Source organism: Pseudomonas sp. NFACC02, from assembly GCF_900110765.1.
Classification (GTDB): Bacteria; Pseudomonadota; Gammaproteobacteria; order Pseudomonadales; family Pseudomonadaceae; genus Aquipseudomonas.
In genome coordinates, this window is record NZ_FOEO01000003.1 from 112,322 (window position 1) to 169,992 (window position 57,671).

Sequence of the window (57,671 nt, forward strand, 5' to 3'; positions counted from 1 at the left end):
TCTTTCGAGAAGTATTTCGAAGCCGACGAAGACGTCATGCGATACGTCCGCCCGGTTTCCCGGTTCGGCCTGATTGCGCGTGGCGTCGTTTTTATAGAGATCGCATTGCTGCTGGCCGTGAGCGGCTCCGCCTATCAAGCCGTGGATCCGCCCGGGATGAAGGAAGCCCTGGACGCGCTCCAGAATCTACCGGCGGGGTGGCTGGTGTTAATCGTGATGGCCTTGGGGCTGATTGCGTTCTCGGTTTACAGCTTTGCTGAAGCCTTCTGGCGCAAGATAAACATGGAGCTGCCAGCGTGGCCGCACGTGTAATGCCAAGCTACGGCCTGCGGGCAGAAGCAAGATTGTGCCCTGACATCATCTCCGCTTCGGACGGTATCGGTATTTAAGACGGCTCGGCGGCTTTTGATGCTGGCCGCAGACCGTAGGGGCCGCCGGGGTGGCGCTCCACCTTGTCCCGCGATCTGGTGCGCAGCGGCAGCAAAACCAAACTACCCGATTGTGCCTGACACTCCGCATGCGCAGATATTGCTGCCGGTTCCCGGCAGATCGCGGGACAAGCCACGCTCCTACACCTGCGGCAGAAGCGGATATGTGCCGGGCGGTACCGTTTTTAATTCTGGCCGAAGGCCGTGGGAGCAAGCTTGCTCTGGGCCGAACTCGGACGATCTACCGCGTAGCGGTAGCAAAACCAGGCGACTTGCTCGTTTCAGGCACACCGAGTGCACAGGGTTTACTGCCGGTTCCCGGCAGATCGCGGGACAAGCCACGCTCCTACGCCTTGCGGGCAGAAGCAAGATTGTGCCCGACCAACCCTGGGCCTTGGGTAGAAGCTAGGCCGTGCCCCGACATGATCTCCGCTTCGGACGGTATCGGTATCTAAGATGGTTCGGCGGCTTTTGATTCCGGCCGAAGGCCGTGGGAGCAAGCGCGCTCCTACAGGGTGGGGTGCGAAGGATCGATTCACGCATCAAGAAAGCGACGAGCGCTAGCTCCAGCCCGCGCTGTTCATATGCGCGACAGTCCAGACACCGCAAATCGCGACTTGGGTGCAGGCCAAACGCAGACGACGCGCAATGGGTCGAGCGGCATGGATGCCGCGAGAGCGCCGTCAGGACATGGATGTCCGTTCGGCGCGGGCCCACGGAGCGTCGTCGGAGTGCGGGTACCCGAGGAACGAGGGCCAAGCCAGGAGCCGGGCACTTTTGGTTACTTTTGGTGCCTTCAAAAGTGACCCGCCGGAGGGGCGGAAAGGTGAATCAGCGCCACCCGAGATAACGGATCTGCCCACCCTCCCAATGCCAAACCCAACGAACCCAAAAAGCCCATCAACCGCGAACAGTCAAAACAAAAAGGCCCTAACGTCGTCTACCTTTGGCCTGCTCCACGTCGCGTTCAGTGGAGCCTGAATTTTCTCGGTAAGAAGACCAGAAGCAGGATCTAAGAGGGCCTACGGCTTTTGATTCTGGCCAGAGGCCGTAGCGCGGCTGTCTCTGGGCCGCATCCGGACGATCTTGCGCGAAGCGGCAGCAAAGTCAGGCGACCCGGTTGTGTCAGGCACTCCGCATGCACCGGTTTTGTTGCCGGTTCCCGGCAGATCCTCCGAGTGCGGCCCAGAGCAAGCGCGCTCCTACACCAGTAAATGTCCTAACGCAGCCGCTTGATCATTCTAAGAAGGAATGATTTAACTTTCTTATTTATCGCTTTTTCTATCCTTGCGAATTGCTGAACATAGCCGCTCGAATAACCATAAAAATACAAAACAGGAGGGCTCATGACTGCAATTGCCACCACCGACACCGCCGTGCAGACCGTACGGTCTAAATATCGTTGGGTAGTTCTGTCGGTCATCGTCGTTGTCTACATGCTGGCGGCAGCCGACCGGGCCAATATCGGCATCGCGTTGCCCTACATCCAGAAAGAGTTCGGAACCACCAACGCTCAGGCAGGGCTTCTGGTCAGCGCGTTCTTCCTGTTTTATTCCCTGGGACAAATCCCCGCCGGGTTTCTGCTCAGCCGCGTAGGCGTGCGCCTGGTGGCGCCTGTGTCCATCGGTTTGACGTCCATCGTCACGTTGCTGATCGGCACGGCGCACAACTTCGGGTTGCTGAAAATCTACCGATCAGCACTCGGTATTGCCGAGGCAGCGCTGCCGTTGTCGATGCTGAGTACGATCAACCGCTGGTTTCCCGCACGTGAGAAAGGCCTGGCCACGGGCGCTTTTTTATCGGCCGCCAAAATGGGCGCGGTTATCGCCCCGCCGGTCGGCGCTGCGCTGATCATGCTTGATGGCTGGCGGACGATGTTTTTCGCATTCGCGATCCCGGGTGTGCTGATGGCGTTGATCTGGTGGTGGCTGGTACCCAACGAACCTCGCGGCGCGCGTAAGGTCAACGACGCCGAAGCCACCTACATCGAAGATCAGACCAAGACCGAAAGCGGTGCTCCACGCGTTCACAAAAACTTCGGCGCTCTGGACACGCTGCTCCGCTACCGGCAGACGACGCCGCTCGCCACGTCCCGTTCGGTGTTCGCGTCATGGAACGTTTGGGGCTGCGGTCTCGGGTACTTGCTGATGACCGGGGTTGTCAACGTGCTGCTGGCCTGGCTGCCGAAGTACCTGGGGGAGGTCAAGCATTTCGAGTTGATGCAGATCGGCTTCGTCGCCTCGCTACCCTTCGCCGGTGGAGTGCTGGGGAATATCGTCGGGGGCTGGCTGTCGGACACGGTGCTGGACCGTCGCAGAAAACCGACCATGATGATCAGCGCGGTCGCAACCTGCCTGATGATGGTTGCTCTGGTCTACGCGCCCAACGATCTGCTGTCCGTCAGTCTGCTGCTTTTCGGCACCGGCTTCCTGCTGAACATCGGTTACTCATCGTTTTCGGTGTACTCGATGGGGCTGACCACGCGAACCACCTATCCGGTGGCCGCTTCATTGGTCAACAGTGCCGGTCAGGCGGGTGGGGCCATGGCACCCCTGATCACCGGCATGCTGCTGGACAGTTACAGCTGGACCGCGGTTTTTGTCTTCCTGGGGGCGTGCTCGCTGGCAGCGCTGGTCTTCGTGCTGTCCATCCATGAGCCCGCCGAGCTGAGGGAGCAGCAAGCTGCCGGGTAAATACGTTCGCAAACGTCCTCACTGCCTGATCGGTGGATGGCGCACGGGAGCCGTCCCGTGCCCATCGTCAGCTTTGAAGCTGCCGCGAGAAATCGCACAGTTCCACGGCCCGGGACGCCACCTCCGTGACGAACGCTGAGGGTCGGTCATTTCGATACATGGCCATGTAGGGCACGGGCGGCAATTGCGGGTCGGTCTGGATGATCGTCAGCTTCCCCTCATCGACCAGGGGACGAAAGCATTCCAGCGGCAGGTAGGTGACGCCCAGCCCGGCAGCCGTCAGGCCAAGCATCGCGGTGAGGCTGTCGGAAGAGAGGGTCTTGGGCAGGTCGATGCCCAGCGCGCTCAGCCATTTATTGACGTACAAGCCGGACCCTGAGCGTTTACCCTGCACCAGTACCGGGTATTTGGCGAGTTCGGCGAGCCCCACGACGCCCGATTGACCGATCAACCCCGGCGCTGCCATCCAGGCGTTCTCTACGATGGCGAGTGGCACGGCCGTCACTTCTGGCGCGGTGAAGGTGTCGGGAATAACGATGAGATCCACCATATCATCCATGAGCTTTTCATGAAGGTTGCGGCTCATGTCGACTTCCGGCTCCACGGTCAGGCCGGGAAAATCTTTCACCAAGCGCGCGATCAGACGGGGCAGCCAGGTCAGCGCCGTGAGTTCCGTGACGCCCAGCCTGAGGCGTCGGGTCACGACATGTTTCCCATCCTTCAATGAGGTGATGCGCTCGGCCAGGACGAGCATTTCGCGCGCGATCACCAGCAGCTCTTCGCCGGTGGCCGTCAATCGTGCGCCGCGTTGGGAGCGATCGAACAGCTGCAGACCCGTCGTGGATTCGAGTTCCTGCATACGTTTGGAGATGGCGGACTGCGTGGTGTTCAAATGCTCGGCAGCGCGTTCGAATGTCCCCAGGCGTTCGATCCAGTGCAACGCAGTGAGCTGGCGTAGGGTGATCACGTTCATTCCTCATAGGCATGTATCGACATAGAATAATATCGCTTTTTCTATTTAACAGCGTGTTTATCCTCATGGACATCAGCCACCTGAGGAACACACATGAACGCTATTGCCTCAACGCCGGATATCAGCGCCCTGTTGGCGGCGTACACGCGCACATCGACTTCCATCATCAGCGACTGCCTGGACCGTCTTCCTGGTGCGCCGCTTAAACCTTTTCATCGCATCGAAGGCACGATGGCAGGTATCGCCCTCACCGTGAAAGTGCCCTGCGGCGACAACCGTGCGATTCATCAGGCTCTGGAACTTCTAAGCCCGGGTCAGGTGCTGGTGGTCGATGGCGGTGGCGATATCAGCCGTGCGTTGATGGGTGACATCATGGCGGCGATTGCCGAAAAACGCGGCGCTGCCGGTGTTGTCGTGGACGGCGCGATTCGTGACCTGGCGACCATCGGCAAGGGGACATTCCCGATGTTCGCCCGCGCGGGGTTCCATCGAGGTCCGTACAAAAACGGACCGGGGGAAATCAACGTGCCGGTCAGCATTGGCGGCATGCTGGTGTCGCCGGGCGACATCGTCGTGGGTGATCATGACGGCATCGTGGCGTTCCCGGCATCACAGGCAGAAAGCCTGCTGCAACGCTGTCTGGCCACTGAACAAAAAGAAGCAGAGATGCTGGCGCAAATCGCCGCTGGCACTTACAAAGGCGCCTATGCGGCCCACTGAAGCGGAAGCCCAAACAATGAAAATCGGAATTATCGGCGCGGGTGAAGTCGGCCTCACCTATGCACGGCCGTGGTCAGCGGCAGGGCATGAGATCGTCCTGTGTGATTTGAAACCGTCCCCTCGCGCTCAAGCGATCGCGGCAGAGCTGGGGCTGGACGTGTCAACCTCCATTGCCGATGTTGTGCCCGCCTGCGATGTGGTCGTGTCCTGCGTGTTCGGCACGGTGTCCCTGGCCGTCGCCGAACAGGCCCTTGGCGCCATGCAAAAGCACGCGCTCTTTGTGGACATGACCACGGCCGATCCTGAGCAAATCAGAATCGCAGCTGCCCAGGCCACCCAATTGGGCGTTGCCTATGTGGACGTCGCGATTCTGGGCGCTATTGCCCTGACCCACGAGAAGACCAACCTGATCGGTGCCGGCGCCGGAATCGACCGGGCGCTGAACCTGTTCGCTTCTGCAGGCGCTCCGCTCAAGCCGGTAGAGGACGGCGCGGCAGGCGATGCGGCCGCGCTGAAAATCCTGCGTAGCGTGTTCACCAAAGGGTTGGAGGCGCTGACCATCGAGTGCTTCATGGCCGCCGAAAAACAGGGCGTCACCCACAAGCTGCACGACGCCTTGAGCGATATCGACCAAGCCAGCCTGCGCGACTTTCTCGGCGCCTTGATCCGCACGCACGTGGTTCATGCGCCACGCCGTCTTAAAGAGGTCGAAGAGGCCGAGCGTCAGCTGCGTGCCGCCAACATGCCGGTGTCGGTATTGCCCGGCGTCAGAGACCTGTTTCAACGGACCTCTGACCAAATCGGTTCGAATCCTCCACAAGCCGCCGCGCCGAGCCTGGAGGAAGCGTTTGAATGGCTTTTCAAAGCAAACGGGATTAACCGGTAGCGGGTGATTTTCGGAGAGGGAGAGCCGGTCAACCTGCCCCCTCGACAAACGCGCCGAGTCTGATTGCTGTCCTTTGAGCCGGGATAGCAATCGACCTTCCGATCACTCACGCCAGCGGGACGAAGAACACGCAGATCGATGTCTGAGGCTAAGCAACTTCAACGCGGGCTTACGACATCCTGTTCGTGATGTGCGGTGTTTCGTACACCGTCGCCAGATCATCAATGCAAAACCGAGGCTTTCTTCGTAGAACAGTGAGCCTCAGTACGCATCAAAACGAGCGGCGCCGCTTTTGGTGCGGCTGAAGCGGATTCAGGATTGAAACGACGGCAAGTACGTCAGTGATTGCCGACGATCCGCTAGAGGGTGGACTCGTCACCTGCCACCGTTATGGAGACGTCAGGATTTACCTAATAACTTGTGCGCCAGGTCCCGATCATTTGCAGACAACCCTTGCGCACTCATCGCTTTATTAAGCTCGGAAACGGCGCTGGAAAGACCCGAGCGTAAAGCACTGACCTCAAGTTGCAGTTGCTTGCTGCGCGTGTCTTTCTGCTCTGAATTGAGGGTTTTGTCATTGGCAAGATCACTCAATTCCTTGAGTTTTTCGGCAATCTTTTGTTCGATCTCCCGAATAGACTTTAACGAGTCCTTGATTCCATCAGGAAGGTTGGAGGCATCAATATCTGCGTTGCGCTGCTTGACTTCTTCCGCCTTTTTTCGAGCTTCGGGGGAAATACTGACCTGAATGCCCGTTGCCGTGCGCGTTGTGCCTGCGTCCAGTTCCTTGGCAACAGGAGTGGCGGCCCCTAACGACGCTACGGTAGAAATCTGCGCAGTCACGGCGGGCGGCTGGAACGGTATTTTCACGATTGATTCGTCCTTTTGCATCGACTGCAGATGTTTTTACGTTACTGCTTAGTCGGCACTTGGAGTGATGATAATGGCCTGACCTCAATCTGTTCTTGAATGCAACTTACAGGCGCAGTGACCCTCTGGGACATGATCGGCTATTCCTTTAAAAACTTGAGGCCTTCCACAGTCAGAACGTGTATTTCACCAGCCGATCCAGCGCCAGGCGGCCGCTGCCACGCAACGCGATGTAGAGGGCGAGAAACGTCATCAGTACCGGGTATTCAATTCCCCGGTCGACCCATGGCCACGTGGGGCCGAGCGCGCAACTGATCCCTATCATTTCCAGAGCGACGATCAGAGCCACGGGTCGGACCCACAGGCCAACAGTGAGCATCAAGGCGCCCAAGGTCTCCAGTAGCATGACGAGAAACGCCAGCTCGCTGGCGAAGGGTAGCCCCAGAACGTTCTGTATCAGGTTGATGGAGCCTTCCATGGGATTCGCCATGGAGCCGTGCGATGTTCCCAACGCTTTCGGCAGGCCGTGAGTCAACAAAATGATGCCGAACATCGCGCGCAAGAGGGCATACATCACCGGCTCTCCTCGCGCATACACCGGCACTAGCGTCGGGAACACCCGTTGCCGCTGGCGGTTAACACGTTTAGCTGGCAGTTGAGCGTCGTGCATGGGGTTGGTCATATCCGGATTCCTTGAAACGATGAAGCAAGCTCGGGTCCAACCCGATAACGCTTACGATGCTGGTGGTTGCGAGGCAATCAAGAGCCAGGCGTTTAACGTCCTGAAGGGGTGAACGCGCTTGCGCTGACCTTGTTAACCGAATCAGGGCCCAGCAAGCTGATCAGCTCACTCAGGGCGGGGTGGCCAAAATGGCGCTCCATTGCCTGACGCGACTCCCAGAAGCCGGCCAAAATCCAAAGCGCCCTTTTTGTCTGACTTCGAAGCGCTTGATAAGTGATGCAGCCAGGCGAGGCCCGCAGGGTTGTCGCCAAGGATGACAAACGCGATGCGCACGACAATGACGCTTCGTTCTGCAACTGGACTTCAATGATGCTGACCGCCTCAGTCACGACGGTACTGCCCGACGAATCACTCGTTTCAGTCATCATCCCGTTCCTCCGGATTACCATGAACTGACAGCAGGTCGCCCAGCTTGCTGAGGCGCCAGGATTGGGTGGGGCGCCATATGCGGTTCAGTGAGCGACGTTGTCCCTGGTGCCTATGTTGCTTGTTTGCCGGTTATGGATAAATACAGCTAGATTGCCAACACTATTCAACCAGGAGCAACAATTGATGGACCGATTCGACGCTCTCCGGCTGTTCACCCGCATCGTGGAATCGAGCAGCTTCAGCCGCGCTGCGACAGCCCTCGACATTCCCCGTGCCACCGCGACTCACGCGATCAAAGAGCTGGAAAGTCGACTGGGGATTCGACTGCTGGAGCGGACCACTCGGCATGTGCGACCAACAGTCGACGGGCAGGCGTTCTATGAGCGATGTGTGTTCGTGCTAAGTGAACTGGACGATGCCGAGTCATCACTGCGCCATGTTGCGTCTAATCCGCAAGGCTTGCTGCGCGTGGATATGCACGGTACTCATGCGACGAAGATCGTTCTGCCAAGGATCAATGAGTTTCGGGCGCGCTACCCGGGAATCGAATTGACGGCCAGCGGGGGTGATCGCCTGGTCGACCTCGTTCGGGAAGGGGTCGATTGCGTCGTGCGCGCTGGCACACCCCAGGACTCGACGTTGGTGGCCAAGCCGCTCGCGGTGATGCCCCAGATCATTTGCGCGAGTCCTGATTACCTGACGCGTTTCGGCAGTCCGGAAAAACCTGGAGATCTGAACGAACACCAGACAGTGAAGTTCTTTTCGAGCAATGGCTCTGCCAATCTGCCTTTGGAGCTGGTCCTCGGTGGTCGGATACGCCCGTTCACACTCGATGGCTGGATGGCAGTGAACGATGCGGAAAGCTATGTGGTATGTGCGTTGCGTGGCTGCGGTCTGATCCAGGTGCCTCGTTACCATATCGAAGAGGATTTGAAGGCGGGCCGCCTGGTGGAAGTGTTGAGCGGCTGGAAGAGCCCAGCCCTGACGGTTTCTGCGATGTACCCGCATCATCGACACCTGTCGCCACGGGTGCGCGTCTTCATTGACTGGCTGAGTGAGGTCTATCGCGAGATGTTCGGCCCACTTCCAGCCGACTACTTGCAATCGACTTGAGCGCCTGCCAAGCCATCCTCATATTGGCGGTCGATGCCGTTGGCCGGCCGCTCGCAGTTGATCCGAGCCAGCAGCCCACGTCTCCTGACTCCTCTCGATGGCTACTCTGTTATCCGCAGCAGTCGAGCGTCCCTGGCCGGCGGTATACCAAACATGCGGACGTACTCGCGACTGAACTGTGACGGATGCTCGTAACCGACTTGAAATCCTGCCGCTGCTGCATCCATCGCTTCGGCGACCATCAGCCGACGAGCTTCCTGCAGCCTCAGCTGATTCCGAAACTCCAGTGGACTCATCGACGTGACCGCCTTGAAGTGCGCATGGAACGTGGAGCGGCTCATGCCGGCAATATCGGCGATGTCATCGATCCGACAGCCTTCGCTGTAATGAGAACGCAGCCAGGCAATGGCCTTGGCGATTTGGTTCAAGCGGCTGTCTGCCCGGGTCATTTGCCGAAGGATGCTGTTGCCGGTGCCGGTCAGAAGGCGATAGAGGATCTCGCGAATGACCAGTGGAGCGAGCCCTTCGATATCGCTGGGCCTGTCCAGCAGACTGGCGAGCCGTACGGACGCATCCAGAAGCTCAGGCGTCGTTTCGCTCAGCGCGATTCCAGGAAGCACAGCGTCTCGGTTCCCGTCCGGCGTCGGGTGACGAAGGGCGAGGTCGCTTAGCTCGGTCATGTCGAGGTCGAGCACCAAACAGAGATAAGGCGCGGCCTCGCTCGCTTCGATGACGGCGCCCATGACCGGAAGGTCTACCGATGCGATCAGGTAATTGGCGGCATCGTACACATAGGTGGACGTACCCAGCATCGCTTGCTTGCGGCCCTGAGCCACCAGGCACAGCGTCGGCTCGTACACGACAGGCATCGGCATTGTCGGTGTGGCAGAGCGAATCAGCCCGACCCCTGGAATCGGAGTCACATGGATGCCGTCGCCTGGCGCGTGCCGGCCCAAGATATCGACAAGCTTTACGAGGGAATCCATGTCTATTCCATTTCGTCGGGTTGTGAGCGGTTGGAAAGGTCGACAGTTCGGACAATCGTATAAGGAATCAGGTCAATCTTGCTACAACCCAGGTCTGCCGGTGGGGCAGACTTTCACTCAAGACATGAGCGCCTGGATGACGGCAGGAGACAGTGGGGCGGGGCGTCCGGCGCTCTGAACGTTCATATGTGCCGGTCGAGTCGTTCCTGCGTTCGAGCAAGATTCGGCTGAGACAGTCCGCCGATCTCACTTGGCCCGCTTCTGCACATTCAAACGGATTGAGGATTATCTAAATGACGATACAACGATACGTCATCGCCGCAGCGATGGTGGTCTACGCCACGCTGGCCAGCGGATTTGCGGTCGCTCAGGGCAGTGAGACGACGACTGAGCGCAATCGCACGTTCATCGCGCAAGCCTTCGCCAACTGGGCTGCCGGTGGAAAGACATTTTTCCAGGACGTGGTTGCGCCCGACGTGATCTGGACCATCAAAGGCACGAGTCCCGTCGCTGGAACCTACAGGAGCCGCGATGACTTTCTAAAGCGGGCAGTCGCGCCATTCGCCTCGCGTCTGGCCTCACCCGTTCAACCGACGGTGAAGGACATATGGGCCGACCGCAATGACGTCATCGTGTATTGGGACGGAGTTGCCACCGCAGCCGATGGCGCGACCTATCGCAACAGCTACGTCTGGATTTTTCGAATGAAAAATCTGCGCGCAACCGAGGTCGTGGCATTCCTCGATCTGGTTCCCTTCGATGACGTCATACGGCGCATCCCGCTTGATACGTGAGGTCATCCGCAAGGCCACCAGCAATACAGGCGCCAGCAGACCCACTTGGTCACAGGACGGCAGCATCCCGATACCCACGGTCGCGGCGCCCATCATGAGCAGTGTGAGAATCAGCGAATACTTACGACCGTATCGATCACCTGAGTGGCCAACTATATCGCGACGTTTTCCTTCTACGACATCCAGTTACCCCCATCCACGTTGTAGGTCTGAGCGACGACGTATTCGCTTTCCCCGGAAGCGAGAAAGACCGCCATTCCTGTCAAGTCTTCGGCAGTGCCCATCCGGCCGTAGGGCACCTCCAGCCCCACGAGGCGTTTCTTTTCGCCCACTGGCCGATTTTCATACTTGGCAAACAGGGCATCGACACCGTCCCAATGTTCCCCATCGATGACGCCCGGGGCGATTGCATTGACGTTGATCTTGTGCGGGATGAGATTCAGCCCGGCCGACTGGGTCAGGCTGATCACGGCAGCCTTGGTCGCGCAGTAGACGCCTACCAGCGCTTCGCCCCGACGTCCTGCCTGGCTGGCCATGTTGATGATTTTTCCACCGTGGCCCTGGAGGATCATTTGTCTGGCGGCAGCCTGGAGGGTGAAGAGCGTCCCTCCCACGTTGATGGAAAAGAGCCGGTCGTAGCTGTCGCGGCTGATGTCCGTGATCGGCGCCATATCAAACAACGCTGCATTGTTGATCAGAATGTCCAGCTTGCCTGTCTTGCTCACGACCTCGGCAACCGCCGCTTCGATAGACGCTTGCAGGGTGACGTCCAGCTTGACCGCGTATGCCTGATGACCAAGCTCCTCGGCCGTCTGCCGGGCGCGCTCAAGGTTGATATCGGCGATGGCGACCGTCGCACCTTCCCGAATGTAAGCTTTAGCGAATGCGCGTCCGATTCCGCGCGCAGAGCCTGTGATCAGGGCACTCTTGCCTTCAAGTCGTTTCATGCGTGTGTCCGCCTTCTGCAGGGAAAAGCCGTTGAGGTCATCTTTCTGGATAGCCCGCGCGCGTTATTTCTTTTTGAGCGAGGTCGGCCGGGCAGCAATCAGTGCCTGATTACATCAGCGGGAAAGAAAGGCAGCAAACACACTGCCGCCGACGTGCCGATACTTTTTTGACGGGAGGAACGATCAGCCGCCGCGGTTAAAAAAGTATCGGTTGCCCCCTGATTCGAAGGTGGAGTTGTTCGCTGCATGGGGTATACGCTGATAGGACGCATGATCAGACAACCCCCAGGATGAGGTCGCTCATGGCCGGAAATTTCACGTCGCTCTTCGAGCATCCGCCTGCTGAGCTGGAGATCATTCTTCCCTTACCCGAGCAAAGTTTCCGCTGGTATGAACATGATTACCCGTACCCGCTTGCCCGTTGGAATTACCATCCTGAATTCGAGATACACCTCATTCGGCACGGCACGGGAAAACTGGTGGCGGGGGATTACATCGGGGCTTTTGGCCCAGGGCACGTGGCGATGATAGGGCCCGATCTGCCGCATGACTGGATGGGGGATCTCGAAGCAGGCGAGCACATTGAAGGCCGCGATGTCGTCCTCCAGTTCGATGCCGCGTCATTGCTGAAGCTTTGTCCGCTCATGCCAGAGCTGGGCGATCTACAACCGCTGTTTGAAAAGGCTCGGCGCGGTCTGGAGTTTTCGGGTGCGACTGCCGTTGACGCTGCGAGCCTGCTGGAAGCTATTGGACCGGCGTCGGGGCTACAGCGACTGGTGTTATTTTTGCAACTTCTCAACCTTTTGCTGCGGGCGCCGGACTCGCAAACTCGATGCCTGGCAAGCGCATGTTATGCACCTGTCCTGGATGTCAAAAGCGCTGAGCGGATTCGCAAGGCGTTCGAGTATCTGCAGGCGGAGCTTGCGGGTGATATCAGGGTTTCAGTTATCGCCCAGCGGCTGAACATGAGTGAGCCTGGTTTCTCACGTTTCTTTAAACGCGTGACCGGGCATGGCTTCATCGACATGATGCGCAAGTTACGGATCCAGCGTTCGTGTCGACTGCTGGCGCAGACCCGGATGTCTGTGACCGATATCTGCTTTGAAGTGGGTTACTGCAACCTTTCAAACTTCAACCGCCATTTTTTGCACGAAATGAACGTCACACCCAGCGTGTATCGCCGAGGAGCGAATCTGACGACGTGCATCTGAATCGCCAGATCGACTGGTTGACCAATGCGCCGGGCATCCGAATGTCGCATGGACAAGGGCAGGGCGAATCACTCAACACCGGTATCACGAAGGCTTGCGACCGCGCTGTGGCAAATCATACGCAGTGCCCACGCACCGAACGCGGTCGGTGATCATAAGGATGGTCAGCGTCATCCCGGTGGTTGTGGCTGCCGTGGTCCGAGGGGTCGAGGTCACTCAGTCGCCACCAGGTTACTAAATAACGTTCTTAAGTTACTCCCATTGCGCTCAACTAACCGGGATCCAATTATCAAAAATTTATTAGCTTGCTATTAAACTAGTGGGTGTAAAAAAGTTCAGGAAAAATAAACCCTGTGTATCAGTGAGTTGTACGGATCGTGTTCGCTCATCAAAAATTTCTCGCTAAGCTTTACAAAAATTTCACATCCGTTGACTATAGTGATGTCATTGAGCCACCTGTGACAGGTTTCGATAGTCCCTCCAACTATTAAGGTGCGGGGCTGCAACGAAAGGACGATGCACGCCGCTTCTTTTGGGAGCTAGAATGCATCGACGCCAAACCAGGGATTTTGTTTAAATTCTAATAAGGCTTCTGGGTTGCTAAAACTACAACAACATCTGTGAAGAAGGTTTTTCCCTATGAATATCAGAACCCTGAACGTTGCACCACGCGCTGTCATATTCTTCAGTATGATCCTGCTGATACTTATATCGTTAGGCATCGTTGCTGCGCTTCAGATGGGTAAGCTACGCGAATCCGAGCAAGACGTGGAAATGAACTGGATGGCCAGCGTGCGTCAAGCTGCCCTGATGAATGCCAGTTTGCTGAGGTTACGCCTGGAAAGCCTGCGGGGCGTCACGGCGACAGACGAGAAACTGCAGAAAGAAACATTGACCGCTTTTTCCGGCTATCGAAAGAATTTCGACGATGCGATAAAAGACTACGGGAAACTGGTCGCCAGCGAGCAGGAGCGAAACTTGTACAGTGGCGTCCAACAAGCCGCGGCGAGCTATTCGCAACAACTGGATGTGTTTCAAACCCATACCGGCGCCTCGGACTTTGCTGCGGCGACGGCGCTGATTAATGATGTCATACGTCCTTTAACGAACGACCTGGGCGAAAAAATAACCCGCCTGTCTCAATATAACGACGAGGGTGCGAAAGCCGCTGGCGTCCACGCCGCTGATACTTACTCTTTTGGCCTGACACTGATCATTGTTTTGGTCTGTTCAGCCGTATTGCTTACGGCCATTCTGGCGGCACTGCTGATTCGCAGCATCACGCGCCCAATGGGAGATGCATTAAAGGTGGCAGAGCGCATTGCAGCTAGCGATTTGTCCCATGATATTCAAGTCGACGGTAAGGACGAGGCCGCGCGTTTACTCACGGCGCTGGCGACAATGCAGCTGAACTTAAGGGGGACGATTTCGCATATTGCCGACTCCTCTACACAACTGGCTTCAGCTTCTGAAGAAATGACCGCCGTCACGGAAGAGGCCTGCAGAGGATTGGTGAAGCAGAATGATGAGGTCAATCAGGCTGCCACTGCGGTCACTGAGATGAGCGCGGCGGTCGATGAGGTTGCACGCAACGCGAACGCCGCATCCACCACAACCCAAAAGACGATGGAGTTCACCCATTCGGGGATCGATAACGTCGCGCAGACGCTTAAAGCAATAGAAAGTCTGGCCGAGAATGTCACCAGCACCGGTCAGCAGGTGAGGGCACTGTCAACGAGGGCGCAGGATATCAGCAAGGTGGTGGAAGTCATCCGCGCGATCGCTGAACAAACCAACCTGTTGGCGCTCAATGCCGCAATCGAAGCCGCACGAGCCGGTGAGCAGGGGCGAGGCTTCGCAGTCGTCGCTGATGAAGTCCGGGCACTGGCCCATCGAACTCAACAATCGACCCATGAAATCGAGCAGATGATAGGCGGTATCCAGGGCGACTCGACCCATGCGGTCAGCGCCATGGAGCTGAGTTCGAATATGGCGTCTCATGCCATTGCCGTGGCGCATGATGCCGATGCTTCACTCAAGCAGATCGCCGACGCCATTACCCACATCAACGAGCGCAACCTGCAAATCGCAACGGCGTCGGAAGAGCAGGCTCAAGTGGCGCGGGAAGCCGATCGTAACTTGATCAGTATTCGTGAGCTTTCCACCCAGAGTGCAGCGGGCGCGAGTCAGACCGCCAGCGCCTGTGGCGAGATGTCCAACCTGGCCGTTGAACTTAATAATCTGGTCGGGAAATTCAAGCTGTAAAAAGGTGCCGACACGCCGCGAGGCCAGCATCCCTGCTTGCTGAAAATCACGTGGGCTGAGCGGCACCCGCTCGGCGCCGGCCGCTTTCGAGTACACGCAGGGCGATGTCATCCAGCGTCACCACCTGACCGACACCACCCAGCTTCAGTGCTTCTCGAGGCATGCCAAAAACGACGCAGCTTGCCTCGTCCTGGGCGAACGTTTCGGCGCCGGCGTCGAACATTTCCTTGAGGCCCCGTGCGCCATCATCACCCATGCCCGTCATGATGATTCCGGTGGCGTTGCGCCCGGCAAATCGGGCGACCGACCGGAATAACACGTCCACCGAAGGTCGATGTCGATTGACGTGGGGACCGTCGAGCACCTGAACATGGTAAAAGGCGCCGCTGCGTTTGAGGACCATGTGCTTGCCGCCCGGGGCGATCAGCGCAAGGCCGGGCAGGATGCGGTCGTTATTGCGCGCTTCGCGAACCTCAATGGCGCAGAGGCTGTTCAGCCGTTCGGCGAACGAGGCGGTGAATTTTTCCGGCATGTGCTGGACGATCACCAGGCCCGGGCAAACCCTGGGCAGTCGTACCAGCACCTGTTCAAGCGCCTGAGTGCCCCCGGTAGAGGTACCGATGGCCACCACGCGCTCGGTGGTCTGGGCCATCGCCTGACCTGAGGCCGGTAGAATCACATCGGCGCTGCAGCGTGTCGGCACCGCCGCAGGCGGTCGTGGTCTCGCCTGCAGCGCGCGCAGGTTGGCTTTGGCTGCGCCGCGCACGGCGTGCACCAGTTCCGCAGCCGACTGCTGCAAGAACTCTTTCAGCCCGGCGCGCGGTTTGGTAATGACATCGGCCGCTCCGGCAGCCATGGCCTGCAGCGCGGTCTCCGTGCCTTTCTCGGTCAGCGAAGAGCAGATCACCACGGCGGTCGGCCGCTCGCTCATCAACTTGCGCAAAAAGGTCAGGCCGTCCATGCGCGGCATTTCGATGTCGAGCACGATCACGTCGGGCCAGTTTTTCGCCATTTTATCGAGGGCGAACAGCGGATCGCTGGCGGCGCCAAGCACTTGCATGTCGGGCTCCGCCTCAAGGATCCCTTGCATGACCTGTCGCACCACGGCCGAGTCGTCAACGACCATCACCTTGATGCGGTTCATGGTTTGCGGTAGATCGAAGGGGAAATGACCTCGAGGCTGTCGCACACCCCATTGAGGCTTTCCGAATGACTGATCAGAAAATAGCCTCCTTTACGAAGCATGGGCAGCAAGCGCTGTACGACTTGGCGCTTGGTGGCCATGTCAAAATAGATCATGACGTTGCGCAACATAATCACGTCAAAGTCACCCAGTCGTGGCAGCGTTTCGTTGAGATTGATCCGGCTGAACTGCACCCGTTCACGCAGTCGCCGCTCCACCAGCAAGGTGCCGGCGTGCCGCCCGATGCCTTTGAGGCAATGGCGGCTGAGCTGGTCGTGGGAAAGGTTGCGGGCGCGTTCCATGGGGTAGTGCCCGGCGCGCGCCTTGGCCAGTACCTGGTTGCTGATGTCCGAGGCGATCACTTCCCACGGCGCGTTACCCAGTGCGTCCGCCAGCGTCATGGCCAGGCTGTAGGGTTCTTCTCCACTGGAACACGCCGCACTCCAGACCCGGAACGGCCGCGTGCTCGATGCATGAGGCAGCACCTGTTCACGGAGAAAGTCGAAGTGCTTGGGCTCGCGGAAAAAATAGGTCTCGTTGGTGGTCAGCATGTCGAGCGCCATCAGCGACTCGGCGGCGCCTTCCTGACTGCTGATCAACGCGAAATAGTCGCCATAGCTTGTCAGTGAGTGATGGCGCAGGCGCTTGGACAAACGTCCGGCAACGAGGGCTTTTTTGGCCGGGCTCATGTGAATGCCGGCCGTTTCGTGCAGCCAGGCCTGGAACTGCTGAAATTCCCGATCCTTCAGGGCCAGGCTGTTCACGCCGCACTGTCCGCGCTGATGCTTGCCAGCGCCGTCATGTCTTCGACGCACAGGACGCGGTCCACATCCAGCGCAATCACGAAGCGTCCGTCGATGCGCGCCATACCGCTGATGAAATCCGTACGCAGCCGCGAACCGAAGCTGGGCGGCGGCTCGATGGCGTCGTCAGGAATGTCCAGCACCGCCGAGACGGCGTCCACCAACAAGCCGAACACCTGCCGCTCACCGTCGCTGGCGTGCACTTCGATAATCACCGTACAACTGCGACGACTGACCTGCGAGCGAGGCTGGCCGAATCGCGCCGCCAGGTCAACGACCGGCACCACCGCACCTCGCAGGTTGATCACGCCGCGTACGTAATCCGGCATCAAGGGTACAACCGTGACCTGGCCGTACTCGATGATTTCCTTGATGCCCGGGATGGCGAGCGCGAACAGTTCATCGCCCAAGGTGAAGGTCAGGTACTGGCTTTCCTGTTCGCTGTTCGCTGAGATCTTTTCTGACGTCGCCATGCTCTACGTCCTCAGAAGTGGGTGAATTCGGCTTCGTTGAGTTCCAGCGCGGGCTGGGCGGAGCGGGGCTTGAGCCGCGGGGTGGCGGGGTACTGAGTCTTGGCGCGGCTCAGTGCCGTCTGGGCAGTGACGACGCCTTCTGCCTCCACCTTGAAAAAGCCCATGGCGCGCTGCAGCTGCTCGGCCTGACTGCTCATTTCTTCGGCGGTGGCGGCCAGTTCTTCGCTGCTGGACGCGTTCTGTTGGGTCACCTGGTTGAGCTGCACCATCGCAATGTTGATCTGCGCAACGCCCGCCGCCTGTTCTTCCGAAGCCGCGCTGATCTCCTGGACCAGGTCGGAGGTTTTGCTGATCGATGGCAGCATCTCGCCGAGCAGGGCGCCGGCGCGTTCAGCCAGGTCGACGCTGCTGGTGGAGAGCTCGCCGATTTCCTGCGCGGCGACCTGGCTGCGCTCGGCCAGTTTGCGCACTTCCGCCGCGACCACAGCGAAGCCCTTGCCATGTTCGCCGGCCCTGGCCGCCTCGATGGCCGCATTGAGCGCCAGCAGATTGGTCTGATAGGCAATGTCGTCGATGATGCCGATGCGCTGGGCGATTTTCTTCATGGCCGCGACGGTCTGCTCGACCGATTTGCCGCCCTCTGTCGCTTCACGGGCCGCCTTGCTGGCCATGCCGTCGGTCACTTTGGCGTTGTCGGTGTTCTGATTGATGCTGGCGCTCATCTGCTCGACCGACGCGCTGGTCTCTTCGACGCTGGCGGCCTGCTCGCTGGTGGCCTGGCTCATGGACTGCGCGGTGGCACTGACTTCTTCCGAGGCGCTGGCGAGGCCATCGGCCGCATGGCGGACTTCGCCAATGATGCGCGATAACTTGCTTACCATGTTCTGCATGGCGCCGATCAGTTGACCTGTCTCGTCCCGGCTTGCAGGTTGCAGCGAGACCGTCAGATCACCCTCTGCCAGACGACCTGCCAGTTCAGCAGCCTGTTTGATCGGGCGCGAAATGATGCGCGAGACGTACCAGGCCATGAACAGCCCCAGCAGCAGGGCGACCGCCAGAACGCTGATGATGGCCAGACGCGCGCTGGCATAAATGCTGTCGCCCTTTGCACTGGCAGCATTGGCGCCATCGTCGTTGAGTTGCACCAGACGACCCAGGGCGTCGGAAACGCGGTCGAAGAGCGCTTTCGACTCACCATTGAGCAGGGCGCGAGCCTCCTGCATCTGGTCCTGGCGCGAATAGCCGAGCATGGTGTTGCTCACAGTGAAATAGGCGTTCATGTCAGCGGTCACTGAATCGATCAACTGCTGCTCCGTGGGACTCGCCACCAGCGGTGCGTAATCAGCCAGGCGCTTGAGTGCGTCCGCACGCGATTGCCCCGCCTGCGCTTCGATCGCTGGTTTATCGGCGTCTTCAGCCAGGATATGGCGGGCTTCACGGGTCCGGTATTGCGTCAGGTTAAAGCGCAAACCAGCGGCAGTGCGCATGGAAGGAATCCAGTTTTGCTTCATTTCAGTGGACGTGGAATTGACCTGCGCCAGCTCGTAGATGGCAAAGACACCCATGACGACGCTCAGTGACAGCACCGCAATGAACGAGGTGAGCAATTTGGTGGAAATTTTAAGATTGGCGAACCATTGCATGATGACTTCCTTGGGGCGTGCCCCGGCCTAAATGGCGTTACGAAAAAGCGATGAAGTTGGCCCGACCGAGCGTGGTCTTTGTCCACTGTGCTGCTCGATCAGGACTTTGAGTAATGCGGGGATGTCGAGGATCAGGGCCACGCTGCCGTTGCCCAGGATGCTGGAGCCACTGATGCCCCGCAGGCCGCCGAACAGCGCGCCCATGGGTTTGATGACGGTCTGGTGTTCACCCATCAGGCGGTCCACCACCAGTCCGGCTTTTTGCCCTTGGGCCTTGACCACCACCACGTTTTCGCGCCGCGACGGACTGCCTTCCAGCGCCAAGTGTTCGCGCAGGAAAATCAGCGGCAGGACCTCCCCGCGAAGGTCGATATGGCCGCGCTCGCGCAGGGTCTCTCGTTCTCCAGCGGGCAGTTCGATGCACTCATGGACCACGTCGAGGGGCACGACGAAGCCGCCACCGGCCACTTCGACCAGAAGGCCGTTAATCATCGCCAGGGTCAGTGGAAGGCGGATGCGCACGGTCGTGCCCTGGCCGGGCTGACTGTACAAATCGATGCTGCCGCGCAAGCTGGTAATGTTGCGCTTGACCACGTCCATGCCGACGCCGCGCCCGGACAGATTGGTCACCGTGTCGGCGGTGGAAAATCCCGGTTCGAAGATCAGGTTCAGCAACTCGCGTTCACTTGGATCGACAGCACCGATCAAACCTCTGTCGCGGGCTTTTGCCAGAATCCGCTCACGATTGAGTCCTGCTCCGTCGTCGATCAACTCAATGACGATGCTGCCGGAATCGTGAAACGCGTTTAGTTGCAGCTGTCCTCGCGCCGGTTTTCCCGCGGCAAGGCGGACCTGCGGCATTTCGATGCCATGATCCATGGCATTGCGCACCAGATGCATGAGCGGATCGCCGATGCGTTCCACCAACGCCTTGTCGAGCTCGGTGTCGGCACCGCTGATGAGCAAGTCGATTTCCTTGCCCAGTTCTTCGCTGACATCGCGCACCACGCGCTGAAAACGATTGAAGGTGTCGCCAATCGGCACCATGCGCATGGCCAGCGCGCCATCGAGCAGTTGCTCGACCAGGGCAACCACTGTGGACGTCGCCTCCGTCAGGGCGTCGTTACCGGTTTCCCGGGCCATCAGCTGAGCGCCTGCGCCAACGGTGATCAGTTCACCGGCCAGATCAATCAGCCGTTCCAATTGATCGGAGCGAACCCGAATGTAACGCTGGCTGCGATTGTCGGCGGCGGGCTTCTCTGCGGCGGTGGCGACCGTAGCTGAGCCCTCGCTGGTTGCAGGCCGCTCCGTAACCGCAAAATCCTCGCTGCTCAGGGTGCCGCAACGGATCAGCGCATCGGCAAGCCAGTGACTTTCGTCCCCGGCGTCCTGTATCCACTGCAGGTAGGTGTCGATGGGCGTTTCGGGGGCAAAAATGAATAGCCGACACTCATCGCGCACGAATTCGAAGGCTTCTGCGATGGCGGTCTCGTCGCGGTCCGAAAGCAGGCTGATTTCAAAACCCAGATAGCAGCTCTCGGCGTCCATGTCGGCAGCCGGAGGGATGCCTTCGCTGTAAGTCGCCACGCCCCTTATCTCACCCAGCGAGCCGAGGTAGCGCAGGAATGACAGCGGATCCATGCCGTTACGCAGGACGTCGATTCCGAAACGCACCGATATGTGCCAGGCCGCCGAGGCGCAATTGTCAACCGTGGACGCAGATTCCAGCTCGCGCGCCGGTTCGCGAAATCCGCGCAGTCTTTCCCGCAAGCTCGCGTCCCGCTCAAGGCTGTCGGCGCTCAGCGCCGCGCCGCGTACCGCCACCACTTCGATCAACTCCAGCAGATGATCGTTGCAGCCCAGCAATAAGGCTGTGAGGTCGCGGTTGGCGTGAATCTGACCGTCACGCAATCGGTCCAGCACATCCTCGACGACATGCGCGAATCCGACAATGGGTTCCAGCCCGAACAGCCCCGCCGAGCCCTTGATGGTGTGGGCTGCGCGAAAGATGCTGGCGAGCTGATCGGCATCGTCTGGCGCGTGTTCCAGCTGCAATAAGGATTGCTCCATATCCTGCAGCAGCTCACGCGCTTCAGCGATGAACGTCTGAAAAGCCTGATCAAGATTGATATTCACGGCACTGTCCATCGTAAGGGCCCATCAGGCCCGGTGTTGTCCCTGAAAGTGCGAGTTGAGTCTGCAAAGCTCGAGCACCTGCTCGACCGCCGGGCTTGTCGCGAGCAGACTCAGTGCGACCCCCGCTGCGGATAACTCGCGCTGAGCCAGCAGCAGCAACTGCAATCCGGCACCGTCCATCTCGGGCACCTGAGTGAGGTCCAGCTCCCAGCTTTGCGGGTTCGCCAGCCATGGCCGCCACGCCGCCGCCAGTTCAGCCGCGGTGTAGATGGTCATCTCGCCTTGCACGGCCATTCGCGTGACGCCGTTCTGGCTCTCGGCGGCTATCACGGCAGAATCAACTTGGCGACGGCCGCCATCATCTGTGCGGGCTGGAAGGGCTTGACCACCCACGCCCGGGCGCCGGCGGCCTGTCCTTCCTGCTTGCGGCTTTCCTGCGATTCGGTGGTCAGCATGATGATGGGCGTGAATTTGTACGCCGCCAGCTTCTTCACTTCCTTGACGAAGGTAATGCCATCCATGTTTGGCATGTTCACGTCGCTGATCATCAGATGGACTTTCTGTCCGGTGAGTTTGCCCAGCGCATCCTTGCCGTCGCAGGCTTCGATAACGTCGTAACCTGCGCTTTTCAGCGTGATGCCCACCACTTGACGAATGCTCGCGGAATCGTCCACTACCAGTACTGTCTTGGCCATGCGGCCTCCTGTGATGTTAGAAAAAAGTAATCGTGTCTTCGGCGGGTTTGGTGGACTTGCCTGCGTGGTTCTGGCGCTGTTCGCGCATCGCATAGCCGCGTTCCATTTCCGCCATGAAAACGTTGGCATCCAGTATCAGTGGCTGGTCATTGAGCCGGGCTTGCTGCAGTTCGTCGTAAAGGGCATTCATGCGTTCGCGCACCTGACTCAGAATCTGGCTGACACGGTCCTGAAATTGCAGAGCGACCAGCACCTCACTGATTTCCTGACCGATGCCCGCGCTTTCGTTGAGCAAGCCATCGGTGGATTGACGCAATTGATCGGTGATCGAACCGAAACGGGCGAGCACACCTTCGATGGTGCCCTGGCACGCGCTGACACTGTCGTTGCTGCGCTCGCTGCTTTCGCCTGCGACCTCCACCAAGCGAGTGATTGCCGCATTGATGATGTCGACCTTGGCTGACATCTTCTGACCGGTCTCGCTGGACTGGCTGGAAAGGGTGCGTACCGCGTCGGCAACCACCGCGAAACCTCGTCCCGCTTCTCCGGCGCGCGCCGCTTCGATCGCTGCGTTCAACGCGAGCAGGTTGGTCTGGGCTGCGATGGCGGCTACGTCGGAGGCCATGGACCGGAGTTCACCGGTGTAGGACGTCAGGTTACGGACTTCGCCGAGCATCTCGTCGCGGCTCTGCTGGGAGAAGCGCAATGACTCCACCACCTGATCCAGCTCAGAGGCGCTGGTGGTCAGGCTGCCGGCGCCCGTAGCACCGCCGTCGGCGGCGAGCTTTGAAGCGCGGACGGTGTCATCCAGGCGCCGAGAAATGTCCACGAATCGCGAGGTCAGGTCAGAAATCGCCTGCTCGGTCTGCTCGCGGGAGGTGTCGATTTGCCGGACCCAGATCGGCAGCGCCTGCTCACAGAGCACCTGAAGTGCTGGCGTTGGGGGCTGCTCCAAGGGGCGCGAATGCGTTTCCTCATGGGAACGGCGCAGGCCCGACTGGCGCTCGACGCGGCGCACGATCCATGCGGTGTAGAGTCCCAGGAACACACCCGGGACCCCTGTGCACGCGAGTATCGATACCCATGACAATGCGCCCCCCGCCAGCGCGGTCAGCGTTCCCCACGCTGCAAGACCTGCAAAAAAACCGGGGGCGAGCAGGGTGAAAAGACCGACATTCCTTGACGTAGGCATACGCAATTCCATAGCTGGGCAACCGCAATTTTGATGAGTGACGCAATGTAGTTATCACCAACGCGTCACAAAACTTGACCCTTGGAGTAGCGCCGTTCGTCGCATTGGATCCTAAACCTGTACAGGCCTTGTACAGCGCAAAGCGCCTGATCAAGTCTTGACCGTTTCGCTTGCCGCAACGGCGGGTCTTGTCGAGCAGACGTGCCGGGCGGTAGAGGCGATTTTGCGGAGGGGGTGTCAGACAGATGATCTGCGCTGAATCTGTACAACGCTCTGCAGTGCTTGCCGTGGTCCGGTGTGTAAAGAATTGAAGTCTTGAAGTCGACGGCTGCTTGCAGTGTCAAACGCGCGTCCCGGGTGATTTGGGGAACCCCTGTCAGCTATCACTGGCATCTGGCCGAACGCGATGCTGGACCTTAAGACGGGACGGTGTCCTGCACTGAATGAATGGGGCCAGAGAGGCCGATGGCAGGCGGCCGCCCATGCAAGGCTGTGGTCGTGAGCCGGGCTTTTTTTAATTGGCGACTCAAACCAGGCGGCTGGCCGGTGACTCGCTTGAAGGCGCGGCTGAAAGCCGCCTGCGATGTATAGCCCAATCGCTGGGCGACTTCCTCGATCGGGAGCCGTTCGAGGGTCAGCCACTGACTGGCAAGCCTCATCCGCAGTTCGGTGACATAGCGCAGCGGCGACATACCGATCGTGGCCTGGAATCGGTCGGCGAAGACTGAGCGAGAGGTATTGCACTGGTCCGCCAGTTGCGCAACGGTCCAGTCGCGTCCCGGATGTTGATGCAGAGCAACAAGCGCGCGGCCCAGGCGCGGATCGCGCAACGCCGCCACCAGGCCAGAGGCGTTACCACAGGCGCACTCCACCCAGCCGCGCACGACCATGGCGGCCACCACATCGGCCAGACGCGCGAGGATCCCGGCAAAGCCCACGCGCGCGGCACTGACCTCGCGCTCCATGGTGGCGAGGATGGGCACCAGCCCCGGATAACGTTGGCCGCCGGCGTCGATCAGCATCAGGCCTGGCATCAGTGTGCCGAGGCCATGAATGCTGCCCAGTTCGAACGCCATACAGCCGTTGAACATGATCGTGCTCGGCAGGGGATTGGCGTCGGTTTCCGTATCCACGGCACTGATGGTGTCACCGAGCGGGGCGCCGTCGAAGCTGTCGATGTCCTTGATGGGGTGGTCCTCCGCCGACAGCAATTGGTGCGCCGCGCCGTGGGAGATGAACACGGCGTTTCCCGCCGACAGCCCATAAGTGGTTCCGTCTTCCATACGCAGCACCGCGCTGCCGACCGCCAGGAAGTGGAACCAGGCATGCCCCGGCTTTGCCGCGAAGCCCAGGCCAAAGCTCGGGCCCGCCTGGATGCGGCGGTACTGAACACCGCTCAGACGCATGCCGCGCAATAGCTCATTGATGAAGTCCGAGGACAGGGCAAACGGATCGGCAGGCATCATCTCTCCGGTGTTTTGATCAAAAAATGAAGATTCCCAATCATAGATCATCCAGTTTCACGGGCCTAGACTCCGGATCGCATTGAAAATCTGGAGACCCCTGCAATGACTCACTGTGTTTGTGATGCCGTGCCCGAACGCCAGCGTGGCGCCGAGACCGATGAAGAGCCGGCCACCGCCGCCTGGCTGGCCGTGTTCTCACTGGCGATGGGCGTGTTCGGATTGCTGACCGCCGAGTACCTGCCGGCCAGCCTGTTGACACCGATGGCGGTCGACTTGGGCGTGTCCGAAGCGCTGGCCGGACAGGCAGTGACAGTGACCGCCGTCGTGGCGCTATTCGCGGGCCTGTTGGCGCCGGGCCTGACCCGCGGTATCGACCGACGCCTGGTGCTGTTGGGCTTTTCCACGCTGATGATCGCTTCCAATCTGCTGGTGGCCGTTTCCTCCAGCCTGGCGGTTCTGTTAGCCATGCGCATTCTGCTGGGGATCGCGTTGGGCGGTTTCTGGAGCATGGCGGCGGCGGTGGCGATGCGACTGGTGCCGGCAGCGTTGTTACCCCGCGCGCTCTCGATCATTTTTAGCGGCATTGCCGTGGGTACGGTGGTTGCGGTTCCGCTGGGCAGCTACCTGGGCGGGTTGTACGGCTGGCGTAGCGCGTTTCTGGCAGCGGCGGCCGTGGGGGTACTGACCCTGGCGTTCCAGTCATTCACCTTGCCAGCCTTGTCTGCACGCCGACCGGCACGCCTGCGGACGGTCCTCGACGTGCTGCGCCGTCCAGGCATTGCAATGGGAATGTTCGGTTGCGTGCTGGTCCACTGTGGCCACTTTGCGCTGTTCACCTATATCCGCCCGTTCCTTGAAAGCACCACCGGCGTTGGTCCGCAAGCGCTGGCGTTGATGCTGCTGGGTTTTGGCGTGGCGAATTTCATCGGCACGTTGCTGGCCGGCTGGCTGCTTGAGCGTAGCCAACGGCTCACCCTGGTTTTGATGCCGACGCTGGTGGGGCTGACGGCACTGGCACTGGTGCTGTTGCCCGCATCGGTGCCCGGGCAGGCGGCGTTGCTGGCTGTCTGGGGGCTGGCATTTGGCGGTGTCCCGGTGGCGTGGTCGAACTGGGTCGCCAGCGCTGTACCCGATCAGGCGGAAAGTGCCGGCGGCATGGTGGTGGCGTCGGTGCAGTCGTCTATCGCCGTGGGAGCAGCCGCGGGCGGCGCCATGTTCAGCTTCAGCGGCATCGCAGGAGTATTCGTCGCGGCGGGGGTATTGATGCTCTTGGCAGCGTTGCTGATTGCAGTGTGTGTCCGGGTGAAGACACCCCGTCAGCGCCCCGAAACCAAACCTGAGCTGCACCTCTGACCCGCCGTGTCAGGCGCTGACAACTTCCCTGAGCTGGAGATAAAACATGAATGAGCCGACGTCTCGTCAAGGACGCCTCAAATCCCTGCGCGCGGCCGGTATAGGCAACGCGCTCGAATGGTTCGACTGGACGCTGTACGCAACGTTCTCGGTCTACCTGGCGAGTAATCTGTTCGACAAGACGGATGCCAGGTCCGCGATGCTCGGAACGCTCGCCGTGTTTGCCGTCGGGTTCGTCGCCCGGCCGGTCGGTGGCCTGCTGTTTGGTCATCTGAGCGATCGCTTGGGGCGCCGGACCATCCTGATCATCACCATGATGCTCCAGGCGATCAGCAGCCTGGGCATTGCCGTCATTCCCGGGTATCAAAGCATCGGGTTGTATGCCTCGGTGGCCCTGCTGTTTTTCCGGCTGATGCAGGGCCTCGCCCATGGCGGCGAAACCGGGGTGTCCTACACCTATGTCGCAGAGATCGCCCCCAGCAAACACCGCGGATTGTGGTCCAGTTCGCTCTACATCGGGGTGACGCTGGGGGTCATGGCCGCCACCGGCGTGGCTGCGGTGCTGACCTGGCTCTGTGGGGCACAGGGCATGAGCGAGTACGGCTGGCGAATCGGCTTCGGTATCGGCGGGGTACTGGGTATCTATGCGCTGTTCCTGCGACGCGGTGCGCAGGAGTCCCACGTTTTCGTCGCGCAACAGGCGCAATCGCGATCTTCGCCCAGGCTGTCCAGGGGCGAGGTGCTGCGAATCTCGCGCAACATCGTCATGCTCGCCGCAGCCGCCAATGTCACGTACTACGCCTGGGTCACGTTCGGCGCTGCGACGGCCATCGCTCAAGGGATGGACGCCAACGGGGCCTATCTGGCGAGTCTGTTGGCGCAGATCCTCTGCGTGTGCTGGCTGCCGGTTTGCGGAATGCTGTCCGACCGGCTGGGTCGCAAGCCGATGGTCATCGCCTGGGGCGTGGGCGTGGTGGTGCTGACGTATCCGATCTCGGTAATGGTCACCACCGAACCCCATACCCTGTTTCTCGCTCAGGTGCTGGGGCTGGGCGCCTGGTCATTGATTGCGGCGATTTTCCCCGCCGTTCTGTCGGAGCAGGTGCCGACCCAGGCAAGGGCACAGGGCGTGGGGTTTGTCTCGTCGGTCTCTGTGGCGATCTTCGGCGGCACTGCGCCTTATTTACACAGCTATCTCACTGGCGCAGGTCTCGGCTATCTGTACATCGGTTACGTGATGGGGCTGGGCCTGGTCACGGTGATGGCGGGTTTTCTCATCAAGGAAACGGCGGGTATCGATCTGGCGCAGATCGTTGCCCACTCCACTCGGACACGTGTCGAGCCATGTCCGCCGATGACGTCGAGAGAGTGAGTCTTTGGCGTCTCTCTATCCGTCCCATCACTGAATAAAAGGAAGCTCACGCATGCGTTCAATCGACCTGAAAAATAGCGCAGCACGGGGCGAACGACCCGGCGCGGGCGTGACCGTCAGCCAGACCTCGGGACCGCGTCAGGCGGCGCGGGAGATCTGGGTCGAAGTTCCGTCAGAGGCTGGCCCGGCGGCGGCCTGGTGTTATTCCGACCAGCGTTCATACCGTCCCGGCGACACCGTGCGCCTGTACCTCTCGTCTAACAGTGCGCAGGTGAAGCTCAGGATCTATCGTGACGCCGCGCTTGTGCGCACCGTACATGAAACCGGCTGGCTCGATGCCTGCTTCCACCCGTTGCCCGAGCGCGTCTACGAGCACGGCTGCCAATGGCCAGTCTTTATGCAATGGCCCATCCCGGCGGACGTCGAACCCGGCGCTTACGGCGTGGAAATTCTGGACAGTGCCGACAGTGTGCTCGGGCATCATCTGTTCATCGTCAAGGCAGCGCACAAGCGCCCGCATGCGCTGGCGCTCGTCGCCGCCACATCGACCTGGGCCGCTTACAACGACTGGGGCGGGGCCAATCACTATTTCGGTCTTCATCCGCAGACACCCCGCGGCCGCTCACCGGTGTTGTCGACACAACGGCCCTGGGCCCGCGGGCAGGTCTGGCTGCCCAAGGACGCGCCACGTTCGGTCAACGCCAAGCGCCCCGGGAAACCAGGACCCGCGCGCTACGAGTTCATCGAATGGGCCTCCCTCAACGGCTTCAGCAAGTATTACGCGCTGGCAGGATGGGCCTCCTACGAAAGACCTTTTGTGATCTGGGCAGAGCAACAGGGTTACGTGATCGATATCCTCACTCAGGACGACTTGCATCGCGATCCGCACGCGCTCGAGGGGTATGTCTGCGCGGTCTTCGTCGGGCACGATGAATATTGGACGCGAGACATGCGCGACCACGTCGATGCATTTGTCGAGGAGGGCGGCAAGATTGCTCGCTTTGCCGGAAATTTCATGTGGCAGATCCGCCTGGAGAGCGGCGGCCACCGGCAAATAGCCTACAAGTACGATGCTGTTGCCTTTGACCCGGTGGCGGAGACCGACCCCGGCGCATTGACCAGCGCGTGGGAGGACCCGCGCGTGGGGCATCCTGGCGCCAGCACCTTCGGGGTCAATGCGTTGCGGGGGATATATGCGGGATTTGGCGGCATGGCTCCCCGTAGCCCGCGGGGATACACGGTTTTTCGGCCGCAGCACTGGGCATTCGAGGGGACCGGGCTGGGGTATGCCGACAGTTTCGGAGAAGACGCCAGCATCTTCGGTTATGAGGTGGATGGCCTCGAATACACCTTTGTCGACGGCCTTCCACAACCGCTTGGCACGGACGGCGCGCCACCGGGTCTTGAAATCCTCGCGATGGGATGGGCGACCAATGCCGAGCAGGGCCGGCCCGAGGATGCGTATTCCTTCATGCTGGGCGACGGCGATGCGCGGTACAGGGCTTCAATCCTGGCGCCCGACCTGTGCCAGGCGAGCATTGAGCAACACAGCCGTGGCGCCGGCATGGTGGTGCATTTCCACAAGGGCCGAGGCGAGGTGTTTACGGCGGCCACTTGCGAATGGGTACATGGCCTGATGCTGGGAGACAGCTACACCGTGACCATTACCCAAAACGTGCTGAATACATTTCTGGCCGTTGCGGATAAGCGTGGTGGGGATATATGACGCGTGCAATCGGATCGCCGCCTTGTTGTGATCGATGAGATGAGCGGGACTCATCGCGTTCTTTTCGCTCATGACCGGTTAAATGGATCAGGGGGGATGCGGCCACGCCCCGGCTTGCCTAAACTGGCGTCCGAATCTATAAGCCGCCGGCGCAGGCAGGCTTTCGTGCCGCCGCCCATAACAGGTAATGAGAATGCAGCCCGTCATGCTGAACCGCTTCGTTGCTGGATTGGTTGTTCTGATGTCGCTTTGTTTCACCGTGCCAGCCCTGGCGCAATCGAGTCCCGACCCGGTTAGCGACGTCAGCACGTTGCAGCCTCCCGATGAGGGGCCGACGCTGGAGCAGCTCAACGACCAGCTTGATCAGATCCGGCAAAAAGTCTCAGGAAGCGCCAATGATGACGTGCTCTCGGATTTGCGTCAGGCCGCACTTCAGGTGCAGAAACAGGCTGATACACTCGTCGCCCAGCAAGCCACCCGCATCGAGCACGTCAATGACCAGTTGAATATTCTGGGTGCGCCACAGCCTGACGAGCCGCAAACCATCAGCAGTCAGCGTAAAACACTGACGACGAAGAAGAATGCGCTGATGGACGACCAGCGTCAGACCACGACGTTGAGTCAGTCGGCTCGCGACCTGGCCAGTCAGATCTCCAGCTTGCGCCGCAGCCTCTTCGACTCCCAGATCACAACCCGTTCGGCCAGCCCGCTCAGTACGGTGTTCTGGTCAACCATGATCCGCCCGAGCGATGACGACCTGGGTCGTCTGCGCGGGCTGCTCGACGATATCAAAAGCGCCGCCAGCACCGCCCTGGCCCCGGGCAAGCGTTTTTTCTTCTCCTGTGTTCTGATCGGTGCGTTGCTGATCTGGGTCGTGGGCCGGCGCCTGATGGAGCGCTTGCTGATCTGGTTGATGATTCGCTGGCTGCCGGAGGGGCGTCTGCGACGCAGTGCGCTGGCGCTGACCGTTGGGCTGACGACCATTCTGACCATCGGTGCCGCAACGTCCTTACTCCGTTGGGGAATCGACACCCATGCGGTGTTGAGCGCGGACGTGGTCAACCTGCTGAATCAGATGCAGACGCTGATCATCTTCTGCGCCTTCATTGTCGGCCTCGGGCGTGGCTTGTTGATGCGTTCTCATCCCTCGTGGCGTTTACCGCAGATACCTGATCCGATCGCCGAGGCCATCAGCCATTTTCCGGTGTTGCTGGCGCTGGTGCTGGTGATCACCGGCACCCTGGAGCGCATCAACAGCGTCATCGCCAGTACCCTGGCGCTGACCGTGGCGGTGAACGGCCTGACCGCGCTGGCGGTTTCGCTGGTGTTCTTTTTCACCTTGCTGCGCTATCGCCGAACACGACGCAAGCAGGGGCTGGAGCGTCTGCCCGGTTTCGCCGGCCTGATCCCTTTCGTGGTGGCGGTCTGGGTGGGGATCAGTCTGTTGGCGTTGCTGGCCGGATACCTCACGCTGGCGTACTTCCTGACCGTGAAGCTGCTCTGGCTAAGCGTGGTGTCTGCGACCGGTTACCTCCTGATTGCCTGTTTTGGTGATATCTGCGAAACCCTGCTGTCGCCCAAGCAGCCCGGTGGCGAGGCTCTCGGCGCCGCGTTGGGCCTCTCGCCCCATCATCAGGCGCAAGCCAGCACCGCGCTCGCGGGGATTGGCCGAACGTTGCTGTTGTTCACCACGGTCGTGCTCGCCTTCATGCCGTCGGGTTCCAGTCCGGGTGAATTGCTCGAAGGGTTCACTCAGCTGAATTTTGGCAACAAACCCCTGGGCGGTCTGGACATTGCGCCCAGCGACATTCTGCTGGCCATCGGCGTTCTGATCTTCGGGATGCTGGGCATCCGGATCCTCAAGGACTGGCTGGCCGAACGGCTGCTGCCGGAAACCAACATGGACGCCGGTATGCGCGCATCGCTGGTGACGCTGGTCGGTTACATCGGCGTCGTCCTGCTCGCGATCGTGGTGATGTCCACGCTGCATGTCAGCCTCACCAACTTGACCTGGGTGGTCAGCGCGCTGTCCGTGGGTATTGGTTTCGGTCTGCAAGCCATCGTGCAAAACTTCATTTCCGGGCTGATTCTGCTGACCGAACGGCCGGTCAAGGTGGGCGACTGGGTCAGCCTGGCCGGGGTGGAAGGGGACATCCGTCGGATCAACGTGCGTGCGACAGAAATCCAGATGTCCGACCGGTCCACGGTGATCGTGCCCAATTCCCAGTTCATCACACAAAACGTGCGCAACGTGACCATGGGCAATGCACTGGGTGTGGTCGGCATCACCCTGACGCTGCCGCTGGACACCGACGTGCTGAAGATCCGTGACCTGCTGTTGCAGGCGTTTACCGAGCATGAAGCGATACTCGACACCCCGGCGCCCTCGGTGACCTTCAAGGACCTGACGAACACCGGAGTGATCATCGCCGTCAGCGGCTACGCCAACAGCCCGCGATCGGTCGGGGGTGCCCGCAGCGACCTGCTGTTCACCGTCCTCGGACGCCTGCGCGAGTTGGGCATTGCCTTGTCGTCACCGCAGAGCATGGTGCTGGTCACCAGCGACAGTGGGGAGAAACTGCAGCCCGAGCCGTGACGGACTGCGATTCTCTCGATGATTCCTTAACACGCACAGAAGGTTAAAAGGGTGGATGGCATCAGCGGCGGGCCATGTCCGCCAACAACCAGTCACGAAACACCTCGGCCTCCGAAACACCGATGCTGGTGGGGTTAAGCGCCAGGTAATAACCCCGACTGGTACGGTACTCATGGGGGAGCACCTGAACGAGGGCGCCTGACTCCAGCAGGTCGTCAATCATCGCTCCCCATCCTAGCGCGATGCCTTCGCCTTCCAGTGCGGCTTGAAATAACAGCGCAGAGTTGTTGAACGACAGCGCGGGTGTGGGATGAGCGAACCTGACGCCCATTTGTTGCAACCAGACTGGCCAATCCACCACGGGCCAGCGAATCCAGCGCCAGTGTTCACGGTCCAGGTGAAGCAAGCGTTCCTCCAGCAATTGCCGGGGTTCATGCAGTTTGCGATCCCCCAGGTAGGACGGTGAGCAGACAGCCAGTATCGTTTCATCGAAAAGCCGCTCCAACCTGACACCGGGGCCTTGTCCTTCACTGCCAGTGGTGAACCCTATGTCGATGTTTTCCCCCACCAGATCGAAATCGCGGTCCAGCGCCAGCAGACGCACGCCAATGTCCGGATGCGCGCGTTGAAACGCTTGAAGGCGAGGGCGTAGCCAGTACGTCGAAAAGCCAATGGTCGCCGCGAAGGTAATCACCCCGGAGACACCGTTGCGCAGATCGTGAACCGTGTCGGCAATGCGCTCCAGGCTTTGATCCACAGTGGCATAGAGCCGGCGTCCTGCCGGTGTCAGGCTGACATTGCGATGGCCGCGCACGAACAGCGGAAGCCCGATTGAGTCCTCCAGCCCTCTGATCTGCCGGCTCACCGCTGCCTGAGTCACGCACATTTCTCGCGCCGCCAACGTGAAGCTCATCAGGCGCGCGGCCGCTTCGAAAATCACCAGGCCAGTGAGCGGTGGCAGGCGACGACGCAGTTTTTCCATCGACAGAGTCTCCAGCGGCGGTGATCGAATGAGTTGGTATTCACATTACAAAAAGTTATCCAGCAACCTGACTTTAAATCGTTTGAGCCGCTTGACGTTGTCTGGCCTGATGGAACCGTCACGATCAGGCCTTTCAAGCCTCAACGGCCTGGCCTGATTGTCAACCTAGCAAAACCGATACCGTCTGAGGTGACCATGAACGCGCTGATGAAAGGACTAACGCACGGCCTGAAAGTCATGGCAGTCACTGTTTGCATGCTGGGCGGCCCCGCCTGGTCGGCCGAGCCGCAGCCGATCCGGATTGGGTGGGTCGCCTGGCCCGATGCTGAAATCAGCGCCAAGCTCGCGGCTTACGCTATCGAACAGCAACTGCACCGTCCCGTGAAGCTGGTGATGGCCGATATCGGAATCCAGTTCAAGGCCATGGAAAGTGGCGACATCGATTTCATTCCCATGGTCTGGCTGCCCACCACCCACAAGGGATATTGGGATAAATACCAGAATAAGCTGGAAGACCTCGGTGTGCTCTATGAAGGGCGCATAGGATGGACCATTCCCGATTCCATTCCCCGCGAAACCCTGAGCAGCATTGCCGACCTCAACAAGCCAGAAGTCCGTGAGCAATTGCGCGGCACGATTCTCGGGCCGGAACCCGGCACCGGCCAGTTCACGCTGTCGCAAAAGGCTATCGATGTCTATGGCATCACCGGCTACAAGCTGGTGTCATCGTCCGGCGCGGCGGAAGTCGCGCAGTTCTCGCGGGAAATCGAACGCGGTCATTGGAGCCTGCTCAATGGCTGGAATCCGCACTGGATGTTCGCCAAATGGAAGCTGCGTTATCTGGATGATCCGAAAGGCGTTTTCGGCAGCACCGAGCAGGTGCATATCATCGGTCGCCCTGGTTTGCGTGAAGCGGAACCGGCCGTTGCAGCCTTCCTGAAGAACTACACATTACCGCTGCCGCAGCTTGAGGCGCTGTTATTGCAGGCGAAGGACAGCTCGGCCGACGCCGCGGTAAAAGCCTACTACGCGGCCAACAAGCCGACGTTCGATGCGATGTTCGCACCCCAGGCGACCGCCGCCGCGCAGTGATCGCCTGATGGTGCCTTCGTCAATAAGCCCAGGCCTGAAGGCTTGGGCCATCTCGGATTCCAGTGCGAGTATCGTCATGTCCAGTAATGATCCACTGCTGCAACCCTTTGCCATCAAGCATCTGCAGTTGCGCAATCGCGTCGTCAGCACGTCGCATGAGCCCGCCTATACCGACCAGGGCATGCCACGCCAGCGCTATCGGCTCTATCACGAAGAGAAGGCCAAGGGCGGCGTTGCACTGACCATGATTGGCGGTTCCTCCATCGTGGCACCGGACAGTCCACCGGCCTTCGGCAACCTTGAGATGTACCGCGACGAAATTGTGCCCTGGTTGCGCGAGCTCAGTGACGGTGTACACCAACATGGCAGCGCGATCATGTGCCAGCTGACCCACCTTGGCTGGCGAGGCAGTAATTTCCATGCTGACTGGCTGCCGCTGGTGTGGCCTGGCCATGGGCGCGAGCCGGCCCACCGCAGCTTCACCAAAAAAGCCGAAGATTGGGACCTGGCGCGAATCATTCAGCATTACGCCGATGCCGCCGAACGCTGCAAGGCGGGTGGGCTGGACGGCATCGAGCTGGAGGCCTACGGCCATTTGATGGATGCGTTCTGGCTTCCGGCAAACCAGCGTGACGACGGTTGGGGAGGCAGCCTGGAAGGGCGCATGCATTTCTCGCTGGAGGTGTTGCGGGCGATCCGCAAGGTGGTGGGCACCGAGTTCATCGTGGGCATCCGCATGGTGGTCGAAGATGATATGCCGGGTGGGCTGGGTCGTGAGGAGGGACTGGCCATTGCGCAAACCCTGGTCGATCATGGCATCGACTTCATCAGCGTCATCAAGGGGCGGATCGACAGTGATGTCGGCATTTCCAGAGTGATTCCCGGGATGGGCACCCCTGCCGGACCGCACCTGGAGTTGGCGGGTGCTGTGAGGCGCGCGGTGTCGGTACCGGTGATGCAAGCGGCACGGATCAGCGACATCGCCACGGCCCGCCACGCTTTACGTGAGGGGCTGGTGGATCTGGTGGGCTTGACGCGTCCGCAGATCGCCGACCCGCACCTGATTGCCAAAGTCCTCGCCGGCCAGGAGGAGAGGATTCGTCCCTGTGTGGGGGCCAGCTATTGCATCGACCAGATCTATATCTCCGGCCAGGCCCACTGCCTGCATAATCCGGCGACTGGACGAGAGAGCCAGTTGCCCCATGAAATCACGCCGTCGAGCGGCCCTGTCCGCAAGGTCCTGATCGTCGGTGCCGGCCCGGCCGGGCTGGAGGCGGCGCGGGTGTGTGCCGAGCGCGGTCATACCGTGACGGTGCTGGAAGCCAATAGCCGGGCGGGCGGGCAGGTCCGGCTGGCGTCCGTTCCGTTGCGTCGTCGTGAGTTGATCGGTGTGGTGGACTGGCGGGTCAGCGAGTGTGAGCGCCTGGGTGTGCAATTTCGCTACAACTGCTATGCCGGGAAGGACGAAGTGTTGGCCGCAGGGCCCGATGTGGTGATCATCGCCACCGGCGGTTTGCCGAACACCGACATTCTTGAGTACGGGAACGAGCTGGTCGTCAGTACCTGGGATATCCTGGGCGGTGACGTCAAGCCTGCTGCGTCGGCGCTGGTGTTTGACTACAACGGCGGTCATCAGGCGCTGACGGCGGCAGAGTTCATGCTCGATCATTGCAACGAACTGGAAATCGTCACGTCCGAGCGCATGCTCGGTCCAGACATTGGTGGGCTGAACACACCGCCTTATCTGAAAGCGTTTGCCGAACAGGGCGTGCAAGAGACCTTGAGTCATCAACTGACCGGCGTGCGTCGTGAAAACGGCAGGCTGGTGGCGACCCTGCGTAGCCGGTATGCGGACGTCACCCGTGAGCGGGTGGTGGACCAGGTCGTGGTTGAGCACGGCAACCTGCCGCTGGACGATCTGTATTTCGAACTCAAGGAGTTGTCATGCAATCTCGGAGAACTGGATCATCAAGCCTTTATCGACATAGCACCTCAATTGCTGGGTGAGGGCCGCACCGGCTTTCAGCTGTTCAGGATCGGTGATGCGGTGAACAGTCGGGATATCCATGCGGCGATTTATGACGGGATGAGGTTGTCCATGGCGCTTTGACAGGATCGCCACGCTCCGTGTTTTCTGACCTGACACCGATAGACTGACATCTCGTGACGGGCACGATGCAGCTTTTCACCGAATTGCGCGGGCGGGCGCTAAACTCTTCAGCCGAATGCGTCGAGTCCCGGCCGTCCGCCGCGCTTCCAGAGCGCTGATCGCTTGGCCCAAGCGCTATCGCTCGGTCGGCGATACCCATTTATCACTATGGGCACAGCCGTTGTGCTGATGTCTGGCGGCAACGCCTGGGGAGCAATCATGTCCACCTCCACACTGACTTCAAGGATGTTCAGCACCCCTCGCCATACCACGCATTATCTGGAGTCCGGGCCAGTTGACGGGCCGCTGATGATGTTTGTGCATGGTTGGCCAGAGCTGGGTTTGATCTGGCGCGCGCAGATGGACGCTTTCGCTGCAAAAGGCTGGCACTGTGTTGCGCCGGATATGCGGGGTTATGGCCGTTCTGCCGCACCCGAATCCACCCATGAATACACGATGGAAAACATCGTGGAGGACATGGCCGAACTTCATGACCATCTCGGCGGCAAGCCGGCCATCTGGGTCGGCCACGACTGGGGCAGTGTGGTGGCCGGTGAGCTGGCGGCTCACGAACCACGGCGCAGTCGCGGCGTGGTGCTGATTTCGGTGCCGTATTTCCCCACCATGAACGCTTTGCAGACGCTGGTTCCCTTGGTCGACAGGACGATCTATCCGGCCAGCCAGTTTCCCGACGGTCAATGGGACTATTACCGCTACTACACCACGCACTTCGCATCAGCCGTCGCTGATCTGGACGCGGACAAGGCAGCCTCACTGGCTTCAATTTATCGAAGAGCAAACCCGGAGAGTGTTGGCAAGGTCGCGTCGAATGCCGAAGTGACAAGCAAAGGAGGGCGGTTTGGCGCCCGTCATCGTGCCCCGCCGACCCAGCCTGATCCGGCGCTCTGGCCAGCAACGGACTTCGCTGTACTGGTGCAGGCATTCGAGGCGCGAGGCTTCCGCGCGCCCTGTGCATGGTATCTGAACGATGACGCCAACATCGCCTACGCGTGTCGCGCGCCGGAGGGCGGCAGGCTGTCTCTGCCCGTCCTGTTTGTGAACGGCGACTACGACCAGATGAACAGCATCGAGGGCAATCGGTTGGGCGAGCCGATGCGGGCGGCGTGTGCAGACCTCACCCTGACGAGCCTGCCGGGTGCGCATTGGCTGCCAGTGGAGTGCAAGGCCGAACTTGTTGGTGCTATTGATAGCTGGCTTCGACTTAAAACGCTTTAGCTGTATCAGGTCACCGAACTTGAATTGAAGATCATTCACGGGATAGACGCGGCCTTTGATCTTCACTCCTCGTCGTCTACGCTGAGCAGCGATGAGGTTATGGAAACCTCGCGTTTGACGCAGGAGTATCCCGATGCACAAGTTCGTTTCGTCAGCCCTGATCACGTTGCTGCTCTCTGGCTCCCTAGTCTCATTGGCATCTGCCGAAGACGAAGTGGCGAAGGGTATTCGCCATGACAATCGAGAGCTGGACAAAGGGGTCGATCACGACGCCAAAGAAGTCGACAAAGGTGTAAAACACGATGCCAGTGAGGTAGATAAAGGCCTGAAGCATGACGATAAGGAACGACATAAGGCCGACAAGCATCTGGACAAGGAAGCCAAGAAGCACCTGTGAACAGACCCTCCGTTCGTAACCGTCCGAATGACACAAACGTTCGGGCGGGAATGGGGTTCGAGAAATACAGCCGACGCAAAAGAGCCCTCGCGCAGGCCGCTGCCGAGGGCTTTTCTTTGGGGTGGCCGAGGCGAGGGTTTCCTTATCGGTGCCTTTCTGACAGGCATTCCTGATGGGCATATTTCCTATGCGGGAGACCTCTCTACCGGGTGTACGGCGGTGTCGGGATCATGACCCTCGACACATCAACCATCGAGGAAACACTCATGACCCTTCAAGCCAGACTGGATGCGTTCAAGGCCGATTTCGTTGCTGGCAAGCCTCCTTACAACGCTCCAGCGCCTGTACACGCTGTGATGCATCGCGCCACCGCAGAACTGATCGCCAGCGGCCAGGCCGAGCGAGCACTCAAAGCTGGCGATGTTGCGCCGGCTTTCGAGCTGCCCGACGCTGAGGGCAATCTGGTCTCTTCGGCTGAACTGCTGGCTCGCGGCCCTCTGGTGATCAGCTTCTATCGTGGCGTCTGGTGCCCGTACTGCAACATGGAGCTGCAAGCGTTGGAAGGGGCGCTGCCGGCCTTTAAGGAGCGCGGTGCCAGCCTGGTGGCGATTTCACCGCAAAGCCAGGCGAACAGCCGCAAATCGCAACGTCAAAATGGCTTGGATTTTCCGATTCTCAGCGACAGTGGCAATGAAGTAGCAGCGGCTTTCGGCCTTCGTTTCAAGCTGCCGGACTACCTCGCCGAACTCTATCTGAGCCTTGGCAACAACCTGCCGGTCATCAATGGCGACCAAAGCTGGACGCTGCCGATGCCGGGCCGCTTCGTGATCGGCCAGGACGGCGTCATCCTGTACGCGGAGGTCAATCCCGACTACACGCTGCGTCCAGAGCCCACTGAGTTGTTGCCTGCTTTACGCGGTTGATAGCGAGCCCTTCAAGGCCGCCCTTGGGGCGGTCTTGCTTATGGCGTGGCCATCAACCGTTCGACGAAGTCAACGAACGCACGCGCCTTGGCGCTGGCGAGGCGCCCTGTAGGGAACACCGCCCACAGATCCAGCGGCGGCAATTGCCAATCCTCCAGTAGAGGTATCACTTGGCCTTTGGCGAGTTCTTCGGCAAACATCCACCGGGACGTTAAGGTCACACCGAGCCCGCCAAGCACCGCCGCCCGCACACCTTCCGCCGCGCTTACCCGTACCCGCCCGCTCACTGTTGCCGACTGCACCGTGCTGCCTTGTTTGAACGCCCAGTGCTCGCCACCACCTGCCTGAGTGAAAATCACTGCCTGGTGCTGCGCCAGATCCGTCGGGGTGGCCGGTACGCCATGGGCTTGCACGTAGGCAGGAGTGGCCAGTACCAACCTCTGACATTCACCGATTTTGCGGGCGGTAAGGTTGGAGTCCGCCAACGCGCCCATGCGCAAAGCAACGTCGATACCCTCTTCGACCAGGTTGACCGTGCGGTCATCCAGGACGATGTCGATGTTCAGGTCCGGATGCGCTTCGAGAAATGCCCCCAGGTGCGGCAGCACATGCAAACGCGCAAAGGTCACCGCCGCACACACTCGCAGGGTGCCGTGCAGGCCGCTTCCCGCACCGCGTGCTGCCAGCTCGGCTTCATGGGCCTCCTCGATGGCACGCTTGGCGCGCTGGTAGTAGGCCGTGCCGGCCTCAGTCGACGTGAGCCCGCGGGTGGAGCGCAGTAATAGCCGCACGCCGAGACGTTCCTCCAACTGCGCGATGGTTTTAGAGACGGCGGGCTGGCCCAGGTTGAGCCGTCGCGCTGCCGCAGAAAACGACCCCGCTTCGAGTACGCTGACAAAGGTTTCCATCGCCGCCAATCGATCCATCGTCGCTCCACCTGAACCTGTAAAAAACGCATGGCAAAAAGCGAGCGAAGCAGGGCTTCGCTCGCGGCGGGTGGGTTTATCTCAACAAGCCGTGCGCAAAGCAAGCCTGGCTAGAAGGCGGCTTTGCCGATGGACGCTCCCCCGTCGACGAACAGCGTTTGGCCGGTGATGAAACCGCTGCTTTCGGAAAGCAGGAAGGCAATGGCCGCTGCGATCTCCTGCGGTCTGCCGAAGCGTCCCAGCGGAACGCCCGAGAGATAGCGCAATTCGCCCTCGCTCCCGGGCGGATTGTTGGCCCGAAACAGTTCGGTCTCGGTCGGGCCTGGCGCAACGGCGTTGACAGTGATGCCAGTGGTGGCCAGTTCAAGCGCCCATGACCGGGTAAAGCTGATGAGCGCGGCTTTGGCGGCTGCATAGGCGGTGCGATGGGTGATGCCCAGCACCGTCAGACTGGAAATGTTGACGATCCGTCCCCAGTGACGCTCGCGCATACCGGGGAGCAGTGCCTGAGTGGCTAGCAGCGCGGAATGCAGATTCACCCGCATCACCGCATCGAAGTCGTCCAGATCCACTTCGTCCAGCAGTTGCGGGCGAACCAGGCCAACGTTGTTCACCAGCCCGTCGAAAACATACTGCCGGGTCAGCGTCGCCAGGGCCTGTTCGGTCGCCTTGCGATCACTCAGATCGACAGGGACCAGAATCCCTGGGAAAGCGACACCCTCAGCGTGCCTGGCGATGCCCACAACACGGTGTCCTGCATTGGCCAGCGCTTGTGCCACCGCAAAACCGATGCCCTTGGTGGCGCCGGTGATCAAAAAAGTCCGCTTGTCCATGACTGCTCCTGGGACCAGCCCGTCTCGGGGCTGGTCGAGTGAAGGTCGAGTGCCGGTTTTCAGGCTGGCTTGGTCCATTCGTTGCCTTTCATGAACGGGTCTAGCTGCGTGTGTACCAAGTGGTTGGTGTAGTTGCTCATGACCTTGGTGGCGACACCCAATACGACTTCCAGCACGTTGCGACGCGTGAATCCGGCAGCCAGGAATGCCTCGATACCCGCGTCGTTGACGAACCCGCGATCACGCACCACCGCCGTGGTAAAAACATGCAACGCTTCCAGGCGAGCATCCGGGATAACGCTGCCGGCGCGCAGGGCGGCAATGACCTCGGGGGCCATCTCGATCATCCTGGCCAGGGTGGTGTGCCCGGCCATGCAGTAGTGGCAGTTGTTTTCGAAGTTGGACGTCAGGTACACCACTTGCTGTTCGTGCGGGGTCAGCGTGCTCTTGCCGAACAGGTCCCAGAGTTGGCTGTAGCCGGCCAGGAGTTCTGGCGATTCAGCCATATTGCCTTGCAGGTTCGGTACGAAGCTGAAGGCTTTCTGCACGGCTTCCAGAACAGGCCTGGAGGCAGCAGGGGCGGTTTCGACGGTGTAACGAGTGAACGTGGTCATCGCAGTTGTCCTTGAGTGGGTCAGCAAGAGTGCTGGGGCTATCTTGCTGTTCTCGGCGGGACTGCGGAACGCAGAGGGCGGGCATATCATTCATGCCCTTCAGGAATAAGGGGGAGCGCGCAGACGCTGTTGCCGGAATCGAGTTTCGTTAAATAACGTTCGATGACCTGGCGGAGTCAGCTTCTTGATCACTGCTCAAAATTTCATTTTCCCCCAGATCAAACCGATTATCGCCGCGACGGAGGAGGCAGCAAGCACACTGAGTTTTGCGGATGACAGCAGTGCCGGATCCGAAAACGCGAGCGAGGCAATGAATATGGACATCGTGAACCCTATTCCTGCCAACAGGCCCACCAACGCCACGCCTTTCCAGGTCACGCCGTCCGGTAGGGTACAGATGTTGAGTTTGACCAGCGTCACACTGGCCAGCATCACGCCAAGCGGCTTACCCAAAACCAGCGCCAGGATGACGCCTACAAAAACATTGTGCGAAATGGTCTCGTCCAAATTGGCACCGGCGAGACTCACACCAGCGTTGGCCAATGCAAACAGCGGCATCACACCATAAGCAACCCAGGGGTGAAGGCTCACTTGTATACGCTGTACGGGTGGCAATACTTCCCGTTGGGCATGGCGCAGCTGTTTCAGAGGTTTGGCGACGGCCTCCGGATCATCCCCAGGCTGGGAAAATCGGTCCATCAGCTCATGGAAGGTTCGGCCAATGGTTTCCAGTGGACGCTCATGGGCAGGTCTGGATTTCACGGGCGTCATAAGACCAAGAATCACGCCCGCCAAGGTCGGATGCACACCGGTTTTCAATAGACCAAACCATACAATTGCCCCGGGTAAAACAAAAGCGTACGCCTTGCCGATGCCCATTCGTTGAAGCAGCAGCACGAGCAAGAGTCCGCCGACAGCGACGACCAATCCCATGTAATCCAGGCTGGCGGTGTAGAACACGGCAATGATCAGAATAGCGACGATGTCATCGATGATGGCCAAGGCCAGCAGCAAAATTCGTACACCGCCTGGAATCGACTTCCCCAGCAAGGCAAGTACGCCCACCGCGAAGGCAATATCGGTAGCGGTGGGGACGGCCCAGCCTGCACTGGCCTCGGTGTCATGGTTGAGCAGCGTGTAAATAATGGCTGGCATCATGACGCCGCCGAGAGCGGCCCCAAGCGGCAGCGTTGCAAGCTTCATGTTGGCCAGCGCGCCGTCTCTGATTTCCTGACGGATTTCCGCCCCGACAACCAGGAAGAAAATGGTCATCAATCCGTCGTTTACGAAAAAATGCAGCGAACGAGACACGGTGAAATTGCCGACCCCGAACGTGAGCTGCGTATTCCAGAAATGCTCGTAAGATTCGGCAAAAGGGCTGTTCGCCCAGATCAGTGCAGTCATTGCAGCCAGCAAAAGGACAATGCCGCTGACGGCTTCGATGTGCGAGAACCGCTCCAGTGCTGACAGCGCACGTTCAGTGAGAATTTGAGGACGGGGAATAGAAGCGGACGCCGGTTTTTTATCGGACACAAGCACTCTCCGTCAGCGGCCCGACCGACGTTTAAGCTTTAACCTGCCCTGTGCTGTATGCGTCAGAGCACCCATCGCGATGATAGGTAGCCGGCAGTAAAGATGCAAACTGCTATCGACATGGCGCAATGAAACTTCTATGCCATTAGCCACTCAATCAGCGGTAGCCCCCGAAGGTACTTCACATGATTGCGCGTTGGCGTTGGATCACCAATCAACTCACTAAGCGGCTGTGGTTCAGAGCGTCCCTGTTTTCGCTGCTTGGGGTTGCCACGGCGTTGCTTGCCGTGGTCTTCAGGGACTTTATCCCTGAGTCTTTGCCAGCGCGTATCGGCGCCGATGCGGTGGACAAGATTCTCGGGATCATTGCATCGAGCATGCTGGCGGTGACCACGTTTTCTTTGAGCACGATGGTCAGTGCGTACAGTGCCGCCAGCAGCGGGGTGACACCTCGCGCGACGACCCTCGTTATGGAGGACGCCACGACTCAAAACGCACTGGCCACGTTCATTGGTTCATTCTTGTTCAGCCTTGTCGGCATCATCGCTCTAAGTACGGGGGCCTACGGCAAGCAGGGGCGCGTGCTGCTGTTTGCGGTGACGATAGGCGTGGTAATCCTCATCGTTTACACGCTGCTGCGCTGGATTGACCATTTGTCCAAGCTCGGAAGGGTGGGGGAAACCATTGATAGGGTGGAAAACGCCGCGATAGCCGCCATCAACCGGCGCGCACAGTGGCCGTATATGGGCGGTGCTGCTTATCCACTTGACCTTGTGCTCCCCGTTTCTGCGCGCCCGCTGTCCAGTGAGCAAACCGGCTATGTACAGCATATCGATGTCCAGGCGTTAGGCGTTATCGCCAAAGAGAGCCAGATCCGGCTCTATCTGGAGGTACTACCGGGGAGTTTTGTCCACGTAGGGATGCCTTTGGGGCATATCGTACCGCTGGATCTGGCGAGCAAGGATGACGGCAACTTTCCCCCAGAGAAGATCCGGGCGGCATTCACCATAGGTGTCAGAAGGGCGTTTGAGCACGACCCCCGGTTCGGGCTCTCGGTCCTCTCGGAAATTGCATCTCGCGCTTTGTCTCCGGCGGTGAACGATCCCGGGACGGCTATCGATGTCATTGGCCGAGGGGTCAGAACGTTGACCTGCTGGGCCAAGCCGCAGATTCCATCACCAGAACATGATCCAGGCTGCGACTTGGTCCACCTTCGGGGCTTGACGGTCGACGATCTGTTCACTGATTTCTTTTCGCCGATTAGCAGAGACGGTGCAGGTTTGCTCGAAGTCAACATTCGACTTCTCAAGGCGCTGATCAGCCTTTCTCAGATAAACCCCACGCTGTTTCGACTGGTCTGCATCAAGCACGCGGATTTTCTGCTCAGCCGTGCGGATGCCTCATTGCAGCTGCAATATGAGAAGGATCAGCTACTTTCGCTGGCCTGCACGATGCCCCGCTAGCGCATCGCGGTTCGTCCACAACGCTCCTTGAACGGCGGGTTTGCGAAAATCACCTCACAGATTGGCTATCAACTTGCCACCCTCTGCGCATCTATCTACTACATTGGAAGGACTCTGCATAAAGCCATAACAAGACGGAGAGTTCCCCATGCGAGTGACCACCCGATCCACCCTCCTGGCCGCGGCAGCCGCGCTGGCTGTCACCAGCGCCGCACACGCAGCCCCCGTTTTCATCAATATCCTGACCGGAGGCACAAGCGGGGTTTATTACCCGATTGGCGTTGGCCTGTCGCAAATCTACAGCGACGGGATACCGGGCTCGAAGACGTCCGTTCAGGCTACCAAGGCCTCGGTCGAAAACCTCAACCTGTTACAGGCCGGTCGCGGCGAACTTGCATTCGCGCTTGGCGATTCGGTTGCCGATGCCAAAGACGGCGTGGCGGACGCAGGTTTCAAAGCACCGCTGACCAAGCTGCGAGCCATAGGCGGCGCCTACCCCAACTACATCCAGATCGTCGCCAGCAAGGAATCGGGGATCAAGACCCTCGCTGACCTCAAGGGCAAGACCATTTCCGTCGGGGCACCGAAATCCGGTACCGAACTCAACGCGCGGGCCATCTTCAAGGCGGCAGGATTGACCTACGAGGACATGGGCAAGGTGCAATACCTGCCGTTCGCCGAATCGGTCGAGCTGATCAAGAACCGCCAGCTGGACGCTACACTTCAGTCGTCGGGACTAGGTATGGCGGCGATTCGTGACCTGTCCTCGGTGATGCCGCTCAACTACGTATCCATCCCGACTGACGTCGTCGCGAAAATCGGCAATCCTGCCTATCAGAGCGCGATGATTCCAGCCAATACCTACGACGGTCAGCCTGAAGCGGTGCCCACCGTGGCGATCACCAACATTCTCGTCACCCGTGCCGATGTTCCGGATGAATTGGCGTACGAGATGACCAGGCTGATGTTCGACAACCTGACCCGTCTGGGCAACTCGCACTCCGCGGCCAAGGACATCAAGCTGGAAACCGCCGCCAAGAACCTGCCAATTCCCCTGCACCCTGGTGCTGAACGCTACTACAAGGAAAAAGGCGCGCTGTAACGCTCACGGGGGCGGTGTTGCTTATGTGACCGCGCCCGTTTCCGTCCTTGTTCAATGCGGTCATGAGGCAGTCAATGAGTGAAGATCATCACGGCATTCCCGCGAGCCCGCGGGATTGGCCTAAAACCCTTTTCTTTGTCGCGCTGGCGTTTTCGATCTTTCAGATCGTGACAGCCGCCTTTTCTCCGTTATCAAGCCAGGTATTACGCGCCGTTCACGTGGGGTTCCTGCTGTGGGTGGTGTTTCTCAGTTATCCCGCCTACGGCAGGAGCCGCCCTTGGCAACCCATGGCGTGGTTGCTCAGCCTGGCTGGCATCGCTACCGCGTTATATCAGTGGGTATTTGAGGCGGATCTGATCCAGCGTTCCGGCGACCTCACAACGAGCGACATGGTGATTGGCCTGCTGCTGATCGCTCTGGTGTTCGAAGCGGCTCGACGTGTGATGGGCATCGCGCTGCCGATCATCTGTGGGCTGTTTCTGGCGTATGGCCTGTTTGGTGAATACTTGCCGGGCGGTCTCGCGCATCGCGGCTATGGCTTTGATCAGATCGTTAATCAACTGACGTTTGGCACCGAAGGGCTTTACGGGACACCGACCTACGTTTCTGCGACCTATATTTTTCTTTTCATCCTGTTCGGCGCTTTCCTGGAGCAGGCCGGGATGATCAAGCTCTTCACCGATTTCGCCATGGGGCTGTTCGGCCACAAGCTCGGAGGTCCGGCAAAAGTGGCGGTGGCGTCCTCTGCGTTGATGGGAACCATCACTGGCTCCGGTATTGCGAACGTCGTCACCACTGGACAGTTCACCATCCCCTTGATGAAGCGCTTTGGTTATCGCGCTGCATTTGCTGGTGGTGTTGAAGCGACCTCCAGCATGGGCAGCCAATTGATGCCGCCCGTCATGGGCGCGGTCGCCTTCATCATGGCCGAAACCATCAACGTCCCCTTCGTGGAGATTGCCAAGGCCGCGTTGATTCCGGCAATTCTTTATTTCGGCTCGGTGTTCTGGATGGTGCATCTTGAGGCTAAGCGCTCCAACCTCAAAGGGCTGCCCAAGGATCAATGCCCCAGCGCGCTGGGTGCCGTGAAAGAAAACTGGTATTTGCTGATTCCATTGCTGGTGCTGGTGTATCTGTTGTTTTCCGGCCGCACCCCTCTGTTTTCCGGCATGGTGGGGCTGGCCCTGACCGCTATCGTGATTCTCGGCTCGGCCATTATCCTCAGAGTGTCGAGTTTCGCCCTGCGCTGTGCATTCTGGATTGCGCTAGGGGTGCTGTGCTTCGGGTTCTTCCAGTTGGGTATCGGTGTGATCTTCGCCGTCATCGCAGCGCTGGTATTGGCATGCTGGTTCATCAAGGGCGGCCGCGAGACCCTGGTGATCTGTCTGCATGCGCTGGTCGATGGAGCACGTCACGCGGTTCCGGTGGGCATTGCCTGCGCGCTGGTCGGGATTATCATCGGGATCGTTTCTTTGACGGGGGTGGCGTCTACCTTTGCGGGCTACATTCTCGCGATCGGTCGGGACAACCTGTTGCTTTCGCTGATTCTGACGATGATCACCTGCCTGGTGCTGGGAATGGGCATTCCAACCATTCCCAACTACATCATCACCAGCTCCATCGCCGCGCCCGCGCTGCTCGAGCTGGGCGTGCCGCTCATCGTATCGCACATGTTTGTGTTCTATTTCGGCATCCTTGCCGACCTGACGCCGCCTGTCGCACTGGCCTGCTTTGCGGCGGCGCCGATCGCCAAGGAACCCGGATTCAAGATCAGCTTGTGGGCAGTGCGTATTGCGCTTGCGGGCTTTGTCATTCCGTTCATGGCGGTCTATAACCCGGCGCTGATGCTGCAAGGCGGTAATCTGTGGATGACCGCCTACATGCTGGTCAAAACCGTTCTGGCGGTGGGGCTGTGGGGCATGGCATCGACCGGTTATCTGCAAGTGAAAATGCCAATGTGGGAACGGTTGCTGGCTTTTGTCGCAGGCGCGTTGCTGGTGGTGGCGTTGCCGCTGACCGATGAAGCTGGCTTCGTGCTGGGCGCTTTGGTCATCGGCCAGCACGTCTGGCGTTCACGCCATACCGCCGTGGCCAATGCATGATCGGACTGTGTCTGGGCCTGGCCGGTGTGGTCTGGGCCCAACTTCCTTTCACCAGCTTCACGCTGGCATGGAATCACACCGTCGAGAAAATTCGCTGGGAAGAAGACTACCGTGTCACTGCGCAGGGCCTGGTGCTGGGCGAGGCCCGCGTGCGCGGAAATGGCGCGGGGATGGAAATCCCGGAGGACGCCTTTCTGGAAAACGGCAGTTGGCACTACCGCCGCCAGTTGAGTCCTCTGCAACCCTTGAAACTGGGCCGAACGCCGCAAGCCGGTGATTATCAGCTGTGCTTTGAGGGGCGGTGTCAGGCGATGAGCATCTGGGTGGGCGCGCCCGACGCGAGGCAACCCGGCATTGAGCTATGGGCGTGCGAGCGTCATTGATCCCCCTAACCTGGAGTGGAGCACGGATCGCCGTAGGGCGCAGACAGTTTCGCAACTCATGAAAAATGTAATCGTCCGGTTCATTGTTGAGGGCGTCAATCACCACGTCCACATCCGTTGCTACCGCTTCGGCGGTGGTTTTCGTGTAATCGATAAATGCGTCGGCGCCCAATTCGCGAAGCAGGTTCTCGTGTTTGCCGCAGGCCACCGCGATCACACGCGCCCCTTGCCATTTGGCAGTAAGAAAAAGGCTAGAGGGACCGCGACTCGTCAAGATTGCCGAAAAAACCGATCAACTCATCGGCTATCCGGTTCGCAGCCTCTTCCGGCAGGTAATGGCCTGCGTTGAGGATCACCTCACCCTGCACATGGGGAGCCAGGGCGCGCAGGGCTTTGACGATATGATCACCCACCCCTCGCTCTGCCCCAAGGGCCAGTACTGGAATCTCAAGTGGCGTTTCCGCGCGACGCCGGTTGGCGGCAACCCCTTCCGGGGACAGTGCTGACTGGTAGTACCCGGTTACCGCTTGCAGTGCACCGGGTGCGGCCAGCTGGCGTGCGTAGACCGCAATGTCTTCAGGGGTAATGGTCCAGGGTTGCAGCCCCTTGGCCCTGAACAGCCACGTGAGGAATGCCTGTTCGCGACCGGATATCAGCAACTGAGGAAGGTCGTCGAGTTGGTTGAACGCAAAGTGCCAACTGCGCCGGTTGGCCTCGTCGGACGGCAAATCAGTGCGCGGCGCCGAAACGCCGGGAATCAGCGCGTCAAGCAACGCGACGCGGCGGATGTCTGCAGGCCAGTCTGCGGCCCACGCATAGGCAATCCAGGTTCCCACATCGTGCCCCGCGACATTGATCGGCCCTTCATCAAACAGGCCGATTTTTTCTGCAAACTGATGCAGCTCCGTGGCGACACTCCGCAGATCATAAGGACCTGCCGGCGCATCACTTTCCCCCATACCACGTGGATCAACCGCAATCACTCGATAACCGGCTTCCACCATTTGTGGCATTACATAGCGCCATGCATACCAACTCTGTGGCCAGCCTGGTATCAGCAGAAGCGTCGGGCCTGCGCCACCCTCGACGTAGTGAATATTGACGACGCCCACCTGTGTACTTGCATGGCGAAATCGCTGCCAGAAATCTGTACGCACCATGAAATCCGTGCCCACGTACGCTGGTTTTTCTGATCGCATGTTCATGACATCTCCCGAAATGGAATTGAACGTTTCCTAATTGGCTAAATGATTACTCCAGCAGTCCCATCAGCTCGCTCACCATTGCGAGCATCTGCTCGGTGTCTGCGCCCGTTTTGCCCACTACCCGCATGCCTTGCTGGAGGACCAGGAGCAGCTTTGCCAGATTCGGAGCATCAAGTCCCTCACCAACGGAGCCATCCGACTGACCTTCCTCGATCAGACGCCGGAGCTGGGCCTCTCGCCGGTCCTGCTGCGCGCCGATCAAGCGTGCAATCTCGTCGTCAGCCCGCGAAAGCTCAACCGCGGTTTCGACAACCAGGCATCCTGTGCGCCCAGCAGCCTCGCAGCTAAGGCGTGCATAGTGAACGAGCAGTGCTTCGATTTTGTCGCGCCCGGAGTTTTCGCTTGCCAGGCAGGCGGCAATCGCCTCTGCGCGTAAGGTCAAATAGCGATCGAGCGCCGCCAGAAAAAGGCCGCGTTTGTCACCCCAGGCCTTGTAGATGCTGCCCGACGTCAGGCCCAGGCACGTGTTCAAGTCCGAGATCGAGGTGCCATGAAATCCATATTCACTGAAGCGTGTGATCGCTTTGTCCAGCGCCGCGTCGGTGTCAAATTCGCGCGGCCGACCTGGCCGGAGGGAGAAGTCATTTTTAGTCGTCATGGCGCAAGTATAGGAATCAATCGTTTCCAAATAAAGAGCCGAAGATAAAAATACCGTGTTTAACCCATCACGGCCTGGTCACGTTCTCTCTTAAGACCAGGCCTGCGGCCTTGAAAATCAGCAATAACCCCGCAGTATCATGGAGCGTATCCCGCCGGCTGCCATTGGCTTATCGGTCCGATTCTCCTCGTCCGAACATGCTCAAAAAGAACAAACGCACGGTGTCCCAGGTACGCTTCCACCAGCCGCCCGCAGGCGCTTCTTCCAAGGCGATCAAAGGCCGCGTCACCAGCTTCTTTTCGCCGTCGTACAGGTCCAGGCTGCCGACCACCGTGCCCATGGCGATGGGGGCGATGAGCGGGTGGTCGATGTTTACGCGGACATCGACCTTGCGATTCCGGTCCTTTGGCAGGGTCAGGGAGATATCATCCAGCGACCCTACGGGCAGCGTGCGGTCTTCGCCTTTCCAGAGCATCGGGTTTGACAGGACCTGAGCAGCCTTTACATACGTTTGGGTGTCGAAGAAGCGAAAGCCGTAGCTCAGCAGTTTTTCAGCGTCATTGGCGCGATTTTTCATTGAGGTGGAACCGAATACTGCCGTGATCAAGCGGTGACCGTCGCGCAGGGCAGAGGTGACCATGCAGTAACCCGCTGCCTCTGTGTGACCGGTTTTCAGGCCGTCCACGGACTCATCACGCCACAACAGCAGATTGCGGTTGGGTTGGCGTATCCCGTTCCAGGTAAAGTGTTTTTGTTTATACAGCGAGTAGTAAGCCGACTCATCGTTGATGATCGCCCGCGCAAGCTTTGCCATGTCCAGGGCTGAAGAGTAATGGTCGGGCGCGGGGAGGCCGGTCGGGTTCATGAAGTGTGTGTCATCGAGCCCCAGCCGCTTTGCCGTGGCGTTCATCAACCCGGCGAAACTGTTCTCATCGCCGGCGATGTGCTCGGCGAGCGCGACACTTGCGTCATTGCCCGAATCAATGACGATCCCGCGCAACAGGTCATGCACGGCAACCTGACTTCGTGGATCGAGGAACATGCGCGATCCCTCGGTGTGCCAGGCGTTTTCACTGATGGTGACTTCATCATCGGACCGCAATCGGCCGTTCTGTATTTCGTTGGTCGCGACGTAAACCGTCATCAATTTGGTCAGGCTGGCAGGGGGCAGGTGTTCATTTTCATCATGGCTGGTGATCACGTAGCCGCTGGCAGCATCCATCAGCACCCAGGATTTTGCGTTAAGCTCAGGCGCTGAGGGCGTCATGGGGCCAGAGGGAACGGGTGCGGCGAACACTGTCGGCCAGTGAGTCAACGCAAGAGTCAGGAAGAGCCGTGGGGTCAGGTGTTTCACGAACAGAAAGCCTTGGTTGGACGCGAGGTGCGACAACCTAGATCAGCGCGAACACAGCGACCAATTAAGCAGGGTTAAGAAAAGTTTAAGAAGCGCCGTGCTGTGGGTCGTGCAGAGGACATTTCAGTGTCACTCGGGTACCACGTCCATCGACGCCTGCTTCGATGTCCAGCCCGAACCCGTGGAGTCTGGCAATCGCAGCCACCAGTGACAGACCGAGTCCGTTGCCCGATTGCTGCCGTGACTGGTCACCGCGGTAGAGGCGTCGGGTGACACTGTCTCGTTCGTCTTGAGGAATGCCCGGCCCATTGTCTTGCACCACGATGCTCAAGCTGTGCTCGTTTCGCGCGCAGCGAAGGTAGATGTTGCCGCCCGGTTGAGTGAACTTGATCGCGTTGTCCATCAAGTTAACCAACGCCTCGAACAACAGCGAGGTGTCGCCCTCCAGCCATGGACAGTCATCAGGTGTCTGCAAGATCAATCGCTGGTTTTTCTCTTGAGCGAGCGGCTCATAAAACTCGTGGGCCTGCTGTAACAGCCGCTGAGGCTGAAACGCTTCGAAGGCTGAGCGGCGTCGGGTGTCTTCCAGCTCAGAAATCCGAAGCAGGCCTTGAAAGCGCGACATGATGGATTCGCTTTCCTCCAGTGCAAGGTTCAGTGTATCGACATGGACCTGTTGCAGCGGCAGCTTTTGCAGTTGATACAGGCGGGCACGCAACCGGGTCAGAGGGGTTCGCAGGTCATGTGCAATGCCGTCACACACACCCTTGACCTCCAGCATCAGCTGCTCGATGTGTTCGAGCATGGTGTTGACGGCATTGGCCAGCATGTCGAGTTCATCACGGCGAGGCGAAAGGGGCAGCCGCTCACGCAGGTTACCCGACACGATGCGTTCGGTGCTGCGCTGCAGACGCTCCACGCGCCGGATGGGGCGTCTTCGCAACAGGCGCCAGCCGATCAGCCCCGGGACCAGCGTCAACGACAACCCCCAAAACAGAGCCTGCCCGATGATGCCTCCAACGGCAGAGATCGAGCCTCCGTCGCGTGCGAGAATCAGGATCCTGCCATCCGCGCGATCCAGTCGGAGCGCATAGCTGCTGCGGGTTTCTTCATTGGGCAACGCGATGCTTAAACCGCGCTCCAGATAATGCACCTGTCCATCGTCGGGAAGATTGGACCGCAACTTGAGCAAGTCGCCGGTCAGGTGCTCGCCATTGGCTTCGAACAACCCATAAGCATCGATGCCTGGCGTAGAGTACACCTCGCTCCCGGCCAGCTCGGACACCAGCGCTGTGTCGCTGACCTTCTGATAATAATGCGCGCGCTGCATCAGCGTTCGCTCGGCGACAGAACCCAGGTAGTGCGTGATTTCCCAGTACAGGACGCCGGTGAAAACGGCACCCCAGGCCACGAAGAACAGCGCATACAGCCCGATCAGACGGCTCCCGCTGGATCGCCAGCGTTCAGTCCCTGTCGACGAGAACATAGCCTGAACCACGGATTGTCTGGATGGCCGGCGCGCCCGGTCCTTCTATCTTTTTACGCAAGCGCGCGAGATGGACTTCGATGATATTGGTGCCGGGATCGAAGTGATAACCCCAGACTTCCTGGAACAGCATGGTGCGCGTGACCAGCTGCCCGGCGTTGCGCATCAGGTAAGTCAGCAGTTTGAATTCGGTGGGAAGCAGCGCGATTGCATGACCGTCGAGGGTTACCGTCTGGGCAATCAGGTTCATCTGCAGCCCTCCGAAGCGCAGACAGTGTTCCGTTTCCCCGGGCGCCGGGTCACGTAACAGCACCTCGAGGCGCGCAATCATTTCGATCATCGAGAATGGTTTTGTCAGGTAGTCGTCGCCACCGGAGCGCAGGCCGCGAACACGTTCATCCACATCCGACAGAGCGCTTATCATCAACACCGGAGTCTGGATGGACAACTGGCGCAGCGTGCTGACGATCGTCAGTCCGTCAAAATCGGGCAGCATCCGGTCCAGGGTGATGACATCATGGCCGCCTGCGATGGCCAGTGCGAGCCCCTCGCGTCCGTTATCCGCCCACTGAGTGTCAAAGCCATGGGCGTCAAGCTCGGTGATGATGGCGTGTGCGGTGACTTCGTCGTCCTCGATGACTAACGCACGATTCATTCTGAACTCCAGAGTTGGGGGCGTACATTCTAACGGCAGGCGCAAGGTGAGCCGGTACGTTTGTCCGTTAAAGTAAATTTTTCTTAACGCGGGTTAACACAGGGGAAGTCAGGCGCTGCTTTAGCGTGACGGTTTTGCCGACGAGGAATTGCCTGCCATGCACCCGCGCTTCAGACCACTTTTGCTGACCTGCATTGTTTTGAGCACCGGCCTGAGTCACGCAGCCGATAAGCCCGCAGATCGTCCAGTGACCCTGAGGTTGCTTTGCTCCAGCGGCTTCATAGCTGCGGCCCGGACCCTCGCCCCTGACTATGAAAAAAGTCGCTCAATTCACCTGGATATCATCAGGTCGCCCACCGCTGACGTGACGCTGACCGATACGTTTCAGCCAGAGTCCAGTCCTCAGGCGTTTGACCTGGTGCTGACGGACAGGGCGGCCATGGACAGACTGGTTGCGCAGCGCCGGGTGGATCCGGCCACCCGCGTGGATCTTGGGCAGTCCTTCATCGCCATGGCGGTAAAGGACGGCGCTAAACAGCCCAGGATTGACACCGTTGCGGCCTTGCGTGATGCCCTGATGAACGCTGAATCCGTCGCTTACGCCAACACCCCCACCGGCATGTATCTTTCACATTGGCTATTCCCACGTATGGCGCTTGATCGGAACTTCGAGCTCAAAAGCCGGGCTCTTTCGGCCGAGCCAGTGGGCAGTGCCGTGGCTCGCGGCGATGTTCAATTGGGTTTTCAGCAGTTGAGTGAGCTTAAGGCGGCGCCGGGGATTGATATTGTGGGTTTGATCCCTGACAACGTGCAGCAAATGGTCTTGTATTCCGGCGCCCTCATGAAGAACAGCCCGCACCCTGTGCAAGCCCGGGCATTGCTCGATTACATGAAGTCGTCCCAAGGCCGGGCAGCGATAAAACAAAGCGGCCTTGAGCCGTTTTGAATCAAGAAGAAAGCGATAGCGGCAAGTCGTCAGGTGCCGTCTGGTCAGCGGCAGTTTCGAGTCGACACGCGGGCGTGGCACGGCACTGGTGAACAAGACTGGATACACCTGTCACGTATACAGCCAATCCGTCTGACACGGATGAGAACCCGGCGCCGTCCATGACATTCGATTGAACAGCAGGAAGCCCGCAGCGACTAATGCCTGACACGCCGCTGAGGCAAGCTTCGGGTGACTCAGCGTTTTACGGGCTGGGCAGGTATGCCTTTCACGGCATGTCCGGTCACAGGCTTTACGACGGAGGGTTCGATGACTGAGGGTTTCACAGAGTTTTTAACAACGTATGCAATTTTTGGAATTTCACCCGCTAGCTGGATTCTTGCCGTGTGCGCATCTGCGCTCAGCTATCTCTTGGCAAGAACGGCGATCCGCTTCGTTTTCAAGAGAATCCAGGCGAGGGCCGCGCAAGGCAATGGCCATTTCAGCCACATCGCGAGCGAAGTCCTTTCAGCGACCAGTAACACGTTGTTGCTGCTTGCATCGATTCTGGTCGGTCTAGGCGTTCTGGATTTGCCCGAACGCTGGCTCAACCGGGTCAGCAGTCTCTGGTTCGTGGTGGCGGCATTGCAGGTTGGTCTGTGGGCCCATCGGGCTTTGGCGCTTGCGCTGCATCGTTACTTTTCACGGCATGGCACTACCGAAACGTTTCAGGCGAGTGCCTTGGCGACGCTCAGTCTGTGGGGCGCCAGAGTGCTGTTGTGGGCAGTGATCTTGCTGGCGATGCTGTCGAACGTGGGCGTCAACATCACTGCTTTCGTCGCGAGCCTGGGTGTGGCCGGCATCGCAGTAGCGCTCGCGGTGCAGAATATTCTGGGCGATGTTTTTGCCTCGCTTTCAATTGCCGTCGACAAGCCTTTTGAGGTCGGCGATTTCATCGTGGTGGGTTCGCTTGCCGGGACTGTGGAACACGTCGGTTTGAAGACCACCCGGATAAGAAGTCTGGGGGGCGAGCAGATCGTGATGGCCAATGCCGACATGATCGGCAGCACGATTCAGAACTACAAGCGGCTCCAACAGCGTCGGATCGTCTTCGAATTTCGTCTGACCTATGACTGTTCAACCGAGCAGATCAGGCAGGTGACCCGGCAGGTCGAAGCGATCATCCAGCGTGAAGAGAAGGCCAGGTTCGACCGTTGCCATTTCAGAAGCTTCGGTGAGAGCGCCCTCGAATTCGAGACGGTGTATATCGTTCAGGACGCCAGCTACAACGTCTACATGGACGTTCAACAGCGGATCAACCTGGCCATTATGGATGCCGTTGCCGAGCTTGAAGCCAACTTCGCCTTTCCATCACGCACCATTCATGTCGCTTCGGTTCCCGAGTCTGCAGTTATCCGGTCGCAGCAGCCGTCTTGTGCGCAACATGTCTGACCCGGAAGAAGGTGATGGGCGTGGCAGGTCAGCGCGATGGCAATTGCCTTGAAAAAAACGCGCGATGCGGATATCAACCAGGCAGAAAGCAAAAAAAGAGCCCGATCATATCGGGCTCTCTTTCCGTGGCTTGTCCCGTTAGAGACTACTTTGACGGCAGGGCGTAGGCGATCAGGGAATCACCCATCTTCGTTCCGAAAGACCCGTGGCCTCCGGCCATGATCACAACGTACTGCTTACCGTTGCTTTCATAGGTCATTGGCGTCGCTTGCCCTCCCGCAGGCAAACGGGCTTGCCACAGCAAATCACCGTTGGTGACGTTGTAGGCGCGCAGATAATTATCCTGCGTACCGGCGATAAACATGACGTTGCCCGCGGTCGAGATCGGACCGCCCAGCATTGGTACGCCGATCTTCAGCGGCGGCAGCTGAATCCCTTTGAGGCTGTCCCGAATGGTGCCGATGCGTTTGCGCCACACCACGTGATGCGTGCTCATGTCCACGCCGGCCACATAGCCCCAGGCCGGCTCTTTGCAGGGCAGCCCCAGAGGCGACAGGAAGGCGTTGATTTCCACGCCGTAGGGGACGCCGTATTGTGGCTGAATGCCCATTTCCGTACCGGTACCCGCGCCCGTCAGGCCTTCCTTGGGCCACAGCGGGTTGTTTGGACCGCGAGGGATCAGCTTGGACACGAACGGCAAGGCCATCGGGTTCATCAGCGCAACCTGACGGTCAGCATTGACCGAGATCCCGCCCCATTCGAACACACCCAGGTTGCCAGGGAAGACCAGGGTTCCGTTCTCCGACGGCGGTGTGTACTGACCGTTATAAGAGAGGCGCTTGAAGATGACCCGGCAGACCATCTGGTCGAACATGGTGGCGCCCCACATGTCTTTGTCGGTCAGGGTCTGGATGGAGGTCAGGTTGAGGTCGGAGCGAGGTTGGGTAGGACTGACCCGGTCACCTGGAGCGGCTTCGCCCGCTGGCACCGGCATTTCACTGACGGGCACGATGGGCTTACCGTCTCGACGATCCAGCACAAAGAGGTTGCCTGCCTTGGTCGGCACATACACCGCTGGAACCGCAGCCGCTGCGCTCGTCTTCACATCCGCCAGCGTTGGCTGAGAAGGAACGTCCATATCCCAAAGGTCGTGGTGAGTCGTCTGGAAACTCCATACCAGTTTTCCGGTCGAGCCGTTCAGCGCGACGATAGAACTGGCGTAACGCTCCATGACCGGCGTGCGGTTGCCGCCCCAGATGTCGGGTGTCGGGTTGCCGGTGGGTACGTACACCACGTCGGTCGCCGCGTCGTAGGCCAGCGGAGCCCACGCGTTAGGCGAGTTATTGACGAGGGTCTGGCCTTCACCTGGCATGGCGTTCGGATCTTCAGCGCCGGTGTCGAAAATCCACTTGAGCTTGCCACTGTTGACGTCGTAACCCCGGATGGCGCCAGAAGGCTCATGCACCGACAGGTTATCGGTGACTGAACCACCGATGATGACCGTGGTTCCGGTCACGACCGGTGGAGAGGTTGGCTCCAGGCCACCCGGGTACGCGAACGGCTGCATGTGCTTGAGGTCAAGTTCGCCGTTGTCGGCAAAGTCGGCGCACCGACTGCCGTTATCCGCGTTGATTGCGAACAGACGACCATCATTGACCGGCAGGAATACCTTGCGCGGGCAGGCGGTTTGAGCCGGCGTCGCGTTCGCCAGGCTTTTTGCAAACTGCGCGGTGTCGGCTTGATCGAAGTACGCGACGCCTCGGCAGGTCAAATGCTGGAAGGAAGGGTCGGATTTGAGCTTGGGATCAAACCGCCACTTTTCCTTGCCGGTTGCAGGGTCGAGCGCGACCAGGATCTGGTGCGTCGTACAGATGTACATGTTGTCGCCGATCTTGATCGGCGTTAATTCATTGGTGGTTTCACCCGAATCGTTCGCGGTTTTCGATTCGCCGCTGTTGAAAGTCCAGGCGACTTCCAGGTCCTTGACGTTCTTTTCGTTTATCTGGTTCAGAGGCGAGTAACGCGTCCCCGATTGGGTGCGTCCGTAAGCGGGCCAGTCACCCGCGTTGATGCCTTCGACGGGTTGATGCTGGGCCGGTTGCGTCGTTGCGAGGCTGCCGTTGATCTCCTGCGGGTCATTGAAAATCGAGTACCCCAACACCGCAATGGCCAGCACCAGTGTCGCCGACAGGAACGTCTTGCTGGCCCTCAACCGGTCATGCAGGCCGCGCGTCACAGCCGGTATCAGCAGCCAGAGGCCCAGCAGCCCAAGAATGTCGAACCGGGGCACCAATGCCCAAAAGTCGGTATTGGCCTCCCAGACGCCCCAGATCACAGTGACGAGCATCAGACAGCCGAACAGCCAGATCGACGCTGCTGAGCCCCGCCACATCAGAATGGCGACGATCCCGAGAACGATTCCCGATACAACGTAGTAAATCGAGCCGCCGAGTGTCATGAGCCACGCTCCGCCTATCAGCAGGAAAAGCGCGAATACAGCGACGATAAGGCAGGTTATTAACAGTAAAGCCGAGCGATGCGATGGTTGATTCATGGTGGGTTTCCC

At 59.5% G+C, this 57,671-nt stretch carries 49 protein-coding genes (1 of these 49 cut by a window edge); 23 read left to right on the forward strand and 26 right to left on the reverse strand.

Annotated elements, in window-relative coordinates; translation table 11 throughout:
* Positions 1-312 carry the end of a DUF1206 domain-containing protein gene (locus tag BMY73_RS04275; RefSeq protein ID WP_062382177.1) on the forward strand. Its footprint begins 501 nt before the window's first position, so the window shows 312 of its 813 coding nt (coding positions 502-813); its start codon lies beyond the left edge, outside the window; the stop codon is at positions 310-312.
* Between the two features lie 1,462 nt (positions 313-1,774).
* On the forward strand, positions 1,775-3,121 hold the full coding sequence (locus tag BMY73_RS04280; RefSeq protein ID WP_092405257.1) for an MFS transporter: 1,347 nt from the start codon (positions 1,775-1,777) through the stop codon (positions 3,119-3,121).
* Positions 3,122-3,188: 67 nt separating this feature from the next.
* On the opposite strand, the gene BMY73_RS04285 is transcribed toward BMY73_RS04280, so the two are convergent.
* On the reverse strand, positions 3,189-4,088 hold the full coding sequence (locus tag BMY73_RS04285; RefSeq protein ID WP_092405477.1) for a LysR family transcriptional regulator: 900 nt from the start codon (positions 4,086-4,088) through the stop codon (positions 3,189-3,191).
* A 99-nt stretch (positions 4,089-4,187) separates the two neighbouring features.
* Here BMY73_RS04285 and BMY73_RS04290 point away from each other — a divergent pair, with 99 nt between their 5' ends.
* Together BMY73_RS04290 and BMY73_RS04295 are read left to right on the forward strand one after the other, a co-directional pair.
* Positions 4,188-4,814, forward strand: a complete 627-nt coding sequence (locus tag BMY73_RS04290; protein ID WP_218190141.1) for an RraA family protein — start codon at positions 4,188-4,190, stop codon at positions 4,812-4,814.
* A gap of 16 nt (positions 4,815-4,830) precedes the next feature.
* The gene (locus tag BMY73_RS04295; protein ID WP_175500126.1) at positions 4,831-5,700 is read left to right on the forward strand and encodes an NAD(P)-binding domain-containing protein; all 870 of its coding nucleotides are present in this window, start codon (positions 4,831-4,833) and stop codon (positions 5,698-5,700) included.
* A gap of 399 nt (positions 5,701-6,099) precedes the next feature.
* Here the strand turns inward: BMY73_RS04295 and BMY73_RS04300 are convergent, their stop codons facing one another.
* The 3 genes from BMY73_RS04300 to BMY73_RS28750 form a co-directional block, all read right to left on the reverse strand.
* Entirely contained in the window at positions 6,100-6,570 is a 471-nt protein-coding gene (locus BMY73_RS04300) for a hypothetical protein (RefSeq protein WP_092405261.1), read from the reverse strand.
* 172 nt (positions 6,571-6,742) lie between these two features.
* Positions 6,743-7,252 carry a DoxX family protein gene (locus tag BMY73_RS04305; protein WP_256570808.1) on the reverse strand — a complete coding sequence of 170 codons (510 nt, stop codon included), beginning with the start codon at positions 7,250-7,252 and terminating at the stop codon, positions 6,743-6,745.
* Between the two features lie 92 nt (positions 7,253-7,344).
* A complete protein-coding gene (locus BMY73_RS28750) occupies positions 7,345-7,701 on the reverse strand; it encodes an antibiotic biosynthesis monooxygenase family protein (RefSeq protein WP_092405263.1) in 357 nt (118 codons plus the stop codon).
* Positions 7,702-7,864: 163 nt separating this feature from the next.
* Here BMY73_RS28750 and BMY73_RS04315 point away from each other — a divergent pair, with 163 nt between their 5' ends.
* Positions 7,865-8,794 carry a LysR family transcriptional regulator gene (locus BMY73_RS04315; RefSeq protein ID WP_092405265.1) on the forward strand — a complete coding sequence of 310 codons (930 nt, stop codon included), beginning with the start codon at positions 7,865-7,867 and terminating at the stop codon, positions 8,792-8,794.
* A gap of 101 nt (positions 8,795-8,895) precedes the next feature.
* Here the strand turns inward: BMY73_RS04315 and BMY73_RS04320 are convergent, their stop codons facing one another.
* Positions 8,896-9,780, reverse strand: coding sequence for an AraC family transcriptional regulator (locus tag BMY73_RS04320; protein WP_092405267.1), 885 nt, complete (start codon positions 9,778-9,780; stop codon positions 8,896-8,898).
* A gap of 293 nt (positions 9,781-10,073) precedes the next feature.
* On the opposite strand from BMY73_RS04320, the gene BMY73_RS04325 reads away from it, so the two are divergent.
* The gene (locus BMY73_RS04325; RefSeq protein WP_092405269.1) at positions 10,074-10,574 is read left to right on the forward strand and encodes a nuclear transport factor 2 family protein; all 501 of its coding nucleotides are present in this window, start codon (positions 10,074-10,076) and stop codon (positions 10,572-10,574) included.
* Between the two features lie 173 nt (positions 10,575-10,747).
* Here BMY73_RS04325 and BMY73_RS04330 read toward each other — a convergent pair whose 3' ends face one another.
* Complete coding sequence (locus BMY73_RS04330; RefSeq protein ID WP_092405271.1) at positions 10,748-11,521, reverse strand: L-iditol 2-dehydrogenase; 774 nt, start codon at positions 11,519-11,521, stop codon at positions 10,748-10,750.
* Between the two features lie 302 nt (positions 11,522-11,823).
* Between BMY73_RS04330 and BMY73_RS04335 the strand changes: the two genes are divergently transcribed.
* Both BMY73_RS04335 and BMY73_RS04340 read left to right on the forward strand, forming a co-directional pair.
* Positions 11,824-12,732: a helix-turn-helix domain-containing protein gene (locus BMY73_RS04335; RefSeq protein ID WP_062382187.1), complete on the forward strand. Its 909-nt coding sequence runs from the start codon at positions 11,824-11,826 to the stop codon at positions 12,730-12,732.
* Between the two features lie 639 nt (positions 12,733-13,371).
* The gene (locus BMY73_RS04340; RefSeq protein ID WP_092405273.1) at positions 13,372-14,997 is read left to right on the forward strand and encodes a methyl-accepting chemotaxis protein; all 1,626 of its coding nucleotides are present in this window, start codon (positions 13,372-13,374) and stop codon (positions 14,995-14,997) included.
* Positions 14,998-15,043: 46 nt separating this feature from the next.
* On the opposite strand, the gene BMY73_RS04345 is transcribed toward BMY73_RS04340, so the two are convergent.
* From BMY73_RS04345 to BMY73_RS04385, 9 genes are all read right to left on the reverse strand, one after another.
* Positions 15,044-16,141: a protein-glutamate methylesterase/protein-glutamine glutaminase gene (locus BMY73_RS04345; protein ID WP_092405275.1), complete on the reverse strand. Its 1,098-nt coding sequence runs from the start codon at positions 16,139-16,141 to the stop codon at positions 15,044-15,046.
* A complete protein-coding gene (locus tag BMY73_RS04350; protein WP_092405277.1) occupies positions 16,138-16,944 on the reverse strand; it encodes a CheR family methyltransferase in 807 nt (268 codons plus the stop codon). Before BMY73_RS04350 ends, BMY73_RS04345 begins: the two co-directional genes overlap by 4 nt.
* On the reverse strand, positions 16,941-17,456 hold the full coding sequence (locus BMY73_RS04355; RefSeq protein ID WP_092405279.1) for a chemotaxis protein CheW: 516 nt from the start codon (positions 17,454-17,456) through the stop codon (positions 16,941-16,943). The genes BMY73_RS04350 and BMY73_RS04355 overlap by 4 nt, the downstream gene beginning before the upstream one ends.
* A gap of 11 nt (positions 17,457-17,467) precedes the next feature.
* Positions 17,468-19,099: a methyl-accepting chemotaxis protein gene (locus BMY73_RS04360; RefSeq protein ID WP_062382192.1), complete on the reverse strand. Its 1,632-nt coding sequence runs from the start codon at positions 19,097-19,099 to the stop codon at positions 17,468-17,470.
* Positions 19,100-19,126: 27 nt separating this feature from the next.
* Positions 19,127-21,235: a chemotaxis protein CheA gene (locus BMY73_RS04365; protein ID WP_092405481.1), complete on the reverse strand. Its 2,109-nt coding sequence runs from the start codon at positions 21,233-21,235 to the stop codon at positions 19,127-19,129.
* Positions 21,236-21,259: 24 nt separating this feature from the next.
* Complete coding sequence (locus BMY73_RS04370) at positions 21,260-21,565, reverse strand: STAS domain-containing protein (protein WP_256570810.1); 306 nt, start codon at positions 21,563-21,565, stop codon at positions 21,260-21,262.
* Positions 21,562-21,930, reverse strand: coding sequence for a response regulator (locus BMY73_RS04375; protein WP_062382194.1), 369 nt, complete (start codon positions 21,928-21,930; stop codon positions 21,562-21,564). Before BMY73_RS04375 ends, BMY73_RS04370 begins: the two co-directional genes overlap by 4 nt.
* 16 nt (positions 21,931-21,946) lie before the next feature.
* On the reverse strand, positions 21,947-23,134 hold the full coding sequence (locus tag BMY73_RS04380; RefSeq protein WP_092405281.1) for a methyl-accepting chemotaxis protein: 1,188 nt from the start codon (positions 23,132-23,134) through the stop codon (positions 21,947-21,949).
* Positions 23,135-23,538: 404 nt separating this feature from the next.
* On the reverse strand, positions 23,539-24,585 hold the full coding sequence (locus BMY73_RS04385) for an AraC family transcriptional regulator (RefSeq protein ID WP_092405483.1): 1,047 nt from the start codon (positions 24,583-24,585) through the stop codon (positions 23,539-23,541).
* A gap of 105 nt (positions 24,586-24,690) precedes the next feature.
* Between BMY73_RS04385 and BMY73_RS04390 the strand changes: the two genes are divergently transcribed.
* The 4 genes from BMY73_RS04390 (at position 24,691) to BMY73_RS04405 (ending at position 31,635) form a co-directional block, all read left to right on the forward strand.
* Positions 24,691-25,941, forward strand: a complete 1,251-nt coding sequence (locus BMY73_RS04390; protein ID WP_092405283.1) for an MFS transporter — start codon at positions 24,691-24,693, stop codon at positions 25,939-25,941.
* A gap of 46 nt (positions 25,942-25,987) precedes the next feature.
* Positions 25,988-27,313 carry an MFS transporter gene (locus BMY73_RS04395; protein ID WP_092405285.1) on the forward strand — a complete coding sequence of 442 codons (1,326 nt, stop codon included), beginning with the start codon at positions 25,988-25,990 and terminating at the stop codon, positions 27,311-27,313.
* 52 nt (positions 27,314-27,365) lie between these two features.
* On the forward strand, positions 27,366-29,039 hold the full coding sequence (locus tag BMY73_RS04400) for a N,N-dimethylformamidase beta subunit family domain-containing protein (protein WP_092405287.1): 1,674 nt from the start codon (positions 27,366-27,368) through the stop codon (positions 29,037-29,039).
* Positions 29,040-29,232: 193 nt separating this feature from the next.
* Positions 29,233-31,635 (forward strand): DUF3772 domain-containing protein, encoded by a 2,403-nt coding sequence (locus BMY73_RS04405; RefSeq protein WP_092405289.1) that lies wholly within the window; start codon positions 29,233-29,235, stop codon positions 31,633-31,635.
* Between the two features lie 61 nt (positions 31,636-31,696).
* Here BMY73_RS04405 and BMY73_RS04410 read toward each other — a convergent pair whose 3' ends face one another.
* Positions 31,697-32,617, reverse strand: a complete 921-nt coding sequence (locus tag BMY73_RS04410; protein WP_062382198.1) for a LysR substrate-binding domain-containing protein — start codon at positions 32,615-32,617, stop codon at positions 31,697-31,699.
* A 207-nt stretch (positions 32,618-32,824) separates the two neighbouring features.
* Between BMY73_RS04410 and BMY73_RS04415 the strand changes: the two genes are divergently transcribed.
* From BMY73_RS04415 to BMY73_RS04435, 5 genes are all read left to right on the forward strand, one after another.
* Positions 32,825-33,709, forward strand: a complete 885-nt coding sequence (locus BMY73_RS04415) for a glycine betaine ABC transporter substrate-binding protein (RefSeq protein WP_256570812.1) — start codon at positions 32,825-32,827, stop codon at positions 33,707-33,709.
* A 76-nt stretch (positions 33,710-33,785) separates the two neighbouring features.
* Complete coding sequence (locus BMY73_RS04420; protein WP_092405291.1) at positions 33,786-35,819, forward strand: oxidoreductase; 2,034 nt, start codon at positions 33,786-33,788, stop codon at positions 35,817-35,819.
* Positions 35,820-36,077: 258 nt separating this feature from the next.
* Complete coding sequence (locus BMY73_RS04425) at positions 36,078-37,094, forward strand: alpha/beta fold hydrolase (protein ID WP_092405487.1); 1,017 nt, start codon at positions 36,078-36,080, stop codon at positions 37,092-37,094.
* A gap of 133 nt (positions 37,095-37,227) precedes the next feature.
* Entirely contained in the window at positions 37,228-37,491 is a 264-nt protein-coding gene (locus tag BMY73_RS04430; protein WP_062382200.1) for a hypothetical protein, read from the forward strand.
* 266 nt (positions 37,492-37,757) lie between these two features.
* Positions 37,758-38,414 (forward strand): peroxiredoxin-like family protein, encoded by a 657-nt coding sequence (locus tag BMY73_RS04435; RefSeq protein WP_092405293.1) that lies wholly within the window; start codon positions 37,758-37,760, stop codon positions 38,412-38,414.
* Positions 38,415-38,452: 38 nt separating this feature from the next.
* On the opposite strand, the gene BMY73_RS04440 is transcribed toward BMY73_RS04435, so the two are convergent.
* From BMY73_RS04440 to nhaA, 4 genes are all read right to left on the reverse strand, one after another.
* Positions 38,453-39,340, reverse strand: a complete 888-nt coding sequence (locus tag BMY73_RS04440; RefSeq protein WP_092405295.1) for a LysR family transcriptional regulator — start codon at positions 39,338-39,340, stop codon at positions 38,453-38,455.
* 110 nt (positions 39,341-39,450) lie between these two features.
* The gene (locus tag BMY73_RS04445) at positions 39,451-40,173 is read right to left on the reverse strand and encodes an SDR family oxidoreductase (protein WP_092405297.1); all 723 of its coding nucleotides are present in this window, start codon (positions 40,171-40,173) and stop codon (positions 39,451-39,453) included.
* Positions 40,174-40,232: 59 nt separating this feature from the next.
* Entirely contained in the window at positions 40,233-40,787 is a 555-nt protein-coding gene (locus tag BMY73_RS04450; protein ID WP_062382204.1) for a carboxymuconolactone decarboxylase family protein, read from the reverse strand.
* A 195-nt stretch (positions 40,788-40,982) separates the two neighbouring features.
* Complete coding sequence (gene nhaA, locus BMY73_RS04455; RefSeq protein WP_092405299.1) at positions 40,983-42,320, reverse strand: Na+/H+ antiporter NhaA; 1,338 nt, start codon at positions 42,318-42,320, stop codon at positions 40,983-40,985.
* A 185-nt stretch (positions 42,321-42,505) separates the two neighbouring features.
* Between nhaA and BMY73_RS04460 the strand changes: the two genes are divergently transcribed.
* The 4 genes from BMY73_RS04460 (at position 42,506) to BMY73_RS04475 (ending at position 47,370) form a co-directional block, all read left to right on the forward strand.
* Positions 42,506-43,783, forward strand: a complete 1,278-nt coding sequence (locus BMY73_RS04460) for a DUF2254 domain-containing protein (protein ID WP_092405301.1) — start codon at positions 42,506-42,508, stop codon at positions 43,781-43,783.
* 148 nt (positions 43,784-43,931) lie between these two features.
* Positions 43,932-44,885, forward strand: coding sequence for a TAXI family TRAP transporter solute-binding subunit (locus tag BMY73_RS04465; protein WP_092405303.1), 954 nt, complete (start codon positions 43,932-43,934; stop codon positions 44,883-44,885).
* A 74-nt stretch (positions 44,886-44,959) separates the two neighbouring features.
* Positions 44,960-46,987, forward strand: coding sequence for a TRAP transporter permease (locus BMY73_RS04470; RefSeq protein WP_092405305.1), 2,028 nt, complete (start codon positions 44,960-44,962; stop codon positions 46,985-46,987).
* Positions 46,984-47,370, forward strand: a complete 387-nt coding sequence (locus tag BMY73_RS04475) for a DUF1850 domain-containing protein (RefSeq protein WP_092405307.1) — start codon at positions 46,984-46,986, stop codon at positions 47,368-47,370. Before BMY73_RS04470 ends, BMY73_RS04475 begins: the two co-directional genes overlap by 4 nt.
* A gap of 251 nt (positions 47,371-47,621) precedes the next feature.
* Here the strand turns inward: BMY73_RS04475 and BMY73_RS04480 are convergent, their stop codons facing one another.
* The 5 genes from BMY73_RS04480 to BMY73_RS04500 form a co-directional block, all read right to left on the reverse strand.
* Positions 47,622-48,575: an alpha/beta fold hydrolase gene (locus BMY73_RS04480; protein ID WP_092405309.1), complete on the reverse strand. Its 954-nt coding sequence runs from the start codon at positions 48,573-48,575 to the stop codon at positions 47,622-47,624.
* A gap of 46 nt (positions 48,576-48,621) precedes the next feature.
* Positions 48,622-49,263, reverse strand: coding sequence for a TetR/AcrR family transcriptional regulator (locus BMY73_RS04485; RefSeq protein ID WP_218190143.1), 642 nt, complete (start codon positions 49,261-49,263; stop codon positions 48,622-48,624).
* Positions 49,264-49,402: 139 nt separating this feature from the next.
* Entirely contained in the window at positions 49,403-50,593 is a 1,191-nt protein-coding gene (locus BMY73_RS04490; RefSeq protein WP_371914949.1) for a D-alanyl-D-alanine carboxypeptidase family protein, read from the reverse strand.
* Between the two features lie 79 nt (positions 50,594-50,672).
* The gene (locus BMY73_RS04495) at positions 50,673-52,073 is read right to left on the reverse strand and encodes a sensor histidine kinase (protein WP_092405313.1); all 1,401 of its coding nucleotides are present in this window, start codon (positions 52,071-52,073) and stop codon (positions 50,673-50,675) included.
* Positions 52,051-52,728: a response regulator transcription factor gene (locus tag BMY73_RS04500; protein ID WP_062382214.1), complete on the reverse strand. Its 678-nt coding sequence runs from the start codon at positions 52,726-52,728 to the stop codon at positions 52,051-52,053. Before BMY73_RS04500 ends, BMY73_RS04495 begins: the two co-directional genes overlap by 23 nt.
* Positions 52,729-52,885: 157 nt before the next feature.
* On the opposite strand from BMY73_RS04500, the gene BMY73_RS04505 reads away from it, so the two are divergent.
* Together BMY73_RS04505 and BMY73_RS04510 are read left to right on the forward strand one after the other, a co-directional pair.
* On the forward strand, positions 52,886-53,674 hold the full coding sequence (locus BMY73_RS04505; protein ID WP_092405315.1) for a substrate-binding domain-containing protein: 789 nt from the start codon (positions 52,886-52,888) through the stop codon (positions 53,672-53,674).
* A gap of 309 nt (positions 53,675-53,983) precedes the next feature.
* A complete protein-coding gene (locus tag BMY73_RS04510) occupies positions 53,984-55,105 on the forward strand; it encodes a mechanosensitive ion channel family protein (RefSeq protein WP_092405317.1) in 1,122 nt (373 codons plus the stop codon).
* 145 nt (positions 55,106-55,250) lie between these two features.
* Here the strand turns inward: BMY73_RS04510 and BMY73_RS04515 are convergent, their stop codons facing one another.
* Complete coding sequence (locus BMY73_RS04515; protein ID WP_092405319.1) at positions 55,251-57,659, reverse strand: glucose/quinate/shikimate family membrane-bound PQQ-dependent dehydrogenase; 2,409 nt, start codon at positions 57,657-57,659, stop codon at positions 55,251-55,253.
* Positions 57,660-57,671: the final 12 nt, after the last annotated feature.

What these genes read in the sequence shown, in the direction of transcription:
- BMY73_RS04500 (WP_062382214.1), bottom strand. Translation starts at nt 52,728, where the DNA reads ATGAATCGTGCGTTAGTCATCGAGGACGACGAAGTCACCGCACACGCC.
- BMY73_RS04335 (WP_062382187.1), top strand. Translation starts at nt 11,824, where the DNA reads ATGGCCGGAAATTTCACGTCGCTCTTCGAGCATCCGCCTGCTGAGCTG.
- BMY73_RS04475 (WP_092405307.1), top strand. Translation starts at nt 46,984, where the DNA reads ATGATCGGACTGTGTCTGGGCCTGGCCGGTGTGGTCTGGGCCCAACTT.
- BMY73_RS04465 (WP_092405303.1), top strand. Translation starts at nt 43,932, where the DNA reads ATGCGAGTGACCACCCGATCCACCCTCCTGGCCGCGGCAGCCGCGCTG.
- BMY73_RS04305 (WP_256570808.1), bottom strand. Translation starts at nt 7,252, where the DNA reads ATGACCAACCCCATGCACGACGCTCAACTGCCAGCTAAACGTGTTAAC.
- BMY73_RS04395 (WP_092405285.1), top strand. Translation starts at nt 25,988, where the DNA reads ATGAATGAGCCGACGTCTCGTCAAGGACGCCTCAAATCCCTGCGCGCG.
- BMY73_RS04390 (WP_092405283.1), top strand. Translation starts at nt 24,691, where the DNA reads ATGACTCACTGTGTTTGTGATGCCGTGCCCGAACGCCAGCGTGGCGCC.
- BMY73_RS28750 (WP_092405263.1), bottom strand. Translation starts at nt 7,701, where the DNA reads ATGGTAATCCGGAGGAACGGGATGATGACTGAAACGAGTGATTCGTCG.
- BMY73_RS04295 (WP_175500126.1), top strand. Translation starts at nt 4,831, where the DNA reads ATGAAAATCGGAATTATCGGCGCGGGTGAAGTCGGCCTCACCTATGCA.
- BMY73_RS04290 (WP_218190141.1), top strand. Translation starts at nt 4,188, where the DNA reads ATGAACGCTATTGCCTCAACGCCGGATATCAGCGCCCTGTTGGCGGCG.
- BMY73_RS04460 (WP_092405301.1), top strand. Translation starts at nt 42,506, where the DNA reads ATGATTGCGCGTTGGCGTTGGATCACCAATCAACTCACTAAGCGGCTG.
- BMY73_RS04345 (WP_092405275.1), bottom strand. Translation starts at nt 16,141, where the DNA reads ATGAACCGCATCAAGGTGATGGTCGTTGACGACTCGGCCGTGGTGCGA.
- BMY73_RS04375 (WP_062382194.1), bottom strand. Translation starts at nt 21,930, where the DNA reads ATGGCCAAGACAGTACTGGTAGTGGACGATTCCGCGAGCATTCGTCAA.
- BMY73_RS04435 (WP_092405293.1), top strand. Translation starts at nt 37,758, where the DNA reads ATGACCCTTCAAGCCAGACTGGATGCGTTCAAGGCCGATTTCGTTGCT.
- BMY73_RS04495 (WP_092405313.1), bottom strand. Translation starts at nt 52,073, where the DNA reads ATGTTCTCGTCGACAGGGACTGAACGCTGGCGATCCAGCGGGAGCCGT.
- BMY73_RS04515 (WP_092405319.1), bottom strand. Translation starts at nt 57,659, where the DNA reads ATGAATCAACCATCGCATCGCTCGGCTTTACTGTTAATAACCTGCCTT.
- BMY73_RS04505 (WP_092405315.1), top strand. Translation starts at nt 52,886, where the DNA reads ATGCACCCGCGCTTCAGACCACTTTTGCTGACCTGCATTGTTTTGAGC.
- BMY73_RS04360 (WP_062382192.1), bottom strand. Translation starts at nt 19,099, where the DNA reads ATGCAATGGTTCGCCAATCTTAAAATTTCCACCAAATTGCTCACCTCG.
- BMY73_RS04415 (WP_256570812.1), top strand. Translation starts at nt 32,825, where the DNA reads ATGAAAGGACTAACGCACGGCCTGAAAGTCATGGCAGTCACTGTTTGC.
- BMY73_RS04470 (WP_092405305.1), top strand. Translation starts at nt 44,960, where the DNA reads ATGAGTGAAGATCATCACGGCATTCCCGCGAGCCCGCGGGATTGGCCT.
- BMY73_RS04340 (WP_092405273.1), top strand. Translation starts at nt 13,372, where the DNA reads ATGAATATCAGAACCCTGAACGTTGCACCACGCGCTGTCATATTCTTC.
- BMY73_RS04405 (WP_092405289.1), top strand. Translation starts at nt 29,233, where the DNA reads ATGCAGCCCGTCATGCTGAACCGCTTCGTTGCTGGATTGGTTGTTCTG.
- BMY73_RS04280 (WP_092405257.1), top strand. Translation starts at nt 1,775, where the DNA reads ATGACTGCAATTGCCACCACCGACACCGCCGTGCAGACCGTACGGTCT.
- BMY73_RS04355 (WP_092405279.1), bottom strand. Translation starts at nt 17,456, where the DNA reads ATGGCGACGTCAGAAAAGATCTCAGCGAACAGCGAACAGGAAAGCCAG.
- BMY73_RS04420 (WP_092405291.1), top strand. Translation starts at nt 33,786, where the DNA reads ATGTCCAGTAATGATCCACTGCTGCAACCCTTTGCCATCAAGCATCTG.
- BMY73_RS04445 (WP_092405297.1), bottom strand. Translation starts at nt 40,173, where the DNA reads ATGGACAAGCGGACTTTTTTGATCACCGGCGCCACCAAGGGCATCGGT.
- BMY73_RS04440 (WP_092405295.1), bottom strand. Translation starts at nt 39,340, where the DNA reads ATGGATCGATTGGCGGCGATGGAAACCTTTGTCAGCGTACTCGAAGCG.
- BMY73_RS04315 (WP_092405265.1), top strand. Translation starts at nt 7,865, where the DNA reads ATGGACCGATTCGACGCTCTCCGGCTGTTCACCCGCATCGTGGAATCG.
- BMY73_RS04425 (WP_092405487.1), top strand. Translation starts at nt 36,078, where the DNA reads ATGTCCACCTCCACACTGACTTCAAGGATGTTCAGCACCCCTCGCCAT.
- BMY73_RS04330 (WP_092405271.1), bottom strand. Translation starts at nt 11,521, where the DNA reads ATGAAACGACTTGAAGGCAAGAGTGCCCTGATCACAGGCTCTGCGCGC.
- BMY73_RS04385 (WP_092405483.1), bottom strand. Translation starts at nt 24,585, where the DNA reads ATGCCTGCCGATCCGTTTGCCCTGTCCTCGGACTTCATCAATGAGCTA.
- BMY73_RS04510 (WP_092405317.1), top strand. Translation starts at nt 53,984, where the DNA reads ATGACTGAGGGTTTCACAGAGTTTTTAACAACGTATGCAATTTTTGGA.
- BMY73_RS04430 (WP_062382200.1), top strand. Translation starts at nt 37,228, where the DNA reads ATGCACAAGTTCGTTTCGTCAGCCCTGATCACGTTGCTGCTCTCTGGC.
- BMY73_RS04320 (WP_092405267.1), bottom strand. Translation starts at nt 9,780, where the DNA reads ATGGATTCCCTCGTAAAGCTTGTCGATATCTTGGGCCGGCACGCGCCA.
- BMY73_RS04380 (WP_092405281.1), bottom strand. Translation starts at nt 23,134, where the DNA reads ATGGAATTGCGTATGCCTACGTCAAGGAATGTCGGTCTTTTCACCCTG.
- BMY73_RS04450 (WP_062382204.1), bottom strand. Translation starts at nt 40,787, where the DNA reads ATGACCACGTTCACTCGTTACACCGTCGAAACCGCCCCTGCTGCCTCC.
- BMY73_RS04400 (WP_092405287.1), top strand. Translation starts at nt 27,366, where the DNA reads ATGCGTTCAATCGACCTGAAAAATAGCGCAGCACGGGGCGAACGACCC.
- BMY73_RS04410 (WP_062382198.1), bottom strand. Translation starts at nt 32,617, where the DNA reads ATGGAAAAACTGCGTCGTCGCCTGCCACCGCTCACTGGCCTGGTGATT.
- BMY73_RS04325 (WP_092405269.1), top strand. Translation starts at nt 10,074, where the DNA reads ATGACGATACAACGATACGTCATCGCCGCAGCGATGGTGGTCTACGCC.
- BMY73_RS04480 (WP_092405309.1), bottom strand. Translation starts at nt 48,575, where the DNA reads ATGAACATGCGATCAGAAAAACCAGCGTACGTGGGCACGGATTTCATG.